The sequence below is a fragment of the Brevundimonas sp. GCM10030266 genome, from assembly GCF_042666595.1.
Lineage (GTDB): Bacteria > Pseudomonadota > Alphaproteobacteria > Caulobacterales > Caulobacteraceae > Brevundimonas.
On record NZ_JBHTCY010000001.1, the window covers coordinates 271,881 to 326,499 of the forward strand.

At 68.6% G+C, this 54,619-nt stretch carries 54 protein-coding genes and 2 tRNA genes (2 of these 56 only partly in view); 29 read left to right on the top strand and 27 right to left on the bottom strand.

All coding sequences use genetic code 11. The annotated features are described in order from the left end of the window. Positions 1 to 1,593, bottom strand: the 5' portion of a protein-coding gene (locus ACFQQC_RS01510) for a TonB-dependent siderophore receptor (RefSeq protein WP_376859012.1). 510 nt of this gene lie to the left of the window's left edge; only the first 1,593 of its 2,103 coding nucleotides appear in the window; the start codon lies at positions 1,591 to 1,593; its stop codon lies beyond the left edge, outside the window. 48 nt (positions 1,594 to 1,641) lie between these two features. Between ACFQQC_RS01510 and ACFQQC_RS01515 the strand changes: the two genes are divergently transcribed. Further along, positions 1,642 to 2,820, top strand: coding sequence for a DUF1624 domain-containing protein (locus ACFQQC_RS01515; RefSeq protein WP_376859014.1), 1,179 nt, complete (start codon positions 1,642 to 1,644; stop codon positions 2,818 to 2,820). Positions 2,821 to 2,826: 6 nt separating this feature from the next. Here ACFQQC_RS01515 and ACFQQC_RS01520 read toward each other — a convergent pair whose 3' ends face one another. Then, complete coding sequence (locus ACFQQC_RS01520) at positions 2,827 to 4,164, bottom strand: Hsp70 family protein (RefSeq protein WP_376859016.1); 1,338 nt, start codon at positions 4,162 to 4,164, stop codon at positions 2,827 to 2,829. A 182-nt stretch (positions 4,165 to 4,346) separates the two neighbouring features. On the opposite strand from ACFQQC_RS01520, the gene ACFQQC_RS01525 reads away from it, so the two are divergent. Both ACFQQC_RS01525 and ACFQQC_RS01530 read left to right on the top strand, forming a co-directional pair. Continuing rightward, positions 4,347 to 5,462, top strand: coding sequence for a dipeptidase (locus ACFQQC_RS01525; RefSeq protein WP_376859018.1), 1,116 nt, complete (start codon positions 4,347 to 4,349; stop codon positions 5,460 to 5,462). Between the two features lie 115 nt (positions 5,463 to 5,577). Next, positions 5,578 to 6,300 carry a DUF4386 domain-containing protein gene (locus tag ACFQQC_RS01530; protein WP_376859020.1) on the top strand — a complete coding sequence of 241 codons (723 nt, stop codon included), beginning with the start codon at positions 5,578 to 5,580 and terminating at the stop codon, positions 6,298 to 6,300. A 10-nt stretch (positions 6,301 to 6,310) separates the two neighbouring features. Here the strand turns inward: ACFQQC_RS01530 and ACFQQC_RS01535 are convergent, their stop codons facing one another. The 6 genes from ACFQQC_RS01535 to ACFQQC_RS01560 form a co-directional block, all read right to left on the bottom strand. Then, positions 6,311 to 6,658, bottom strand: coding sequence for a DUF2200 domain-containing protein (locus ACFQQC_RS01535; protein ID WP_376859022.1), 348 nt, complete (start codon positions 6,656 to 6,658; stop codon positions 6,311 to 6,313). Between the two features lie 165 nt (positions 6,659 to 6,823). Then, a complete protein-coding gene (gene lptB, locus ACFQQC_RS01540) occupies positions 6,824 to 7,615 on the bottom strand; it encodes an LPS export ABC transporter ATP-binding protein (protein WP_376859024.1) in 792 nt (263 codons plus the stop codon). Between the two features lie 20 nt (positions 7,616 to 7,635). Further along, the gene (locus tag ACFQQC_RS01545) at positions 7,636 to 8,112 is read right to left on the bottom strand and encodes an LptA/OstA family protein (protein WP_376859026.1); all 477 of its coding nucleotides are present in this window, start codon (positions 8,110 to 8,112) and stop codon (positions 7,636 to 7,638) included. After that, positions 8,112 to 8,768, bottom strand: coding sequence for an LPS export ABC transporter periplasmic protein LptC (lptC, locus tag ACFQQC_RS01550; protein WP_376859028.1), 657 nt, complete (start codon positions 8,766 to 8,768; stop codon positions 8,112 to 8,114). The genes ACFQQC_RS01545 and lptC overlap by 1 nt, the downstream gene beginning before the upstream one ends. Positions 8,769 to 8,780: 12 nt before the next feature. Further along, positions 8,781 to 9,395 carry a ribonuclease D gene (locus tag ACFQQC_RS01555; protein ID WP_376859030.1) on the bottom strand — a complete coding sequence of 205 codons (615 nt, stop codon included), beginning with the start codon at positions 9,393 to 9,395 and terminating at the stop codon, positions 8,781 to 8,783. Positions 9,396 to 9,657: 262 nt separating this feature from the next. Then, positions 9,658 to 9,744, bottom strand: a tRNA-Leu gene (locus ACFQQC_RS01560). A 182-nt stretch (positions 9,745 to 9,926) separates the two neighbouring features. Here ACFQQC_RS01560 and ACFQQC_RS01565 point away from each other — a divergent pair. Beyond that, a complete protein-coding gene (locus ACFQQC_RS01565) occupies positions 9,927 to 10,898 on the top strand; it encodes a complex I NDUFA9 subunit family protein (protein WP_376859032.1) in 972 nt (323 codons plus the stop codon). 67 nt (positions 10,899 to 10,965) lie between these two features. Here ACFQQC_RS01565 and ACFQQC_RS01570 read toward each other — a convergent pair whose 3' ends face one another. Both ACFQQC_RS01570 and ACFQQC_RS01575 read right to left on the bottom strand, forming a co-directional pair. Beyond that, positions 10,966 to 11,766, bottom strand: coding sequence for an undecaprenyl-diphosphate phosphatase (locus ACFQQC_RS01570; RefSeq protein WP_376859034.1), 801 nt, complete (start codon positions 11,764 to 11,766; stop codon positions 10,966 to 10,968). Between the two features lie 28 nt (positions 11,767 to 11,794). Then, positions 11,795 to 12,949: a citrate/2-methylcitrate synthase gene (locus tag ACFQQC_RS01575; protein ID WP_376859036.1), complete on the bottom strand. Its 1,155-nt coding sequence runs from the start codon at positions 12,947 to 12,949 to the stop codon at positions 11,795 to 11,797. A 136-nt stretch (positions 12,950 to 13,085) separates the two neighbouring features. On the opposite strand from ACFQQC_RS01575, the gene ACFQQC_RS01580 reads away from it, so the two are divergent. From ACFQQC_RS01580 to queG, 4 genes are read left to right on the top strand one after another with little or no spacing between them, the layout of a single operon-like run. After that, entirely contained in the window at positions 13,086 to 14,027 is a 942-nt protein-coding gene (locus tag ACFQQC_RS01580; RefSeq protein ID WP_376859038.1) for a cation diffusion facilitator family transporter, read from the top strand. Positions 14,028 to 14,063: 36 nt separating this feature from the next. Then, complete coding sequence (locus tag ACFQQC_RS01585) at positions 14,064 to 14,747, top strand: glutathione S-transferase family protein (protein ID WP_376859040.1); 684 nt, start codon at positions 14,064 to 14,066, stop codon at positions 14,745 to 14,747. Positions 14,748 to 14,764: 17 nt separating this feature from the next. Further along, positions 14,765 to 15,805, top strand: a complete 1,041-nt coding sequence (locus tag ACFQQC_RS01590) for a hypothetical protein (RefSeq protein ID WP_376859042.1) — start codon at positions 14,765 to 14,767, stop codon at positions 15,803 to 15,805. After that, positions 15,805 to 16,842: a tRNA epoxyqueuosine(34) reductase QueG gene (gene queG / locus ACFQQC_RS01595; RefSeq protein ID WP_376859043.1), complete on the top strand. Its 1,038-nt coding sequence runs from the start codon at positions 15,805 to 15,807 to the stop codon at positions 16,840 to 16,842. Before ACFQQC_RS01590 ends, queG begins: the two co-directional genes overlap by 1 nt. A gap of 3 nt (positions 16,843 to 16,845) precedes the next feature. Here queG and ACFQQC_RS01600 read toward each other — a convergent pair whose 3' ends face one another. Both ACFQQC_RS01600 and ACFQQC_RS01605 read right to left on the bottom strand, forming a co-directional pair. Then, complete coding sequence (locus tag ACFQQC_RS01600; protein ID WP_376859044.1) at positions 16,846 to 17,382, bottom strand: FKBP-type peptidyl-prolyl cis-trans isomerase; 537 nt, start codon at positions 17,380 to 17,382, stop codon at positions 16,846 to 16,848. Beyond that, entirely contained in the window at positions 17,363 to 18,565 is a 1,203-nt protein-coding gene (locus tag ACFQQC_RS01605) for a threonine ammonia-lyase (RefSeq protein ID WP_376859046.1), read from the bottom strand. The genes ACFQQC_RS01600 and ACFQQC_RS01605 overlap by 20 nt, the downstream gene beginning before the upstream one ends. Positions 18,566 to 18,700: 135 nt before the next feature. Here ACFQQC_RS01605 and ACFQQC_RS01610 point away from each other — a divergent pair, with 135 nt between their 5' ends. The 3 genes from ACFQQC_RS01610 to ACFQQC_RS01620 all read left to right on the top strand — a co-directional run bounded on the left by ACFQQC_RS01610 (position 18,701) and on the right by ACFQQC_RS01620 (position 20,301). Further along, positions 18,701 to 19,213, top strand: a complete 513-nt coding sequence (locus tag ACFQQC_RS01610; RefSeq protein ID WP_376859048.1) for a hypothetical protein — start codon at positions 18,701 to 18,703, stop codon at positions 19,211 to 19,213. Positions 19,214 to 19,288: 75 nt separating this feature from the next. Continuing rightward, positions 19,289 to 19,963, top strand: a complete 675-nt coding sequence (locus tag ACFQQC_RS01615; protein WP_376859050.1) for a hypothetical protein — start codon at positions 19,289 to 19,291, stop codon at positions 19,961 to 19,963. A gap of 140 nt (positions 19,964 to 20,103) precedes the next feature. After that, on the top strand, positions 20,104 to 20,301 hold the full coding sequence (locus ACFQQC_RS01620; RefSeq protein ID WP_376859052.1) for a hypothetical protein: 198 nt from the start codon (positions 20,104 to 20,106) through the stop codon (positions 20,299 to 20,301). 190 nt (positions 20,302 to 20,491) lie between these two features. Here ACFQQC_RS01620 and ACFQQC_RS01625 read toward each other — a convergent pair whose 3' ends face one another. The 3 genes from ACFQQC_RS01625 to rplU form a co-directional block, all read right to left on the bottom strand. Further along, positions 20,492 to 21,025 (bottom strand): GNAT family N-acetyltransferase, encoded by a 534-nt coding sequence (locus ACFQQC_RS01625; protein WP_376859054.1) that lies wholly within the window; start codon positions 21,023 to 21,025, stop codon positions 20,492 to 20,494. Positions 21,026 to 21,189: 164 nt separating this feature from the next. After that, complete coding sequence (gene rpmA, locus ACFQQC_RS01630; protein ID WP_376859056.1) at positions 21,190 to 21,477, bottom strand: 50S ribosomal protein L27; 288 nt, start codon at positions 21,475 to 21,477, stop codon at positions 21,190 to 21,192. A 91-nt stretch (positions 21,478 to 21,568) separates the two neighbouring features. Further along, entirely contained in the window at positions 21,569 to 22,072 is a 504-nt protein-coding gene (rplU, locus tag ACFQQC_RS01635) for a 50S ribosomal protein L21 (RefSeq protein ID WP_376859057.1), read from the bottom strand. Positions 22,073 to 22,333: 261 nt separating this feature from the next. Here rplU and ACFQQC_RS01640 point away from each other — a divergent pair, with 261 nt between their 5' ends. The 8 genes from ACFQQC_RS01640 to ACFQQC_RS01675 all read left to right on the top strand — a co-directional run bounded on the left by ACFQQC_RS01640 (position 22,334) and on the right by ACFQQC_RS01675 (position 31,759). Continuing rightward, positions 22,334 to 23,065, top strand: a complete 732-nt coding sequence (locus ACFQQC_RS01640; protein WP_376859059.1) for a hypothetical protein — start codon at positions 22,334 to 22,336, stop codon at positions 23,063 to 23,065. Positions 23,066 to 23,075: 10 nt separating this feature from the next. Further along, on the top strand, positions 23,076 to 24,059 hold the full coding sequence (locus tag ACFQQC_RS01645) for a cation diffusion facilitator family transporter (RefSeq protein WP_376859061.1): 984 nt from the start codon (positions 23,076 to 23,078) through the stop codon (positions 24,057 to 24,059). A gap of 146 nt (positions 24,060 to 24,205) precedes the next feature. Beyond that, entirely contained in the window at positions 24,206 to 25,315 is a 1,110-nt protein-coding gene (locus tag ACFQQC_RS01650) for a CobW family GTP-binding protein (protein WP_376859063.1), read from the top strand. After that, a complete protein-coding gene (locus ACFQQC_RS01655; protein ID WP_376859065.1) occupies positions 25,312 to 25,992 on the top strand; it encodes an SDR family NAD(P)-dependent oxidoreductase in 681 nt (226 codons plus the stop codon). The genes ACFQQC_RS01650 and ACFQQC_RS01655 overlap by 4 nt, the downstream gene beginning before the upstream one ends. Before the next feature lie 76 nt (positions 25,993 to 26,068). Further along, on the top strand, positions 26,069 to 27,034 hold the full coding sequence (locus ACFQQC_RS01660; protein WP_376859067.1) for a WD40 repeat domain-containing protein: 966 nt from the start codon (positions 26,069 to 26,071) through the stop codon (positions 27,032 to 27,034). 53 nt (positions 27,035 to 27,087) lie between these two features. After that, positions 27,088 to 27,780 (top strand): monofunctional biosynthetic peptidoglycan transglycosylase, encoded by a 693-nt coding sequence (mtgA, locus tag ACFQQC_RS01665; RefSeq protein WP_376859069.1) that lies wholly within the window; start codon positions 27,088 to 27,090, stop codon positions 27,778 to 27,780. A 78-nt stretch (positions 27,781 to 27,858) separates the two neighbouring features. Beyond that, entirely contained in the window at positions 27,859 to 29,742 is a 1,884-nt protein-coding gene (locus ACFQQC_RS01670; RefSeq protein ID WP_376859071.1) for a M2 family metallopeptidase, read from the top strand. A gap of 136 nt (positions 29,743 to 29,878) precedes the next feature. Continuing rightward, on the top strand, positions 29,879 to 31,759 hold the full coding sequence (locus ACFQQC_RS01675; protein WP_376859073.1) for a ubiquitin-activating E1 FCCH domain-containing protein: 1,881 nt from the start codon (positions 29,879 to 29,881) through the stop codon (positions 31,757 to 31,759). A 232-nt stretch (positions 31,760 to 31,991) separates the two neighbouring features. Here ACFQQC_RS01675 and ACFQQC_RS01680 read toward each other — a convergent pair whose 3' ends face one another. Continuing rightward, positions 31,992 to 32,903 carry an isopenicillin N synthase family dioxygenase gene (locus ACFQQC_RS01680; protein ID WP_376860828.1) on the bottom strand — a complete coding sequence of 304 codons (912 nt, stop codon included), beginning with the start codon at positions 32,901 to 32,903 and terminating at the stop codon, positions 31,992 to 31,994. A gap of 220 nt (positions 32,904 to 33,123) precedes the next feature. Between ACFQQC_RS01680 and ACFQQC_RS01685 the strand changes: the two genes are divergently transcribed. Together ACFQQC_RS01685 and ACFQQC_RS01690 are read left to right on the top strand one after the other, a co-directional pair. Next, a complete protein-coding gene (locus tag ACFQQC_RS01685; RefSeq protein WP_376859075.1) occupies positions 33,124 to 33,798 on the top strand; it encodes an OmpA family protein in 675 nt (224 codons plus the stop codon). A 319-nt stretch (positions 33,799 to 34,117) separates the two neighbouring features. Further along, a complete protein-coding gene (locus tag ACFQQC_RS01690; protein ID WP_376859077.1) occupies positions 34,118 to 34,288 on the top strand; it encodes a hypothetical protein in 171 nt (56 codons plus the stop codon). 15 nt (positions 34,289 to 34,303) lie between these two features. Here the strand turns inward: ACFQQC_RS01690 and ACFQQC_RS01695 are convergent, their stop codons facing one another. Next, positions 34,304 to 35,608, bottom strand: coding sequence for a UDP-glucose dehydrogenase family protein (locus tag ACFQQC_RS01695; protein ID WP_376859079.1), 1,305 nt, complete (start codon positions 35,606 to 35,608; stop codon positions 34,304 to 34,306). Between the two features lie 176 nt (positions 35,609 to 35,784). After that, positions 35,785 to 36,960, bottom strand: coding sequence for an OmpA family protein (locus ACFQQC_RS01700; protein ID WP_376859080.1), 1,176 nt, complete (start codon positions 36,958 to 36,960; stop codon positions 35,785 to 35,787). Between the two features lie 195 nt (positions 36,961 to 37,155). Between ACFQQC_RS01700 and ACFQQC_RS01705 the strand changes: the two genes are divergently transcribed. Both ACFQQC_RS01705 and ACFQQC_RS01710 read left to right on the top strand, forming a co-directional pair. Then, positions 37,156 to 38,061 (top strand): SDR family NAD(P)-dependent oxidoreductase, encoded by a 906-nt coding sequence (locus ACFQQC_RS01705; protein WP_376859082.1) that lies wholly within the window; start codon positions 37,156 to 37,158, stop codon positions 38,059 to 38,061. Between the two features lie 175 nt (positions 38,062 to 38,236). Further along, positions 38,237 to 39,442, top strand: a complete 1,206-nt coding sequence (locus tag ACFQQC_RS01710) for an acetyl-CoA C-acyltransferase (protein WP_376859084.1) — start codon at positions 38,237 to 38,239, stop codon at positions 39,440 to 39,442. 167 nt (positions 39,443 to 39,609) lie between these two features. Here ACFQQC_RS01710 and ACFQQC_RS01715 read toward each other — a convergent pair whose 3' ends face one another. After that, positions 39,610 to 40,341 carry a helix-turn-helix transcriptional regulator gene (locus ACFQQC_RS01715; RefSeq protein WP_376859086.1) on the bottom strand — a complete coding sequence of 244 codons (732 nt, stop codon included), beginning with the start codon at positions 40,339 to 40,341 and terminating at the stop codon, positions 39,610 to 39,612. Between the two features lie 288 nt (positions 40,342 to 40,629). Here ACFQQC_RS01715 and ACFQQC_RS01720 point away from each other — a divergent pair, with 288 nt between their 5' ends. Further along, positions 40,630 to 41,244: a glutathione S-transferase family protein gene (locus ACFQQC_RS01720; protein ID WP_376859088.1), complete on the top strand. Its 615-nt coding sequence runs from the start codon at positions 40,630 to 40,632 to the stop codon at positions 41,242 to 41,244. A gap of 6 nt (positions 41,245 to 41,250) precedes the next feature. On the opposite strand, the gene ACFQQC_RS01725 is transcribed toward ACFQQC_RS01720, so the two are convergent. Genes ACFQQC_RS01725 through otsB form a run of 3 tightly spaced genes read right to left on the bottom strand, consistent with a single transcriptional unit; the run spans position 41,251 to position 45,315 of the window. Beyond that, a complete protein-coding gene (locus tag ACFQQC_RS01725; protein ID WP_376859090.1) occupies positions 41,251 to 42,687 on the bottom strand; it encodes a trehalose-6-phosphate synthase in 1,437 nt (478 codons plus the stop codon). 55 nt (positions 42,688 to 42,742) lie between these two features. After that, entirely contained in the window at positions 42,743 to 44,530 is a 1,788-nt protein-coding gene (locus tag ACFQQC_RS01730) for a glycoside hydrolase family 15 protein (RefSeq protein WP_376859092.1), read from the bottom strand. Beyond that, complete coding sequence (otsB, locus tag ACFQQC_RS01735; protein ID WP_376859094.1) at positions 44,527 to 45,315, bottom strand: trehalose-phosphatase; 789 nt, start codon at positions 45,313 to 45,315, stop codon at positions 44,527 to 44,529. Before otsB ends, ACFQQC_RS01730 begins: the two co-directional genes overlap by 4 nt. A gap of 107 nt (positions 45,316 to 45,422) precedes the next feature. Between otsB and ACFQQC_RS01740 the strand changes: the two genes are divergently transcribed. Beyond that, positions 45,423 to 46,430, top strand: coding sequence for an SIS domain-containing protein (locus tag ACFQQC_RS01740; protein WP_376859096.1), 1,008 nt, complete (start codon positions 45,423 to 45,425; stop codon positions 46,428 to 46,430). Here ACFQQC_RS01740 and ACFQQC_RS01745 read toward each other — a convergent pair. Beyond that, positions 46,427 to 47,035 carry a CAP domain-containing protein gene (locus ACFQQC_RS01745; protein ID WP_376859099.1) on the bottom strand — a complete coding sequence of 203 codons (609 nt, stop codon included), beginning with the start codon at positions 47,033 to 47,035 and terminating at the stop codon, positions 46,427 to 46,429. The two genes, ACFQQC_RS01740 and ACFQQC_RS01745, sit on opposite strands and share 4 nt — an antisense overlap. A gap of 2 nt (positions 47,036 to 47,037) precedes the next feature. Continuing rightward, positions 47,038 to 47,616: a hemerythrin domain-containing protein gene (locus ACFQQC_RS01750; RefSeq protein WP_376859102.1), complete on the bottom strand. Its 579-nt coding sequence runs from the start codon at positions 47,614 to 47,616 to the stop codon at positions 47,038 to 47,040. 119 nt (positions 47,617 to 47,735) lie between these two features. Here ACFQQC_RS01750 and ACFQQC_RS01755 point away from each other — a divergent pair, with 119 nt between their 5' ends. The 4 genes from ACFQQC_RS01755 to ACFQQC_RS01770 all read left to right on the top strand — a co-directional run bounded on the left by ACFQQC_RS01755 (position 47,736) and on the right by ACFQQC_RS01770 (position 52,258). Next, on the top strand, positions 47,736 to 48,113 hold the full coding sequence (locus ACFQQC_RS01755) for a VOC family protein (RefSeq protein WP_376859104.1): 378 nt from the start codon (positions 47,736 to 47,738) through the stop codon (positions 48,111 to 48,113). Between the two features lie 534 nt (positions 48,114 to 48,647). Next, positions 48,648 to 49,853: an acetyl-CoA C-acetyltransferase gene (locus tag ACFQQC_RS01760; RefSeq protein WP_376859106.1), complete on the top strand. Its 1,206-nt coding sequence runs from the start codon at positions 48,648 to 48,650 to the stop codon at positions 49,851 to 49,853. A gap of 17 nt (positions 49,854 to 49,870) precedes the next feature. Continuing rightward, positions 49,871 to 52,045, top strand: a complete 2,175-nt coding sequence (locus ACFQQC_RS01765) for a 3-hydroxyacyl-CoA dehydrogenase NAD-binding domain-containing protein (protein WP_376859108.1) — start codon at positions 49,871 to 49,873, stop codon at positions 52,043 to 52,045. A gap of 139 nt (positions 52,046 to 52,184) precedes the next feature. After that, a tRNA-Gly gene (locus tag ACFQQC_RS01770) sits at positions 52,185 to 52,258 on the top strand. A 334-nt stretch (positions 52,259 to 52,592) separates the two neighbouring features. Here the strand turns inward: ACFQQC_RS01770 and ACFQQC_RS01775 are convergent. The 3 genes from ACFQQC_RS01775 to ACFQQC_RS01785 all read right to left on the bottom strand — a co-directional run. Further along, entirely contained in the window at positions 52,593 to 54,098 is a 1,506-nt protein-coding gene (locus ACFQQC_RS01775) for an ATP-binding protein (protein WP_376859109.1), read from the bottom strand. A gap of 25 nt (positions 54,099 to 54,123) precedes the next feature. Continuing rightward, on the bottom strand, positions 54,124 to 54,465 hold the full coding sequence (locus ACFQQC_RS01780; RefSeq protein WP_376859111.1) for a response regulator transcription factor: 342 nt from the start codon (positions 54,463 to 54,465) through the stop codon (positions 54,124 to 54,126). Positions 54,466 to 54,571: 106 nt separating this feature from the next. Then, on the bottom strand, positions 54,572 to 54,619 hold the end of the coding sequence (locus ACFQQC_RS01785) for a response regulator transcription factor (protein WP_376859113.1). Its footprint extends 567 nt past the window's final position; the window shows 48 of its 615 coding nt (coding positions 568-615); the start codon falls outside the window, past its right edge; the stop codon is at positions 54,572 to 54,574.

The window sequence follows — 54,619 nt, forward strand, 5'->3', positions numbered from 1 at the left end:
GTTGGTCTTGTCGATGTCGAACAGGGTGGCGGCGAGATCGAGGCTGTCCCAGGCGCCGCTGACGCCCAGCTCCCAGCCTTCGCCGGTTTCCGGAGCGAAGCCCTGGCCGTCGCGGCCCGTGCCCGAGTTGAGCACGAAGGAGCGGCCGAAGCCGGTGTGCACGGCGACGGCGTCGGTCAGCTGGTAGCGGGCGCCGACATGGTAGTTGACGGGCGCGTCCTCGGTCACGCCCACCGCGCCGGAGCGGTTGTTGCGGATGGTCTGGCTGTAGTCGTCATAGCGGACGCCGGCGGTGAGGCTGAGGCGGTCGGTGACCTCCCACAGGTCGGAGGCGTAGAGGGTGACGACCTCGCGCTTCTCAAGATTGTCCGTGAACGGAAGCGGGGTCGGGCGCGGTTGGCCATAGACGGGGCGGTGGATGTCCACCGCATAGGGCGCGCCCTCGGTCGGGTCCAGGCGCAGCCATTTCTCGCCATACTCCAGCGTATAGGCCTTGAGGCCGAAGCTGGGGCGGTGGACGCCCAGGCCGGTCTCGATGCGGCCGGTCAGCTCCAGCCGGGCGGACAGGTCGTCGACGGAGAAGTCGCGGCCCCGCCGCTGGCGCCACAGCTGGTCGCCGACCCGGCGCGAGTGGTCGCTGGACAGACCCTGAAGCGTGCCGGTGCGCCAGGCCAGGCCGCCGGTCAGGCGCCAGTCGTCGTTCAGCCAGAAGTCGCCGGTCAGCTGGTGCCGTTCGTTGCGGAACTCGGTGATCCCGTCGCCGGGCTCGCCATAGTAGTTGGTGCGCGGCAGGGCCAGGGCGTCGCCGTTCAGGGCCGGCACGCCCCGGTCGAACAGGGTGTCGAAGGCGGTGATCTCGCCGACATAGGTCAGGCGCAGGTTGTCGACGGGGCGCCAGGTCAGGGACGGGGCGATGACGCGGCGGTCCAGTCCGACATGATCGCGCCAGCCGTCGCCGGTCTCCTCGACCAGCACCAGACGCCCGGCCAGGGTGTCGGACAGGGGGCCGGTCACGTCCAGCTCGCCCCGGCGCAGGCCGAAGGAGCCGACGGTGGCGGTCAGGCTGGCTTCGGTTTCGAAGCGCGGCGTCTTTGACACCATATTGACCCGCCCGGCCGGGTCGATGTCGCCGAACAGGGCGCCGGAGGGGCCTTTCAGGATCTCGACCCGCTCGGAGGTCGCCGGGTCGCGCGGGGGCGCCATGCCCCGGTTGGCGAGGAAGCCGTCGACATAGTATTCGGCCCCGCCGTCGGGGGTGCCGAGGAAGCCGCGGATGGCGAAATTGTCCATCACCCCGCCGCGGTTGTTCTGCTGGCTGACGCCGCTGACCAGCTCCAGCGCATCGGCCAGACGGGTGGCGCCGACGGCCTGAAGCAGGTCGGATTCGATGGAGCGGCTGGACTGGGACATCCGCTCGGTCGCCAGCCCGGCGCCCAGGGTCGCATCGCGCGGCGCCCGGCGCCCCAGCACCACGATCTCGTCCAGCTGGGCCTGGGCCGCGGGCGCCGCCTGTTGGTCCGCAGACGGAGCATCGGGCGCGGTCGAGGCCGCCGCGAGCAGGCACAAGCCCGCGCAGCTGGTGAGGAGGGACAAGGGAGACTCCGTTTGTAATGTTATCTTATAACGGCTAGACGCTCTCCCATGTCGCTGTCAACCGCCGTGCCCGCCTCCTCCGCCGTGTCGTCTTCCGCCGCCCGCATCCCCTCCATCGACGCGCTGAGGGGGTTGGTCATCCTGCTGATGCTGGTCGATCATGCGCGGGAGTTCTTCTTCATCCACGCCCAGGTCTCGGACCCGATGAGCGTGACGGAGACCTCGCCGGCGCTGTTCTTCACCCGCCTGCTGGCCCACCTGTGCGCGCCGGTCTTCGTCGCTCTCACAGGCCTCAGCGCCTGGCTCTATGCGTCGAAGAAGGGCGGGCCGGGCGCGGCCTCGGGCTTCCTGCTGAAGCGCGGCCTGTTCCTGGTGGTGCTGGAGCTGACGGTGGTCAGTTTCGCCTGGAACTTCACCCTGGCCCCGCCGACGATCTTCCTGCAGGTGATCTGGGCCATCGGCCTGTCGATGATGGCCCTGTCGGCGCTGGTCTGGCTGCCCCGCACGGCCCTGATCGCGGTCGGAGTCGTCATCGTGCTGGGCCACAACCTGCTGGATCCAATCACCTTCGCGCCGGGCCAGCCGGGCCACGCCCTGTGGGCGGTGCTGCATGATCGCGGCTTCATCGAGCTGCCCTGGGATCAGCGCATCCGCACCTCCTATCCGCTGCTGCCGTGGATCGGCATCGCGGCGCTGGGCTATGGCGTCGGGCCGTGGTTCGCCGCCGGGGTGGAGGGCGCCACGCGCCGTCGCCGGCTTGTGACGCTGGGCCTGTCGATGCTGGCCCTGTTCGCCGTGCTGCGCGGGATCAACATCTATGGCGAGCCGCTGCGCTGGTCGGTCTATCCGGACCCGGTGCATACGGTGATGAGCGTGCTGAACCTGACGAAGTATCCGCCGTCGGCGGACTTCGTGCTGCTGACCCTGGGCGTGGGCGCGCTGGTGCTGGCGGCGTTCGAGGTGCTGTGGCCGCGGCTCATCCGGCTGCTGTCCGTGTACGGCGGCGCGCCGCTGTTCTTCTACCTGATCCACCTCTACGGCCTGCATCTGGCGGCCAGGGCCTGCCTGGCCCTGTTCGGCGCCAATCAGGGCGAGGTCTTCGGCGTGCCGAACGTCGGCTGGGTCTGGGCCATCGCCGTGCTGGCCGCCATCCCCAGCTGGTTCGCCTGCCGCTGGTTCGCGGGGGTGAAGCGCCGCAGCGGCCAGTGGTGGATGAAATACCTCTGAGCCCCGTCAGGCGGCCGGCGAGGCGTCGGCCTCCCGCCGCTCGCTCCAGATGTCGAGATTGGCCTCCCGCCCGATAAGGGCCAGGCCCGAGGCGATGGATTCGAACTCGCCGCCCGTCTCGATGCGGTCCGCGCCGAAGCGGCGATGGAAGATGTCGCGGACGGCGGGGACGAAGGAGGTGCCGCCGGTCAGGAAGACGCGGTCGATCTGATCGGGGGCGAGGCCCGAGCGTTGGACCGCTTCGTCGACGGCGGCCTCGATGGCGGCGAGGTCGGGGGCGATCCAGTCTTCGAACTGGGCGCGGGTGACCGGCTTCTCGATGCGGATGGAGCCGGCGACAAAGGCGAAGTCCGCCTCCTCCTGGCTGGACAGGGCCATCTTCAGCGCGGCGACCGAGCGGTAGAGGGCGTAGCCGTGGTTGTCGTCGAGCACCTCGATCATCCGGTCCAGCTTGTCCGGCTCCAGGGCGGTGCGGGCCAGGGCGCGGATGTCGCGCATGTCCTTTGACGCGCGCAGCAGGGCCAGTTGGTCCCAGCGGGCGAAGGCGGCGTAGTAGCGCTGGGGGATGGGCAGGGTCTTGCCGAAGGTGCGGTAGTCGCTCCCCTTGCCCAGCTCGGGCGACACCAGATGGTCGATGATCCGGTAGTCGAAGGCGTCGCCCGCGACGCCGACGCCGGACCGGGCCAGCGGGGTGGAGCGCAGGCCCTCGGCGCCGCGCTCGAAGCGGACGACAGAGAAGTCGCTGGTGCCGCCGCCGAAGTCGGCGACCAGAACATTGGCGTCGGCCTGAAGCGTGCGGGCGAAGAAGAAGGCCGCGCCGATGGGCTCATAGGCGTAGCGGATGTCGGTGAAGCCGAGCCGGGCGAAGGCGGTCTCGTAGCGGCTCAACGCCAGAGGCTCGTCCGGCGAACCGCCGGCGAAGGTGACGGGACGGCCGACGATGACGCGGGCCGGGAGATCAGCCATCCCCTCCCCGCCATGGGCGCGCAGGCGCAGCAGGAAGGCGCTGAGCAGATCTTCGAATTTGTAGCGTCGACCGTCGATCAGGGTGTCGGTGAAGGCGGCGTTGGCGGCGAAGGTCTTGAACGACTGGATGAAGCGGGTGTCGAGCGCGCCCTCGACATAGGCCTCGATGGCCCAGGGCCCGGCCTCGACGATCCGCTCGGGCGGCTGGCCGTCGATCCCCTCCAGGATGCGGAAGCTGAGGGTCGAGCGGAAGGCGGTGACCTGACCGGTCGGCGCGTCGAAGCGCAGGACGGTCGCCGCGCCGTCGGCGCCGGCGAAAGCGACGACGGTGTTGGTGGTGCCGAAGTCGATGCCGACCGTGGGGGCGATGTCAGTCATGGCGGCGGCTCCCGGCGGTGGGCGGCGCTTCTAGCGCAGAACGGCCGGGAAAGCGCCCCTTCATCCCGTCCCACCGGCCGGCCCCCTGCCCCGGTCCCGCCTGCCTCAAAAAAGCGCGGTTCGACCGCCCAGTCTTCCACCCAAGGCAAAGCTTGTTTCGCCACAGAAGGCAGGAGGCCGGCATGATGGATCGTCGCGTATTCACACTGGCGGGAGCCGCCATGGCCCTGACGCCAGCGGGGGCGGTGTCGGCGCAGTCGCGCAGGCGGGGACGGGCCGCGCAGTCCCCGGCGCCGCGCGCGTCGGTGATCGACGCCATGGCCATCGGAGGGGCCGGCTCCGTGGACGGGCCGGAGGTGCTGGCCGCCGGGATGGATGCGCTGGTGCTGGACCTGACCATCTTCCCTCGCGCGCCGACGCAGGCGACGACCGCGCTGGAGAACTGGAACGCCTTCGAGGGCGCCGCCGACAGCAAGGTGCGGCTGGTGCGGGCGAAAGGCGACCTTGAGCGGGCGCGGGCCGAGGGGAAGCTGGCGGTCATCGTCGCCTGTCAGGACGCCAACATCGTGGGGCCGTCGGTGATCTCCTACTCGGACCTCAATCTGGAGACCTTCCGGGGACACCACGCCAAGGGGTTGAGGGTCCTGCAGCTGACGCATAACGAGCGATCGCCCGCGGGGGACGGCTTCATGGAGCCGACGGACGGCGGGCTGTCGCTGCTGGGCGCGGCGCTGATCTGGGAGATGGAAGCGGCTGGCGGCCTGATCGACCTGTCGCACTGCAGCCCGCGCACGACGCTGGAGGCCATCGAGCATGCGCGCGGGCCGATCGCGGTGACGCATGCCGGTTGCCGGGCGCTGTACGACACGCCGCGTAACAAGAGCGACGAGATGATCCGCAAGCTGGCGGACAAGGGCGGCTTCTTCGGCGTGTTCATGATGAGCCGCTGGCTGACGGCGGCGGATCATTCCTCGGTCGAGGACGTGGTAGACCACATCGACCATGCGGTGCGGGTGGGCGGCGTCGACTGCGTCGGCTTCGGCAGCGACCAGCCGGCGATGGGGGACAGCCGCGACCAGGCGACCAAGGTGGCCAATCTGGCCGACTACCAGCGGCGCAATCTGGGACGGGCCGGGGCCGAGCCGCTGGCCGGGCATGTCACCTGCGCCGACATGGACGGACCGGACCGGATGCAGGTGCTGGACGCGGCCCTGCGCAGGCGCGGCTACGGCGACACGGACCGGGCGAAGATCCTGGGCGGCAATTTCGCGCGGGTGCTAGAGGCGTCGCTGAAATAGATCAGGCGCGCAGCACGCGCCGTCCCTCAAGCGTTACAATATCGTAAGTGCCTCGCGCGGCGGGTTCGTGGTTCAGTCAGGACGGGGGTCGCAGGACCTCGCTTTGAGCCTCCTGATGACCGCCGTCCAGTCCCCGTCGCGTGAGCCCCTGTCGATCCGCCCCGAGCAACGCCGGGCCGCCCGCGTTCTGGGCGGGATCACCCTGATCGCGATGGCGGTGTCGATCTGGGTCGAGTTCGTGGGCCTGGCCCCCGTGGTCATTTCCGACGACGCCGCGGTCACCGCCGCCAGCCTCGCGGGCGCGGCCCAGACGCTTCGGCTGTCGGCCGTCCTGCTGTTCGCCTGCTTCATCAGCGACGTGGCCGTGGGGGTCGCGGCCTATGTGGTGCTCAGCCCGGTCGGGCGAGGGCTGGCGCTGCTGGGCGTCCTGTTCCGCGTCGCCAACGCCGCCCTGTTGTCAGCCAGCGCGCTGGCGCTGATCATCGCCCTGAGGCTGGTGTCAGATGCGCCCTATCTGGACGCCTTCCCGGTCGAGCAGCAACAGGCGCTGGCGCGGCTGCTGATGGGGGTTCGGGCGGACACCATGAGCTTCGGCTGGGTCTTCCTCGGGCTGGGACAGGCCGTGTTCGCCTGGCTCTGGTTCCGATCGCGGTACATCCCCCGCGCCCTCGCAGTGTTGGGGATGGGCGCGTCCCTGGCGCTGGCGCTGATCCCGCTGACGGCGCTGGCTCGCCCCGAGATCGGGCAGGCCGTCGGCATCGCCTACATGGCCCCGATGTTCCTCTATGAGGTGGCGCTGGGGCTGCTGCTGGTGACCCGGGGCCTTCGGCGCGCGTGAGGGCTGAGCCCTACCCCCGCAGCACCTTCTCCATCGCCTTGCCCTTGGCCAGCTCGTCGATGAGTTTGTCAAGGTAGCGGATTTCCTGCATCAGGCCGGGCTCCATCGCCTCGACGCGGATGCCGCAGATGGTTCCGGTGATCGACTGGCGGGCCGGGTTCAGGGCGGGGGCGTTGGCGAAGAAGGCCTCGAACGGGGTCTTGTCGGCGATCAGGCCATCGAACTGGGTCTGCGAATAGCCGGTGAGCCAGAGGATGACCTGATCGACCTCGGCGCGGGTGCGGCCCTTCTTCTCGGCCTTGGCGATATAGGCCGGATAGACGCTGGCGAAGGGCATGGCGAAGATGCGGTGGGTCATGGCGTCGGCTCCTGTATCTGGCGCCCCTCCACCGCCTTCGGCGGTCCCCCTCCCCCAAGGGGGAGGAACGAGAGCGGGGCGGTTGGAACAACCCCTCCAACATCCGTCGCCTGCGGCTCCGGACGGTCCCCCTCCCCAGCTTCGCTGGAGAGGTGAGCGCGGGCTCTAACCGTACATGTCCCCGAGGTAGACGCGGCGGACTTCGGGGTCGCGGATGACGTCCTCGGCCTTGCCCTCGAACAGGACCGAGCCGCCCGAGATGATCGAGGCGTGGTCGATGATTTCGAGGGTTTCGCGGACGTTGTGGTCGGTGATCAGGACGCCGATGCCCTGACCGGCCAGATAGCGGATCACCTGACGGATGTCGGCGATGGCCAGGGGGTCGATGCCGGCGAAGGGTTCGTCCAGCAGCATGAAGGACGGGCGGCCGGCCAGGGCGCGGGCGATTTCGCAGCGGCGACGCTCGCCGCCCGACAGGCCCGAGGCCGGGGCCTGACGCAGGTGATCGATGCGGAGCTCCTCCAGCAGGCGCGAGACCTCCTCGTCGATCGCCTTCTGGCCGGTGTGGTGCAGTTCGACGACGGCGCGGACGTTCTGCTCGACCGTCATGCCGCGGAAGATGGAGGCTTCCTGAGCCAGATAGCCGAGGCCCATGCGGGCGCGCTGGTACATGGGCTGGGCGGTGATGTCCTCGCCGTCCAGCCAGATCGAGCCGGAGTCCGGCGGGATCAGGCCGGTGATCATGTAGAAGCAGGTGGTCTTGCCCGCCCCGTTGGGGCCGAGCAGGCCGGCGACCTCGCCGCGCTGGACGGTCAGGGAGACGTCGCGGACGACCTGACGCTGGCCGAAGGCGCGGGCCAGGTTCTCGGCGCGCAGGCCGGTGGCGCGCGCGGCGGCGACGGGCGCCGGGGCGGCGTCGTCATGGACGTTGAGAGCGGAGAGTTCCTTGCGGGCCAATCGTCACTCCGAGCCGGGGCTCAGTTCCCCTGCGACGGATAGAAGACGCCCTGGACCCGACCGCCGGAGCCGCCTTCCATCTGGGCGCTCTCGGTGCGGGTGTTGTAGACCAGACGCGAGCCGGTGATGACGTTCTCGCCCTGGGTCATGATCACGTCGCCGGTCAGGACGATGGTGTCATTGTTGGGCGTGTAGACGGCGCGGTCGCCGCGAATGGTCTGCTCAGGCGTCACGAAATAGACGCTGCCCGAGGCCTCGACCCGGTTCAGGGTTCCGCCGTTCAGGCCCGCCTCGATGGCGTCGGCGCGAATGCGGCTGTCGCCCTGGGTCAGTTCGGCGCGGCCACGCATCGACAGGGTGGTGGTGGTGCGCGACACATTGTCGGCGCCCCACATGATGGGCTGGCCGCCCTGGAAGCTCTGGGCGTCGCCGACCGTCGGCAGGGCCATCAGGCCCAGGCCGAGCGCCGCAACGGTCAGGAGTCTGGTCTTGATCATCAGTTCGACCTCGACGGGTTGATGGTCCCGCGCACCTTGTTATCGCCCGTGCCGCTGAACACGACCCGTTCGCCTTGATCATAGACCGCATAGGACGAAGCGTTGATCGTTCCAAGAGGCCCGTCGCCCTGAACGCCCTTGTTCCCGGTCACGATGCCGGTCGAGGTGTCGATCACCGCCTCGGGCGTGACGAGGGTGAAGCCCGATCCGCCGTCCGAGATGCGGACATTGGGGCCGATCGTCACGGTCTTGCGGACCTCGTCGTATTCGCCGCCGTCGGCCGTCAGGGTCGTGACCTTGCGGCCGCCCAGATTGAGCCGCAGGGCCGGGCCGACCAGACGGAAGCGGCCGGTGTTCGGATCGCGCACGGCGCCCCTGGCCCCGATGACGAAGCTGCGGCCCTGGGCGTCCTGGCCGTGGAACATGGGGTTGTCGAGGCGGACCTCGCGGCTGGTCCCGGCCTTGCGCTCCACATCCGACATGACGGTGCGCAGGACGATCCAGCTGATGGTGCCGCCCGCCAGGACGAGGATCAGCACCGGCAGCAGGCGACGCAGCAGCTGGACCCGGCGCGAGCGCGCGCGGAAGGCCGAGGCCGTCGCGGCGACGCGGGCCTCATCTTCCGCCTTGCGGGTCTCAACCGGCTCCTGGCTCATCGGGCCTCAGTCTCAGGCGTGGGCGAAGATGTCCTGCTCGTCCCAGCCGGCCAGATCGAGGGCGGCGCGGGTGGGCAGGAACTCGAAACATTTGCGGGCCAGTTCGGTGCGGCCCTCGCGCTCCAGCATCTCGTCCAGCCGGTTGCGCACGGCGTGCAGATACAGGACGTCGGAGGCGGCGTAGTCGAGTTGGGCCTGGGTCAGGACCGGCGCGCCCCAGTCGCTGGACTGCTGGGCCTTGGAGAGCTCCACGCCCGCGCATTCGCGCACCACGTCCTTCAGGCCGTGACGGTCGGTGTAGGTGCGGGCCAGCTTGGAGGCGATCTTGGTGCAGTAGACCGGGGCGGTGTCGACGCCGAGGTGCAGCTGGAACATGCCGATGTCGAAGCGGCCGAAGTGGAACAGCTTGAGCACGTCGGGGTCGGCGAGCACGCGCTTCAGGTTCGGGCAGTCGTAGGCGGGGCGGTTCAGGCGCACGACGTGGGCGTCGCCGTCGCCGGACGACAGCTGGACCACGCACAGCGGGTCGCGGCGGAAGCGCAGGCCCATGGTCTCGGAATCGACGGCCACCACGGGGCCGAGATCGAGGTCGTCGGGCAGGTCGCCTTCGTGAAGATAAACGGTCATGGGCTGTAGGTAGCGCCTTGGCCTTGGGGATGCGAGCGCAATCCCGTCTGACGGAGCCCGGAAAGTGGCTAGTGGTTAGTGATTAGTGGTTGGCGGCTTCACTGATCGTTGGTGATGCAGAACCGGCAGCGCCGCCGCGATCCACTAATCACTAGCCACTAATCACTTCGCCGCACCGGCCCGTCAGCACCGAGCACCGGCTGACATCGAGCCCAAAAGAGAAAAGGCGCCGCATCGGACGATGCAGCGCCTTTTCAATAATTGGTGCCCAGAAGAGGACTCGAACCTCCACGACCTTTCAGTCACTGGCACCTGAAGCCAGCGCGTCTACCAATTCCGCCATCTGGGCCAAACGTCCGTGCCGCGAGCGGCGTTTCCGTCTGGAAGGCGCGGACCTCTAAGGCAGAGCCCGGAGCGGGTCAACAACCTTTTCCAGCATTTTTTGCGTTTGCGTTGCGAGGCCCGCCCCCATCGTCTAATCCCCCGCCCTGCAAGGGTTCTTCCCGCGCGCGGTCCGCCTTGGAGTCTGAGATGAGCGAAGTCGCCCCCGGTCTGGTCACCGTCTTCGGTGGGACAGGTTTTGTCGGCAGTCAGGTGGTCAGCGCGCTGGCCCGTCGCGGCTGGCGCATTCGCATCGCCTGTCGCCGCCCGGACCGGGCCTGGAAGCTGCAGACGGCCGGCGGGGTCGGCCAGATCAAGGCCATCCGCTGCGACGCGACCGACGCCGCCCAGGTGGGCGAGGCGATCCACGGCGCGGACGCGGTGATCAATCTGGTCGGCATCCTGTACGAGGGCGGCGGTCGCAAATTCGAGAGCCTGCACGTCGAGGCGTCGCGCACGATCGCCGAGGCCAGCGCGGCCGCGGGCGTGGACCGTCTGGTGCAGGTGTCGGCCCTGGGCGCCAATCCGGAGAGCCAGTCCGACTACGCCCGCACCAAGGCCGAGGCCGAGATGGCGGTGCGCGAGGTCAAGCCGGATGCGGTGATCGTCCGTCCGTCGGTCGTGTTCGGCGCCGGCGACGACTTCCTGAACAAGTTCGCCAAGATGGCCCAGCTGTCGCCGGTGCTGCCGCTGGTCGGCGGCGGCCAGACGAAATTCCAGCCGGTCTATGTCGGCGACGTGGCCGAGGCCATCGCCCGCGCCACCGGCCGCGGCGAATCGGCCGGCCAGACCTATGAGCTGGGCGGCCCGGCGGTGATGACCTTCGAGGAGGTGCTGAAGCTGGTGTCGCGCGAGACCTATCGCACCCCGGGCCTGCTGCCCCTGCCCTTCTTCGCCGCCAGGATCGTCGGCGCGCTGGCGCAACTGACCGCCATTGTCGGCATCAAGCCGGTGCTGACCGAGGATCAGGTAGTCCTGCTGCAGAGCGACAACGTGGTCTCGGACGGCGCCCAGGGCCTGGCCGATCTGGGCATCCAGCCGACCGGCGTCGAGGCCGTCGCCGCCAGCTATCTGTGGCGCTACCGCCGCGGCGGCCAGTTCGCCGAGCCGGTCGCGGCCTGAGCGAACAGCCAGACATGAAAAAGGCCGGGCTGGAGCGATCCAGCCCGGCCTTTTCTGTTTCAGCCGATCAATACAGCCAGATCGCCAGCAGGCCGACGCTGCCCACCACGATCCGCCAGATGGCGAAGGGGGTGAAGCCGTAGTTGGACACGAAGCTGAGCAGGAAGCGGATCACGACCAGACCGGCGACGAAGGCGCTGACGAAGCCGACGGCGATGACCCAACCGAAGCTGAGGTCCATCTGGGCGCCGCTCTTGATCAGGTCATAGGTGAAGGCGCCGACCATGGTCGGGATGGCGAGGAAGAAGGAGAACTCGGCCGCCGCCGGCTTCTCCAGCCGCAGCAGCAGGCCGCCGGCGATGGTCGAGCCGGAGCGCGACACGCCGGGCACCAGGGCCAGACACTGGAACAGGCCGATCAGGGCCGAGGTCTTCCACGTCAGCTGCATGGCGTCGAAATGCTTCGGCTGGGGCGCCCAGCGATCCAGCGCCATCAGCAGGAAGCCGCCGACGATCAGGCTGACGCAGATGATGGCCGGGGTCTCGAACAGATAGCCCTTGATGAAGTCGTAGAGGAAGGCGCCGGCCAGCAGGGACGGGACGAAGGCGATCAGGACGCTGATGGCGAAATGGCGCGCCTTGGGGTCGGTGGGCAGGCCGATAAGCACCTTCCACAGGCGGCCGAAATACAGCAGCACCAGCGCCAGGATGGCGCCCAGCTGGATCATCACCACGAAGGAGGTCCAGCGTTCGTCGGTCAGGCCCAGCGCCTCGCGCAGCAGCAGCAGGTGGCCGGTGGAGGACACCGGAATGAACTCGGTGAGACCCTCGAGGACTCCGAGGAGGATCGCCGCAAGCCAGTCAGCCATGGATTTCCCTTACACCCGGAGCGTCGCCTCAGTGCGCGCCCGGCTCCGGACCCACATAGCGCAGCCGCGCCCGGATAGGCGAGCCATCCAGCGCCTGATCGAGCGCATGAGCCAGCAAACCGGCGAGACGACCGGTCAGCAGCAGGTCCTGGGCGGCGTCGCGCGGCAGCTCCATCCGGCGGGCGGCGGCGGCGAGGGCCAGGGCGAACCCCGGGGCGCGACCGGCGGCGGTCTGGCCATCGCGCAGCACCCGGGCCAGATCGTCGGGCAGGTCGGCGGCGGCCAGCAGGGCGGCGGCGCGCGGGTCGACGCCGCTCCAGTCCGGATCGCTGAAGCCGGCGCGCTGCAGGTCGCGCATGGCCTCGGCCGGGTGGCGGCGAGCGGTGTTGATCCAGCCGGACGCCTCGACCGTCTGCGCCACCGCGCGCGAAGCGGCGACGACGCTGAGCCCGGCCAGGGCCGCGGCGGCCGGCGAGGCGCCGGCCCCGGCGACCGCGCGGGCGGCGATGACGGCGGCGTCCATGCCGACATCGGCGGACAGGACCAGCGCCCGACGGATCAGCTGGGCGTCGCGTTCCGGCGCCTTCCAGAAGCGGGCGAGGCGCTGATGCAGGAACAGGCGGGGGCCCGGCCCGGCGACGGCGTCCACCGCCTCGTCCAGCACCCGGGCGCATTCGATGCGCAGGGCGTCGGGATCGCGGACGCGGGCGTCGGCGTCCTCGTCCGCGCGGCGGGCCAGGGCGGCGAACAGGCGCGCGCGGGCCGAGCCGCCGGGCGTGACGCCGACACGCGGCCGGATCTGGGCAAAGGGATTGGCGGCGCGGGCGCCCCAGAGGGTGCGGGCGGCCTCCTCCAGCGTCGCCGCGCCGGACAGCTGGACCGCATCCAGCCCGCGATAGAAGAGGCGTCCCGAGACGACGACGCTGACGCAGGAGGCGATGTCGGCCTCGCCACGCGAGGCGGGGCCGGCCTCCACGACGCGGGGCGGCGCATCCTCCGGAGGCGCGTCGCCGGTCAGGCGGTCGATGTCGCGCACAGCGTAGAGACTGCGACGGGGATCGGCGGGATCGGGACGGGCGGCGATGCGGCCGCGACTGACATAGGCGTAGAGGGTCTGGGCCTTGACCCCGAGCCGACTGAGGGCCTCGCCCCGCCCGATCCAGCGTTCGCCGGTCGTGTCCATCCGCTGTCCCTCCGGCTACGCGACGCCCGGAAATCCGTCTCGATTATGGATAATGGCGGTTTTTCGTGACGAACACACTAACGCCGGCGGGCGCGAAGTCTTGGCAGGGACACGGGATTCCGCGACAAGTCCCGACATGACGACCGCTTCGCTCGACGACGTCCACGCCGCGACCCGGGGGATCACCCGCCTGTCCGTCGCCGTGGCGGTGATCCTGATCGTGCTGAAGACCTTCGCCCTGGGCGCCTCGGGGTCGGTGTCGATCCTGGCGTCGCTGGCCGATTCGTCGCTGGACCTGATCGCCTCCCTGGCCACCTTCTTCGCCGTGCGCTGGGCCGCCGCCCCGCCGGACGAGGAGCACCGCTTCGGTCACGGCAAGGGCGAGGCGATGGCCGCGCTGGTGCAGGCCGGGCTGGTCTTCGCCTCGGCCGTCTTCATCGGCTGGGAGGCGATCCAGCGCCTGTTCGATCCGCGCCCGGTCAGCTCGGGCTGGGTCGGGGTGACGGTCATCGCCATCTCCATGGCCCTGACCGGCTGGCTGATCTGGCGCCAGAGCCGGGCCATCCGGCTGAGCGGATCGGTGGCGGTGTCGGCCGACCGCGCCCACTACGCCTCGGACCTGGCGGCCAATGTCGTCGTGCTGATCGGGGTGGCGTCGGGCGCCTGGCTGGCCGCGCCGGGACTGGATGCGGCGGCGGGTCTGGTGGTTTCGGTCTGGCTGTTCTGGGGCGCGATCGGGGTGCTGAAGGAGGCCGCCGACCAGTTGCTGGACCGGGCCGGGTCGGACGCCGACCGGGTGGCCATCACCACCGCCATCCTGTCGGACCCGCAGATCACCGGCGTGCACCGGCTGCGCACCCGTCAGGCCGGGCCGGTGATGACCATCCAGATGCACGTCGACATGGCCCCGACCCTGACGCTGGCGCAGGCCCACGACATCCTCGAGGCGGCGGAGGCGCGGCTGATCGCCCTGTGGCCGCACGCCGACATCATGATCCACCCCGACCCGCGCGCCGCCACGCCTGTGGGCCGGACGAAAAAAGCGCCGGAACCGCCGTCCGCGGAGGCGGATAGCTAACGCCCGTTTAACGCGCGCGGGTGCATGGGTTGCCGGATGTCCGTCTCCGTCCTCTTCCACTTCGCCTTTGATCCCGCCTCGCGCGCCGCGCGACTGGCGCTGGGGGAGGCCAAGGTCGCGTTCGAGGAGAATGCGGTGAAGCCGTGGGAGCCCGACTGTCCGGTCGGCGCGCTGAACCCGTCCGGCATGACCCCGGTGCTGCAGACCACGGCCAACAGCCGGGTGCTGACGGTCTGCGAACAGCCGGCCATCCTGGGCTGGCTGGAGGACCGGACGAAGGAGGCCTTCCTGCTGCCGGTCGATCCGGCCGAGCGGGCCGAGGTCCGACGGCTGGTCAACTGGTTCGACCGCCGCTTCACCGACGAGGTGGACGCGGTGCTGCTGCACGAGCGGATGGAGAAGCCCCTGCTGCGGCTGGGCCCGCCCGAGGCGCGGGCGCTGCGGGCCGGGCGCGAGGCGCTGAAGCACCATCTGCAGATGCTGGAGGCCCTGCTGGGCGAGCGCGACTGGCTGGCCGGTCGCCGGATGAGCCAGGCCGACATCGTGGCGGCGGCGCACCTGTCGGTGCTGGATTATTTCAGCGAGATCGGCTGGGCCAACTATCCCGGGCTGAAGACCTGGTACATGAAGCTGAAATCGCGTCCGTGTTTCAGAACCCTGCTCTCTGACCGCTTCCCAGGGGTGGCCCCGGCAGGCCATTATACCGACCTCGATTTCTGAGGGCGGGGGCCACACCGATGTTTCGTATTCTGCTTTCCATGGCGGTTCTGGGTCTGACGCCCACGGCCGCGGCGGCGCTGTCGCCCGCAACGCCGGCGCCGGCGGTCTCGACGCAGGACGCACCGGCCGAGGTTCAGGCCTGGCTCGGGCGTCTGGTTACCTGGAACTCCGGCTATATCGACCTTGTCACCCGCCGGTCCGAACAGGGTCTGGCGCTGATGGACGCCGGGGACCGGTTGCAGGCGCTGCTGAGCGCCGGGAAGACCGGCGAAGCCCGGACCTGGGCCCGGGAATGGGCCGCCGAGACGCGCGCCGCCTATGCCGCGCTGAACGACGAATACGCCCGGCTGGCGACCGAACCGCCGCCCCCGCCCGCCGGGATGGACACTGCGCAGGCGCGTGGCCTGATGCGGCAACAGGTGGAACTGCGTGACCGGATCGGCACGCTGCTGCGGCAATCCTCCGAAACGGCGGACGTGTTCATCGACCGGGTGGTGACGGCGTCCTCGGGCCGGGAGGAGGACCTTCTGGCGCTGGGCAAGGGCTATTTCGAACTGGGCATCACCGAGCTGCAGGCCGAAAACCTGATGCTGTTCCACTCGCGCCCCGACGAGTCCCAGCCGGGCTACAACTATGCAGGGTCGCTGATGGCGACCAATGACGCGGCGCTTGTCTGGATGGTCTACATCCGCGACGCCATGCTGGGGCTGGACGTCGATCCGTCCGCCTCCGCCGAGGCGATCCGGGGCCATGCGCGCCTCGCCGCCGAGGCCGCGACTACGCTGAAGGTCCGGGTGACGCAGCTGGCCCGACAGGTATCCGCGGCGCCGGAACTGGCCAACACGCCGCTGCAGGCCAATCTGCTGTTCATCACCAACAGCATGGCGCAGAGCGCGGACGTGGAACTGGCCATCTCCGCACAGTTCGAGAAGATCGCCGATGCCGTCGCAACGGGCGACGTCGACGTGGCCGCAGAGTCCTACGCGCCGGTGGAGGCGCTGATCGAACAACGGACGGCGGGCGACGCCGAGCGCCGGGCGCGCATGTCGCAAGGCTGATGGCCCGCGACCCGCGCGACGCGATCCGCGAACAGGCCGCCAATCTCGGGTTCGAGGTTTGCCGCTTCGCCTCGGCGTCGGAGCCGTGGAGCGCGGGCGAGCGGCTGGCGCATTTCGTCGAGGCCGGGCGGCACGGCGAGATGGGCTGGATGGAGACGACGCTGGAGCGCCGCGCCCACCCCACGGCCATGTGGGACGGGGCCAGGACAGCCATCGTGCTGGGGCTGAACTACGGGCCGGAGACGGACCCGCTGCCGGAGCTGGCGGATCGGTCCAACGGCTATATCTCGGTCTATGCCCGGGGCGACGACTATCACGAGGTGATCAAGGGGCGGCTGAAGACGCTGGCCGGTCAGATCGCGGCGAAGACGGGGCAGGAGGTGAAGGTGTTCGTGGACACCGCGCCCCTGATGGAGAAGCCGCTGGCGCAGCGGGCGGGACTGGGCTGGCAGGGCAAGCACACCAATCTGCTGTCGCGGAAACACGGCAACTGGCTGTTCCTGGGGGTGATCCTGAGCGCGGCGGAGATGGAGCCGGACCCGCCGGAGACCGAGCACTGCGGACGCTGCACCGCCTGTCTGGACGCCTGCCCGACGAACGCCTTCCCGGCGCCGTTCCAGCTGGATGCGCGGCGGTGCCTGTCCTACCTGACCATCGAATTCGCCGGGCCCTGGCCGGAGGAGTTCCGCGAGGCGACGGGCAGCCGCATCTACGGCTGTGACGACTGTCTGGCGTCCTGCCCATGGAACAAGTTCGCGGCCGCGGCGAGCGAAAGCCGGGTGCAGGCGCGCGACAGTCTGGTCTCGCCGAAGCTGGCCGATCTGGCGGCGCTGGACGACCCCAGCTTCCGGGCGCTGTTCACCAAGAGCCCGGTCAAGCGGATCGGGCGCAATCGCTTTGTCCGCAATGTGCTGTACGCCATCGGCAACAGCGCCGACGCGACGCTGATCCCCTCGGCGGAGGCCCTGCTGGACGATCCCGATCCGGTGGTGCGGGATGCGGCGGAGTGGGCGGCGGCCCGGCTGAGGGCCGCCTAGGGATCAGCCGTTGGCCGTGGTCGCCCGGCTGATCGAGCCGTCGCCGGGGGTGCGGGCCAGATCCAGCAGCTTGAGCCGGAAGACCAGCACGCTGTTGGCCGGAATCTCGGGCGAGGACCGCTCGCCATAGCCCTTGTCGGCCGGGACGAAGACGATCCACTCGTCGCCGACCTTCATCTGCTGGACGGCCTCGCTCCAGCCGGGGATCACCGAATCGAGGGTGAAGACGGCGGGCTGGCCACGCTCGTAGGAGCTGTCGAAGACCGTGCCGTCGGTCAGCGAGCCCTCGTAGTCGACGCGCACCAGATCATTGCCATCCGGGCTTTCGCCGCCCGGAGGACCGGACCGGACGACCTTGTACTGGATGCCGCCGGGCAGGGTCTGGATCCCCTCTTCCTTCGCATTCTTCGCGAGGAATTCCTGACCGGCCTTGAGGTTGGCCTCGGCCTCCGCATTGCCCGTCTCGGGGCCGCGGTTGCAGGCGGCCAGGGCCGCGATCATCGCCAGCGCCGCGACGCCCTTAACCCATCCGGAGTTCATAGCCCGCACCTTCAAGTCCCTGTCTGATTTCCTCGGCGTGCGCCTCGCCGCGGGTCTCGACCATGATGTCGAACTCCGCGCCCTTGGCCGGCACGTCCAGCGCCAGCCGGTTATGCACCACGTCTATGATGTTTCCGCCAAGCCCGCCGATGACGGCGCTCATTTTCGACAGCATGCCCGGACGATCGTCGCCGAGGATGCGGTAGACGACCAGCCGCTTCTCGCGCACCAGCTCGCGGTTCAGGACCACGGCCAGCATGCGGGCGTCGATGTTGCCGCCGGTCAGTTCAATGCCGACCTTCAGCCCCCTGAACTTGTCCGGATAGGCCAGCATCGCCGCCAGACCGCCGGCGCCCGCGCCCTCGGCCACGGTGCGTTCCATGGTGGCGAGGAAGGCGACGCCCTTCTCGAAATCGGCTTCCTGACAGACCAGCACCTCGTCGATCAGCCCCTCGGCGATGGCGAAGGGGATGTCGCCCACGGCCTTGATGGCGATGCCCTCGGCGATGGTCTGGCCGCCGCATTTCGGCGTCTCGCCCTGACGACGGGCGTTGAAGGAGGGGTACATGGCCGCCTCGACCCCGACGATGCGGATCGACGGCTTCAGCGTCTTGGCCGCCAGCGCCGAGCCGGCGATCAGGCCGCCGCCGCCGATGGGGATGATCAGGACGTCGAGGTCCGGCGCGTCCTCCATGAACTCCAGCCCGCAGACGCCCTGGCCGGCGACGATGCCCTCGTCATCGAAGGCCGAGACGAAGATGAAGCCCTCCTCGTCGCGCAGACGGTGGGCCTCCTCGGTCGAGCCGGAGAAGTCGAGGCCCTTGATGACGACATTGGCGCCGTGCTGGCGCGTGCCGTCGATCTTCACGAAGGGCGTGCCCTCGGGCATGACGATGGTCACGGGGATGCCGAGACGGCCGCCATGGTAGGCCAGGGCCTGGGCGTGGTTGCCGGCGCTGGCGGCGACGACGCCGCGCTTGCGCTCTTCCGGCGTCAGTTGCAGCAGGCGGTTCAGCGCGCCGCGCTCCTTGAAGGAGCCGGTGAAATGCAGGTTGTCGAACTTGATCCAGACCTCCGCGCCCGTCAGCTGGGACAGGCGGCGGGAATAGCGGACCGGCGTGCGATCGACCTGACCGGCGATCCGCTCGCGGGCGGCAAGGATGTCGTCGAACGTGACTGTCATGAGCGTCCCCTATAGCCGGTCTCGCGCCGGTTTGTGTGCGCGCTTTTGAACCACAGCCCTGACCGTCGCAACCTTGACCTTGGGGCGGCGTTCAGCGTCTGATCCGCCGGTCCGCCGCCCCCCACGGAGAAAGCCATGTCCATCGCCCGCCCCCTCGCCCTCGCCGCCCTGACCGCCGCCGGAGCCGTCATGGCCGGCTGCGCCACCGGACCGGTCGGGCCGGGCGGTCCGTTGGGCCCCGCGCCGTTCAATGTCTCGGATTTCGGCTGGTCCAACACCGCGGGCCGCGCCTCGATCGAGGGCCGGGTCGACTATCGCCGCGACGGACAGGCCTTCGCCTGCACCGGCTCGGTCGCCCTGACCCCGGACACCCCCTATACCCGCGCCCGCTTCCGCACCCTGTACGGCTCGACCGACCGCGCCGCGATTCCGGAAGCCATCGTGCGCGCCCGCACCGTGGCCGACCCCAATGCCGACTACCGCGCCTTCGTGCGGTCGACGACCTGCGAGAACGGCCGCTTCGACTTCGCCAACCTGCCCTCGGGCGGCTGGTTCATCATCGCCCCGGTCAGCGCCGGCGGCGACCGCGTGGTGCTGATGCGCCGTGTCGACACCCGCAGCGGACGGATCGCCGTCACCCTGCCCTGATCGCCGTCCGAGGACGGCAGGACTGCCAGTATCGTCTTTCGAGGCCGCGTATCGGGCCGCCCCGGAGAGTTAACCATGCGCGTCCAGTCCCTCATCCTCGCGGCCGCCCTGATTGGAGCCGCCACGCCCGCCGTCGCCCAGTCCTGGAACGAGGGCTACGGCCATGAGTACGGAAACAGCGGCTATCACGGCGGCTACGACCGGGAGGAGACGCGGTACTACACGCCGCGCTGGCGCTCGAACGCGGCGCCGTCGGCCTTCGACTGGCGCGGCCAGCTGGACCGGCCGGGCGACTATCGGTGCGACCGCTTCTGGGACGCGAGCCGGGATGACTGCGGCGACCGCTGGCGCGACCAGCGGCGCCGGGTCAGCTCACAGGCCCGGGCTGACTATCGGGAACTGGCCGGCTACCGGTACGGCGATGGTTACGGCCATGGCTATGGCTACAGCCGGTACGGCTACGGCTATGGGCAGGGCTATGGCTACAGCCCGCGCCGGGGCTACGGCGGGCGCGCGTACGGCGACTACGGCTACGGCTACGGCGGACACAATACGGGTGGCACGACCTATGAGGGGGCCTACGGGCGTCCCGATGTGGTCTTCCCCGGCGGCGGATACGCCTACGCCGGCCATGCGACCGGCGGGCGCGACGCCCGGCGGATCGACTGGTGCCGGGCCAGCTATCGCTCCTATGACCCGCGCAGCGGCTACTATCGGGCGTACAGCGGACGCCTCGTCTGGTGCGGCTAGGATCAAGCTAAGCCGTTGAAGATCGGACAATGTTCGTCCGATCACGGATGTGTGGGTGAGCAGCGTTCGCCATTTTTTCGCCCGGCCCTGCCCGCTTCGCTGACCCTCGGCCCTACGCGGGCGCAGTCGAGGGGGAGCGCATGTCCCAGCACAACATCTCCGGTTCCGAAGTCTTCGGCCCCAAACCGTTTGTCATCCTGCGCGGCGTCAGGTCCAGCGGCCTGCGCCGTCGCAAAAGCGCGCGCATGCTGCTGGCCTTCGTGGCGGGCGCCATCGTGACGATGGTCGGCGGCGCGGTCGCCGTGGCGGCGATGGTGGGGCCAAACCTCTTTGGCTAAAGCCGAAGAGGTTTGATTCTTTTGGGCCGCGGTCAGAAGGCTCCGCCTTCTCGACCCGACGCGGCCTGGCGCTTCGCGCACGCCTTGTCCTGACACATAACCTGCTGCGCCAGACGATCAGCCTGCGCGGAGCGCCAGGTCGCGTCGGGTCGGGAGGTCCCCGAAGGGGCCGACGGTCCGCGACCCGGAATTATGCCAGCCAGACCATCCGGCGCGTGCGGGCGTCCTCGCCGCGGGCGCGGCTGAAGCCGGTGCGGACCTCGCCCGTGTACAGGAAGCCGGCCTTTTCCAGCACGCGGCCGGAGGCGGGGTTGTCGGCGAAGTGGCCGGCGACCATGGCCCGGCGCCGCCACTTGCGGCTGGCCCAGGCGACGCCGGCTTCCAGCGCCTCTGTGGCGTAGCCCCGGCCCCAGAAGGGACGGCCGATCCAGTAGCCGACCTCGGGGCCGACATCGCCGTCCTCGAACAGGCCGATGACGCCGACCGGACCGTGGTCCTCGTGCTCGATCAGGAAGGTGCGGGCCCGCGCGGGATCCTGGCCCTGCACGTTCAGCACGAAGGCCTCGGCGTCCTGCGTCGAGAAGGGATGGGGCATGCGCAGGGTCATCCGCGCGATGTCGGCGTCATTGGCCAGCGCGGCCAGACGGGTCACGTCCTGGGCCTGCGGCGCGCGCAGCGACAGACGCCGCGTCTCGACGACGGGGGAGGGTTCGATCACGCACATGAAACGCCTCATTCGGAACTCACCGCCTCCTTGGAGGGCTCGGGCGGTGTTCGAGGCGGGGAAACGCAAAAGGGAGCCTGGTGATCCAGACTCCCCGCGGAATATTTCCCTTGGTCCGGATCGGGGCCCTTGGGCCGACGCGATCCGGGGATTTCCGTTTCGCGTTACTCGGCGGCCGCGGCCTGCTGGGCGTCGTCGTTGGCGGCGAGAATCGACACGTAACAACGGCCACCACGTTTGGTGGTGAATTTCACAGCGCCGTTGGTGAGCGCGAACAGGGTGTGGTCGCGGCCCATGCCCATGTTGTCACCCGGGTGGAAGGTGGTGCCGCGCTGACGCACGATGATGTTGCCGGCCAGCACGCGCTCGCCGCCAAACTTCTTCACGCCAAGGCGCTTCGACTCGGAGTCGCGACCGTTGCGCGACGAACCGCCGGATTTCTTGTGAGCCATCGTAACTCTCTTCGGTTTGCACCCGGCGCCCTCAGGCGCCCGGTACGTTCATTCTTAGCACAGTCGCGCCCGGAAGGCGCGTTCGGAACTCTTAGGCTTCTTCGGTCGAAGCGGCGGCGGCCTTCTTGGCCGGGGCCTTCTTCGCGGCCGGAGCCTTGGCGGCCTTGGCCGGCTTGGCTTCTTCAGCGGCGGCTTCGACGCGCGGGGCCAGACCACGGGCGCGAGCGTTCATCTCGAGCTTGGTCAGGACCTCGGTCTTGCCTTCCCACTTGGCCTTCTCGCCGGCGCCTTCGATGCCGGTGATGCGCAGGACCGATTCCATCTGGCGGTGGCCGTTGGTGCGGCGGTAGCCCTGACGACGGATCTTCTTGAAGATCTTGATCTTCTCGCCCTTGCGGGTTTCGACCAGCGTCGCGGCGACCGAAGCGCCTTCGATCAGCGGGGCGCCGAGGGTGATGCCCTTGTCGCCGCCCAGCATCAGAACTTCACCGAAGTTGACGGCAGCGCCGGCTTCGCCGTCGAGCTTCTCGACAACGATGACGTCGCCCGGTTGGACCCGGTACTGTTTTCCGCCGGTCTTGATCACCGCGTACATGTTGAAGCCTCAGCGTAGACGCAAAAAGAATAGCGCCCGCGGGGACCCCCGGCGGGCGAAGAGCGGCGACATATACGGAAGGGCTCCCCGGAGTCAACGCGGACGGGCGAAAAAACGCCATCGCGGGGGCCGCGAGCGACAGAGTGACATGCGCCGCCCGTTCCGCTCAAGAGTCTCGTACGGGCGTGCGACGCATCAACTTCCGGACGCACCGCAGAATCCGCTCGACTGTTATAAGGTAACAGGATAGAGCCAGCCGCAATGTCGCCCCCCGATCTTCAGCCGACGCTTCTGTTCTCGCTTCTGGGCGGGGCCTTCGTCACGGCCTTCCTGCACGCGGCCCTGCCGACGCACTGGCTGCCGTTCGTGCTGGTCGGCAAGGCGCAGCGCTGGTCGCTGGGTCAGGTGCTGGGCGCGGTCGCGGCCGCCGGCCTGGCCCATATCGCGGTGACCGCCGTGGTCGGCGGGCTGATCGTCATCGCCGGTCTGGCGCTGGACCGCTGGATCGCCGGCATCCTGCCCCACCTCGCCGCCGTGCTGCTGTTCCTGTTCGGCGCCTTCTATCTGGCCCGCGCCACCCTGCTGCGGGTGCAGGCCGCGGGCGGGCCGGACCTGTCCGCGCCGGAGCCCCGGGTGTCGAACACCGCCGCCTTCTGGGGTCTGGTCGCGCTGTTGGCCATGTCGCCGGGCGAGGTGCTGCTGCCGCTGTATCTGGCGCAGGCCAAGGAGGGGCTGGTCGTTCTGGGGGTGATGACCCTGGCCTTCCTGATCGGCACCATCCTGGGCATGGCCGCCTTCACCATCATCGCCAGCTTCGGCTACTCGGTCCTGCGGCTGGAGCGGTGGGCCCGCTATGAAAGCATCGTGCTGGGTGTGGCGCTGATCGCCATCGGTCTGCTGGTCGCCTCGCACAGCCATGCCGAGGCGCAGGCGGATCACGACCACCCGCCCGCCGTCGCCGGCGCCCTTCCCCACGCCGGTCACGCTCACTAAGAGTCAGCGCATGGCCCACGACCACGCGCACGACCATCACGATCATGACCATGCCCATGACCATGGCCACGCGCATGGGCATGACCACGATCATTCGCACAGCCACGGCTTCGGCGGTCATCACCATCACGGCCCGGTCGACACCGGCGACTGGCGCTATGCGGTCGGGCTGATCGTCAACCTGGCCTTCGTCGCGGTCGAGTTCGGAGCCGGGATCATCAGCGGCTCGACCGCCCTGATGGCCGACGCCGGGCACAATCTGTCGGACGTGCTGGGACTGGCCATGGCCGGGGGCGCGGCCTGGCTGGCCCGGCGCACGGCCGTCGCGGCCAAGACCTACGGCTATGGCAAGGCGACCATCCTGGCCGCCCTGTTCAACGCCCTGCTGCTGATCTTCGCCTGCGGCGCCATTGTGTTCGAGGCCATCCGCCGCTTCGCCGAGCCGGCCCCGGTGGGCTCGACCACCATCATGATCGTGGCGGGCATCGGCTTCGTCATCAATCTGGGCACGGCCCTGCTGTTCATGAAGGACCAGCACAAGGACCTGAACGTCCGCGGCGCCTATCTGCACATGATGGCCGATGCGGCGGTGTCGATCGGCGTGGTGATCGCCGGGGCCGCCATCATGCTGACCGGCTGGAGCCTGATCGACCCCATCGTCAGCCTGCTGATCGTGGCCGTCATCATGATCGGCACCTGGGGCCTGCTGAAGGACTCGGTCAATCTGGCGCTGGACGCCGCCCCGCGCGGGGTAGACGTGTCCGCCATCCGCACGGCCCTGCTGGCCCTGCCGGGGGTGACGGCGGTGCACGATCTGCACGTCTGGGGCCTGTCGACCACCGACACGGCGCTGACGGCCCATCTGGTGCATGACCGCCCGGACGCCGACGCCCTGCTGATCGAGGCCCAGACCCTGGCCCGCAAGCGGTTCGAGATCAGCCACACGACGCTGCAGCTGGAAAGCGGCGTGCTGCCGGATTGCCCGGACTGCTAACGGGAAGGGAGTAGGGCTTAGGAATTAGGAATTAGTCGAGCCAGCCTGAGGCGCAGGCCTGTACGACCCTCGGTCTCCCTAATTCCTAATTCCTAAGCCCTACTCCCTCCCTTCACAAACCCTCCCCGACACGCCATTTGCCGCCCATGACCGATATCGCCTCCGCTTCCGCCAAGATCCCCGTCACCGTGCTCACCGGCTATCTCGGCGCCGGGAAGACGACGCTGCTGAACCGCATCCTCACCGAGGACCACGGCAAGCGGTACGCCGTCATCGTCAATGAGTTCGGCGAGATCGGCATCGACAACGATCTGGTGGTCGGGGCCGACGAGGACGTGTTCGAGATGAACAACGGCTGCGTCTGCTGCACGGTGCGCGGCGACCTGATCCGCGTGGTCTCGGGCCTGATGAAGCGCCAGCGTCCGGGCAAGCCCGCCTTCGACGCCATCATCGTTGAGACGACCGGTCTGGCCGACCCCGGCCCGGTGGCCCAGACCTTCTTCGTGGACGACGAGGTCAAGGCCAAGACCCAGCTGGACAGCGTCACGGCCCTGGTCGACGCCAAGCATGTCATGGCCCGCCTGACGGACTCCAAGGAGGCCCGCGAACAGGTGGCCTTCGCCGACCGCATCATCCTGAACAAGGTCGATCTGGTTTCGGGCGAGGAGCTGGCCGAGGTAGAAAGCCGCCTGCGCGCGCTGAACCCGCTGGCCCCGATCACCCGCGCCGAGCGCTCGAACGTGCCGCTGGATCAGGTGCTGGGCGTGCACGGCTTTGATCTGGAACGCATCACCGAGGTGCGCCCCGACTTCGTGAACCCGCCGCACGGCGCCGACGGCCATGTGCACGACGCCAGCTGCGGCCACGACCATGATCACAGCCACCACGATCATGACCACAGCCACGATCATGACCACGCGCACGACCACGACCACGGCCCGCGCGGTCACGCCCACGAGGACGACATCAAGGGCATCGCCCTGTCGCTTGACCGGCCGCTGGACGGGCAGAAGTTCACGAAGTGGCTGGACCAGCTGCTGGGCGAGCAGGGTCAGAACATCCTGCGCGCCAAGGGCATCATCGAGGTGGCCGGCGAGGATCGCCGTCTGGTCTTCCAGGCGGTTCACATGATCCTGGAAGGCGATCTGCAGAAGCCGTGGGGCGACAAGGAACGCCGCTGGTCGCGCGCGGTCTTCATCGGCCGCGAGCTGGACGAGGCCGCGCTGAAGGCCGGGTTCGAAGCCTGCGCCGCATGAAGACGGCCCTGATCGTCGGCGCCTCGCGCGGGATCGGACTGGGTCTCGCGAAGGAATATCTGGATCGCGGCTGGACCGTGCACGCCACCGTCCGCAACGACGCGGGCGAGGCGGCGCTGAAGACGCTGGACGGGGCGGATCGGCTGACGGTCCACCGGGCCGACGTGACCTCGGACGCCGACATTTCGGCGTTGGGCAAGGCGATGACGCAGCCGCTGGACCTGCTGTTCCTCAATGCCGGGATCATCAGTTCCGCCCACGACAAGGGTCAGGACACCGCCTGGCTGGGCGAGTTCATGCAGACCAACGCCTTCGGCCCGGTGCGCGCGGCCTGGAACCTGATCGATCAGGTGCGCGAGACGACGGGGGTGATCGCCTTCATGTCCAGCGCCATGGGATCGATCACCGAAAACGTCTCGGGCGGTTCGGACCTGTATCGCGCCTCCAAGACGGCGCAGAACATGCTGGCCCGCAGCCTGTGGGCGGGCCCGGGCCGCCGACGAGGCGTGACGGTGCTGTCGGTCAACCCGGGCTGGGTGCAGACGGACATGGGCGGCCCCGGCGCGACCATCGACGTGACCACCAGCGCCCGCGGCATCGTCGACGAGATCGAGGCCAACACCGGATCGGGCGAGCATCGCTTCGTCAGCTGGAACGGCCAGAACGTGCCCTGGTAGGCCGCCCGCCTATTGGAACACCGCCCCTCAGCGGGCATAGGGCTCGATTGAGCCGCTGACCCCGCAAGACCGAGCCATGACCACCTTCCAGTTTGACGCCCAGCCCACCGCCGCCCTGTTCGACAAGGACGGCGCGGTCTTCGCACTCGGCGACGGCGCCGTGCGCTTCGAGGACGGCGCCTTCAGCATCGCCCACGACGGCGCGATCCTGTGCGCCTGCGTGCACCCCTCGGGCGAGGGCATCGTCACCGGCGGCGACGACGGCCGGGTGATCTGGCACCGGAAGGGAGAGGCCGGGCTGCTGGCCAGCAGCAAGGGCGCCTGGATCGACGCCATCGACGCCTCGGCCGAGAGCGGGCTGATCGCCTTCTCGGCGGGCAAGACCCTGTCGGTGATCGACGCGAAGGACGCCGGCTTCCGCCGCGACTTCGTGCACGAGCGCACCGTCTCGGGCGTGGCCTTCGAGCCCAAGGGCCGCCGGATCGCCACCTCGACCTATGGCGGGGCCGCCCTGTGGTTCGCGCGGATCGCCGACCAGAAGCCGACCCTGCTGAAATGGGCCGGGTCGCACACCAGCGTGGCCTTCTCGCCGGACGGGGCCTTCATCATCACCGCCATGCAGGACAACCAGCTGCACGGCTGGCGGATCAAGGATCAGAAGAACCTGCGGATGGGCGGCTATCCCGGGAAGGTGAAGGCGGTCAGCTTCCTGTCAAAGGGCCAGCTGATGGCTACTTCGGGCGCGCAGGGCGCGGTGCTGTGGCCCTTCATCGGCTCCAACGGCCCGATGGGCAGGGAAGCCACCGAGATCGGCTATGACGAAAGCAGTCTGGTGTCGCTGGTCGCCTCGACGCCCAAGGCGGGCGTGCTGGCGGCGGGGCTGAACGACGGCCGGGTGTGGCTGGCCGACCCCGCGAAGCATGGCCTGAACTTCCTCAAGGCCGAGAAGGGCGCGACCATCGTCGCCCTGGCCATGAGCCCGGATGCGACGCGCGTGGCCTGGGCCGATGAGGATGGCTTCGCCGGGGTTTCGGAAACCTGAGCCTTGCGCGGCGCGCGCGAGCCGAACAACATCATCGCATGGCCGGATCCCGGATGAAGACCTTCAGGCGGCTGATCCTGTCCGCCCTCATGCTGACGCTGACGCTCGTGTTGGGCGGGGTGGCGCTGTACCGCTTCGTGCCGCCGCCGCAGACCTGGCTGATGACCACCCGCCTGTTCGAGGGCGAGGGCCGCGACTATCGCTGGCGGTCGCTGGACGACATCTCGCCCCGGCTGGTCGATGCGGTGATCGCCTCGGAGGACGCGACTTTCTGCGCTCACCGGGGCTTTGACATGAAGGCCATCGAGAAGGCGCTGCAAAACAACGCGCGCGCCGAGAAGCGCGGCAGCGGCCGCATCCGCGGCGGCTCGACCATCAGCCAGCAGACCGCCAAGAACGTCTTCCTGTGGCCGAGCCGGGACTGGATCCGCAAGGGGCTGGAGGCCGGCTACACCGTCCTGATCGAGACCGCCTGGGGCAAGCGGCGGATCATGGAAGTCTATCTGAACGTCGCCGAATGGGGCCCTGGCGTCTATGGCGCGGAAGCCGCCGCGCAGCACTGGTACGGCAAGGGCGCCGACGAGCTGACGGCGCGCGAGGCGGCGCGGCTGGCGGCCATCCTGCCCTCCCCGCGCCGCTATCAGGCGGCGGAGCCCGGCCCCTATGTCCGGCGACGCGCCTCGCGCATCCAGGCCGCGATGGGCACGGTCCGCAACGATGGCCTGAACGCCTGCGTCGCGCGCTAACGGCGCCGCTTGACCTTACGGCTCCGCTCCGGTCCCTTGCCGCCGAGACGCGGCGGGAGGCCGCGAGGAGGATCCCCCATGAAGCGTTCCTTGATGACCGCGACCGCCCTGTGTGCGCTCGCCCTCGGCGTCGCCGCCTGCGCGACCTACGGCCGATCCGAGGCCCAGGCGGCGACGGCGGCCCCGGTTCAGACCGCCGCGCAAACGCCGGCCGCGCCGCAGTACCCGATCACCGCCGAGGGCGCCGCCGCCTTCATCGCCGACGCCGAGACCCGCATGACGGCGCTGGGCGAGGAAGCGGCCCGGATCGCCTGGACCCGCGCCACCAACATCACCTTCGACACCATGTGGCTGGAGAGCAGGATCAACGCCGAGGTGACCGAGACCCAGGTCGCCCTGGCCGGTCAGGCCGCCGCCTTCAATGATGTCGAGGTTCCCGCCGACGTCCGCCGCAAGCTGAACCTGCTGCGCCTCGGCATCGTCCTGCCGGCTCCCGCACGCCCCGGCGCGGCCAGTGAGCTGTCGGACATCACCACCCGTCTGGACTCGACCTATTCGGTCGGCAAGTTCGAGTATCAGGGACGCCAGATCACCCTCGACGAGGCGAACATCCTGATCGCCGAGAGCCGCGACCCGGCCGAGACCAAGGCCCTGTACGAAGGCTGGCGCACCGTCTCGCCGGTGATGGCCGCCGACTACGCCCGCATGGTTGAGATCGCCAATGAGGGCAGCCGCGAGCTGGGCTTCGCCGACACCGGCGCCATGTGGCGCGCGGGCTATGACATGGACCCGGACGCCTTCGCCGCCGAGACCGACCGCCTGTGGGAACAGGTGAAGCCCTTCTACGAGAACCTGCACTGCTATGTGCGCGGCCGCCTGAACGCCAAATACGGCGATGCGGTCCAGCCGGACCACGGCCCGATCCGCGCCGACCTGCTGGGCAATATGTGGTCGCAGCAATGGGGCAACATCTACGACGTCGTGGCCCCGACCACCGGCGGCGAGTCGAGCTATGACCTGACCAACCTGCTGACCAGCCAGAACTATGACGCGATGCGCATGGTCCGCACGGGCGAGGGCTTCTACACTTCGCTGGGTCTCGCTCCCCTGCCCCAGACCTTCTGGGAGCGGTCGATGATCACCCGTCCGCGCGACCGTGAAGTGGTCTGCCACGCCTCGGCCTGGAACCTGGACAACGTCGACGACATCCGCATCAAGATGTGCACCCAGGTGAACGGCGACGACTTCTACACCGTCCACCACGAGCTCGGTCACAACTACTACCAGCGCGCCTACAACAAGCAGCCCCTGCTGTTCCGCAATGGCGCGAACGACGGCTTCCACGAGGCCATCGGCGACTTCGTCGGCCTGTCGGCCCTGACCCCGACCTATCTGAACCAGATCGGCCTGCTGCAGACCACGCCGGGCGCCGAGGAGGACATTCCCTTCCTGCTCAAGATGGCGCTGGACAAGATCGCCTTCCTGCCGTTCGGCCTGATGGTTGACCGCTGGCGCTGGGACGTCTTCTCGGGCGAGACGTCGCCGGCGGAGTACAATGACGCCTGGTCGGCCGACATGCTGAAGTATCAGGGTCTGGTCCCGCCGGGACCGCGTCCGGCCGACGCCTTCGACCCGGGCGCCAAATACCACATCCCGGGCAACACGCCTTACACCCGCTACTTCCTGGCCCACATCTACCAGTTCCAGTTCCAGCGCGCGGCCTGCAAGCAGGCGGGCTGGACCGGGCCGCTGCACCGCTGCTCGATCTACGGCAACAAGGAGGTCGGCGAGCGCTTCAACGCCATGCTGGAGATGGGCCAGTCGCGCCCTTGGCCGGAAGCGATGGAAGCCTTCACCGGCGAACGCGGCAATGACGCCTCGGCCGTGGCGGACTATTTCGCGCCGCTGAACACCTGGCTGACGACCCAGAACCGCGGCAAGGATTGCGGCTGGGACGCCTGAGCGCCTGACGACGGCGAAGACCCGGCGGTTCGTGACCGCCGGGTTAACCCTCGCCATTAGGCCTTCCCTTAACCGAACTGCGTCATCCTGATCCGATCAGCCTGGGCCCTGTGCGCCCGCGCGGGACAGAATGACGATGACCTTCGGACAACGGATCAGCCGTATCGTGCGCGGCGGCGAGGCCTTCCTTCGCCGTCTGGCGGGCGAGACGCGCGGCAATGTGGCCCTGATCTTCGGCCTGAGCCTGCCCGTGCTGATCCTGATGACCATGGGCGGGGTGGACATCCACCGCGCCTCGACCGTGCGGGTGAACCTGCAGGATGCGCTGGACGCCGCCGCCCTGCACGCGGCCCGGTCGCCCTATACGAGCAATACGGACATCCAGCGGGTCGGCATGATCGCGCTGAAGGCCAATCTGAAGGCCTATCCGAACATCCTGCTGCGCGAGGCCGACACCACCTTCGTGCTGAACAGCGATGATGTCGTGATCGCGGACGCCAAGGTCGATGTGAAGACCCTGGTCGCCAACATCTTTCTGCCGCCCTACGGCAAGTTCATGGACGACTACATCAAGGTCGGCGCCCACTCCGAGGTCGACCGGTCGTCGCGGAACGTCGAGGTGTCGCTGGTGCTGGACGTCACCGGCTCAATGGACGGCGACCGGATCTCGGCGCTGCGCCAGTCGGCCAAGGATCTGGTCGATCTGGTCGTGCAGGACGTGCAGTCGCCCTACTATTCCAAGGTCGCGCTGGTCCCCTATTCCAACTCGGTCAATCCGGGGACCTATCTGAACACCGTGCGCGGCTCGGTGACCGGTTCGACCAACATCAGCGGCGCTGTCCTGAACCTGACCGGCAATCAGAGGACCATCACCGCCGCCACCCGCGCCCGCCCTGTCGTGATCACCTCGAACGGCCACGGCTTCTCGGACGGCGACGTGGTCTGGATCACCGGCGTCAGCGGCATGACCCAACTGAACAACAAGGCCTATGTGGTCGATAACAAGACCACCAACACCTTCGAGCTCTACACCACCACCGGCTCGCGCGTGGACGGCCGCAACTACGGGGTTCATCTGGGCAGCACCGGCCGGGTCCAGAAGTGCCAGAACAACAACTGCTCGGTGACGATCACCGCCAACGGCCACGGGCTGCGGAACAATGAGTACGTCCGCCTCACCGACATCGGCGGCATGACGGCGCTGAACAACCAGACCTTCCTGGTCGGCAACGTCAGCACCAACACGTACACCATCGATCCGTCGGACACGGCGACACTGTCCCCCTACAGCTCGGGCGGCCGGTCGTGGTGCGCCCAGCAGGGCTGCACCTGGTTCGCGTTCGAGAACATGAACGAGGATCTGCAGACCAATCTGATCAGCGACTGCGTGACCGAGCGGACCGGCTCGAACCGCTACACCGAAGTGTCCGGTTCGTCCTCGCGGGTGGCGCGCCACTACACCCAGGACGGCACCTGCCTGACCGACGCCATCGTGCCGCTGTCCAGCGACCGCACGATGCTGAAGAACCGGATCAACAACTTCACCGCCGTCGGCGGCACCGCGGGCCAGATCGGCATCGGCTGGGGCTGGTATATGGTGTCGCCAAACTGGAACACCGTCTGGCCGTCTAGCGGCGCCGGAGCCTACAACTCGGCCGACACCCTGAAGGCCGTGGTCATCATGACCGACGGGGAGTTCAACACCCCCTATTGCCAGGGCGTGATCTCCCGTGACGCGGGCTCGGGCTCGGGCAGCAACACCTACAAGATCAACTGCGCGCCGGACAACGCGGACCCCTACACCCAGAGCCGGGCGCTCTGCGACGCGATGAAGGCCCAGAATGTGGTGGTCTATACGGTCGGCCTGGGCATCTCCTCGACCGGCCAGGCCGCCGACCTGCTGCGCTACTGCGCGACCGGCAGCGGAAACTTCTACATGGCCGACGATTCCAGCGACCTGTCCGGCGCCTTCGGCGCCATCGGGCGGGACATCACCCAGTTGCGCATCTCGAAGTAGCGGGCGGCTGCGCTGTCTGCGGCGAGGCCGGTGGATGGGAAGTGATTGGTGATTGGTGATTAGTGGTTGGCAAGCAGGCTGCGACGGCAGTTGCGGCGCTGCCCCCCGCTGCCAGCGGAAGGGCGGCGCACATGACCCCCGCCACTGGATGGCGGCCAACCACTAATCACCAATCACCAATCACTTCCCGGCAGTGCGCCCGACCATCCGGGCGCCGCCGCCAGCCCCAGCCTCAGATCAGGCGGATTTCCTTCAGGCGCTGGGTCAGGAAGTCCTCGGCCATCAGGGGCTGACCGGCGTAGCGGTCCGGGTTTTCGGGGGTCACGGTCGAGGGCAGGCTCTCGATCACGAAGTCCGGGTTGAAGTGCAGGAAGAAGGGCGTCGAGTAGCGGGCGAAGCTGGCCCGGTCCGGCGACGGGTTGATCACCCGGTGGCTGGTCGACGGCAGGACGTGGTTGGTCAGCCGCTGCAGCATGTCGCCAATGTTGACCACCAGCGCGCCCGGCGGCGGGGCGATGTCCAGCCACTCCCCGTCGGCGTCCTTCAGCTGCAGCCCGGCCTCTTCGGCCCCCAGCAGCAGGGTGATGACATTGATGTCCTCATGCGCCCCGGCGCGCACGCCCGGCGCCCCGGCGGCCACCGGCGGATAGTGCAGCAGGCGCAGGATGGAGTTCCCCAGCTGGACCTTGTCGGCGAAATAGTCGTCGTCGAGCTTCAGGTAGCGGGCGATGCCGCGCAGCACCTTGGCGCCCAGGGCGTCCATGGCCTCGAACATGCCGTAGACGTGCGGACGGAAGCCCTCGACCTCGGTCGGCCAGACATTGTCGCGCATGTATTTGCGATAGGGGTGGCCCTCCGGCAGCTCGCGGCCGACGTGCCAGAACTCCTTCAGGTCCACCGTGGCCGCGCCCTTGGCGGCCTCGACGCCGAAGGGGGTCAGGCCGCGCGCGCCGCCGGTGCCCGGCTGGTGATACTGGCGCTTCACGTCTTCCGGCAGGGCGAAGAAGGTCTTGGCGTCGTCGATGGCCGTGCCGATGACCTGATCGTCCAGACCGTGATCCGAGATCACGGCGAAGCCATAGCGCTTGAACGAGCCGCCCAGGGCGTCGGCGAAGGCCTGGAAGTCCTGATCGTACAGTTTCATCGAAACCGGCACGAGGGCGCGGGTCGGGGTAGAGGCGTCGGTCACGGAGGAACCCTTGTCGATAATCTGGTCGTTTCCATACGCCCTGCACCCCGACCTTGGCAAAGCGTGGGCGCCGTCGACGAAAGGGGCGCGATCCGTTCAGCTTCGGTACAGGAAGGAACCTTGACCATAAGGTCGCGTTTCAGAGGCAGAGGCCTCACCGTCGAAAGGACATCCCATGCGCGCCAAACTCATCGTCACCGGCGTCAGCATCGCCGCCCTGCTGGGCGCCGCCGCCTGCACCACCACCGATCCGTACCGCTCGACCCCGCAGCGGAACAACACCGGCACCGGCATCATCGCCGGCGCGCTGGGCGGCGCCCTGCTGGGCTATCTGACCAACACCTCGAACTCCGAGGAAGGCCGCAAGAACGCCCTGATCGGCGCCGGCATCGGCGCCCTGGGCGGCGCGGCGGTCGGCCAGTACATGGACCGTCAGCAACGCGCGCTGGAAGCCGAACTGTCGGGCACCGGCGTCGGCGTGGCCCGTCAGGGCGACAACCTGGTCCTGCGCATGCCGTCGGACGTCACCTTCGCCACCAACCAGTCGAACATCGACTCGCGCTTCCTCGCCACCCTCGATGACGTGGCGCGCGTGCTGCAGCAGTACGACCAGTCGATGGTCGACGTGATCGGCCACACCGATTCCTCGGGCGGTGATGCGATCAACCAGCCGCTGTCGGAGCGTCGCGCGTCTTCGGTCGCCAGCTATCTGATCGACCGCGGCGTCCTGCGCGAGCGCCTGTATGTCGCCGGCAACAGCGCGCGCAACCCGATCGCCGACAACAGCACGACCCAGGGCCGCGCCCAGAACCGTCGCGTCGAGATCCTGATCCGCCCGTTCCGCGGGTGATCTGACGCTGCAGCCGGCGTTGGCGCCTCATGCGCCGACGTCGGCGGCTCGGAAGTGATTGGTGGTTAGTGATTAGTGGCTGGCAAGCAGGCTGCGACGGCGGTAGCGGCGCTGCCCCCCGCCGCCAGCGGAAGGGCGGCGCACATGGCCCCCGCCACTGGATGGCGGCCAACCACTAATCACTAACCACCAATCACTTCCCCACTCCGGCGCTCCCCGCCCCAGCTCCGCATTTTTCCGCGCCCGACACCGTTCCGTGACTTGCGAAGCAGGTCCGTGAAATGCTCGATAGCGAGCAGCGTTCGACTCGGGGGAACGATTGCGTCCGGACCATCAGGAATTCGCAGACGGCGTGAAGCTGGCGGCCATCGCCGTGGTGTCGGCCGTCGTGACCGCGACCGTCGTCATCGGCGCGGGACGGATGGTCCTGCCCAAGCCCGATCCGGTCGCCGTGGCCCAGGCCCAGCTGATCCGGACCGTCTCACACTAGACGCCGCTGCCCCGATCAGGCGCGGCCGATCGAGGTGTAGCGGAAGCCCCGCGCGCGCATGTCGTCCGGGCGATAGACGTTGCGCAGGTCGACCATGACGGGCTGTTTCAGCAGCAGCTTGATGCGGTCCAGATCCAGCGCGCGGAACTGGTCCCACTCGGTCAGGATCACCACCACATCGGCGCCCTCGACGGCGGCGTAGGGGCCATCCCTGAACACCACGCCGTCCAGCAGCTTGGCGGCCTCGTGCATCCCTTCGGGATCATAGGCCTGCACCGTCGCCCCGGCGGCCAGCAGCGCCGGAACCACATCCAGCGACGGCGCGTCACGCATGTCGTCGGTGTTCGGCTTGAAGGTTACGCCCAGCAGGGCCACCGTCTTGCCCTTCAGATCGCCGTCCAGCGCGGTCGAGACGCGGCTCGCCATCGCCTTCTTGCGCGCGTCATTGACCTCGACCGTGGTCTCGATCAGGCGCACGGGCGCGCCGGCGTCCACCGCCGTGCGCACCAGCGCCAGGGTGTCCTTCGGGAAGCAGGAGCCGCCGTAGCCGGGGCCGGCGTGCAGGAATTTCGAGCCGATCCGGTTGTCCAGACCGATGCCGCGCGCGACCTGCTGCACGTCGGCGCCGACGGCCTCGCACAGGTCCGCCATCTCGTTGATGAAGGTGATCTTCATCGCCAGGAAGGCGTTGGCCGCATATTTGATCAGCTCGGACGTACGACGGCCGGTGAACAGGATCGGCGTCTCGTTCAGGTTCAGCGGGCGGTACAGCTCGCGCATCACCTGCTGGGCGCGAGCGTCATCGGTGCCGACGACCACGCGATCGGGCCGCTTGAAGTCCTCGATGGCCGCGCCTTCGCGCAGGAATTCGGGATTGGAGACCACCGCGAACTCGGCGTCCGGGCGGCGCTCGCGGATGATGCGCTCGATCTCGTCGCCGGTGCCGACCGGGACGGTCGACTTGGTGACGACGACGGTGAAGCCCTCGATCAGGCCGGCGATCTCCTCGGCGGCGGCATAGACATAGGACAGGTCGGCATGGCCGTCGCCGCGACGCGAGGGCGTGCCCACCGCGATAAAGACGGCGTCGGCGGTACGGATGGCCTCGGCGCCGTCCAGAGCGAAGGACAGGCGCCCGCCGCGCACATTGGAGGCGACCAGATCGTCCAGACCGGGCTCGAAGATCGGGATTTCACCCTTCTCCAGCCGCTCGATCTTGGAGGGATCCTTGTCGACGCAGGTCACCACATGGCCGAAGTCGGCGAAACAGGCCCCCGACACCAGGCCCACATAGCCGGTTCCGATCATCGCCACGCGCATGGGTGCACCCCGTTCAGACAGGTCGTCGAGATAGCGACCGGCCGCGGCTTTGACCACCCCGCGGACGAAACGTCACAAAGCAAAACCGCCGGTCTCCTTTGGGAGACCGGCGGCTCTGTAGTCTGCGTCTGCCCCTCCGGCCCCGAGGGGCCGAAGGTTCGGATCGACTTCCGGGTTTAGCGGAAGTTGATGCCGATGGTGGCGCGACGGTTCAGCGGCTCGCGAACGCCATCGGCGGTCGGGCGGGCCAGGGCGGTTTCACCCTTGCCGTCCAGCGAGATCACGCCGCCGTTGATGCCCTGGGCGACCAGGGCGTCAGCCACGGTGCGCGCACGGCGGTTCGACAGGCCGATGTTGTACGCCGCCGAGCCCGAGGTGTCGGCGTGGCCGACGATCAGGACGCGGGTCGGGGTGCCCGACTTGGCGTAGTTGGCGGCTTGCGTCACCACCGAGCGGGCTTCGGCCGTCAGGTCCGAGCGATCCCAGTCGAAGTACACCACGAACTCACGCGCCGGCGGCACGGCCGGAGGCGCCGGCGGGGGCGGCGGGGGCGGCGGCGGAGGCGGCGGCGGCGGCGGCGGCGGCGGCGGCGGCGGCGGGGCTTCAACCTCGCCGAACGAGTAGCGCAGACCCAGGCTCAGGGTGTGGCTGTTCTCGAAACGACCGGCGAACGGACCCGTCAGCGCCTGGTTGGCGGCCGTGTTCGGCGAGACAAAGGTCTCGTACTCGAAGTTCGACAGCAGGTAGCGGTAGGTCAGGTCCAGGTGGGTGCGCTCACCGACGGCCACGGCCAGACCGGCCAGAGCCTGCGCGGCGACCTTGATCGACGTATCGTCGGCGCCGGTGGTCACGGTGCGACGGCCGCCCAGGGTGCCGAGCACTTCGGTCTCGACGCGGTTCAGACCGGCGCCCAGACCCACGAACGGACGGATCGACCACGAGGCGTCACCGAAGTCGTAGATCACGTTGGCCATCAGGCTGGTCGAGCCGAACTGGCCGTCCGGCGCCAGGCAGGGACCGGTCGACGGAGGCGTGATGTTGCACAGGCCGCTCGGCACGCCGCCGCCCGGGTTGGTCACGCGCGAGATGTCGTTGTCGTCGCGGTAGCCGCCTTCCAGCTCCACGCGCCAGTTTTCGTTGAAGCGGTAACCCAGACGGGCGAACGCCGCCCAGGAATCGTCCGTTTCAAACTCGAAACGCGGACCCGCGTTCTGCGACGTGGCCGTCGGGCCGCCGTCAAGAGTGTGGTAGCCGGCGTCAATCGCGCCGTACCAACCGTTCGGCTCGGCCGCCGCAGCGCCGGCTGCGAACAGCCCCGCCATCGCGACGCCGGCGAGAAGCTTCACCTTCATCATATTCCTCATTCAAGGTTGCCCGAATGCCCACGCTTACACGCGGCGCTCCCGAGGCCTAACCACAATGTCTTGCCGAAGTTCCTCAATATGGCTGGGAATGCGGCGACTGTGGCGCCATTTCAACACATTGGGCGGGTTTCCCCGGCTGAAAGCCCTGCTAGGGAGAAGGCAAGTAACAGGGAGAAAGTTCAGATGACGATGAGATTTGACGGCAAGGTGGCCATCGTGACCGGCGCCGGCGGCGGTCTGGGCCGTGAACACGCCCTCGCCCTGGCCAAACGTGGCGCAAAGGTGGTCGTCAACGATCTGGGCGGCGCCCGCGACGGCTCCGGCGCCTCCGCCACCGCCGCCGAGGCCGTGGTCGCCGAGATCGAGGCCCTGGGCGGTGAAGCCATCGCCAACGCCGCCTCGGTCACCGACTACGCCGCCGTCGAGGCCATGGTGAAGGCCGCCATGGACAAGTGGGGCCGCGTCGACATCCTCGTGAACAACGCGGGCGTCCTGCGCGACAAGACCTTCGCCAAGATGGAGCTGGCCGACTTCCAGTTCGTCATGGACGTGCACCTGATGGGCGCGGTGAACTGCACCAAGGCGGTGTGGGAGATCATGCGGGCCCAGAACTACGGCCGCATCGTCATGACCACCTCGTCGTCGGGCCTGTACGGAAACTTCGGCCAGTCGAACTACGGCACCGCCAAGATGGCCCTGGTCGGCTTCATGCAGACCCTGTCGATCGAGGGCGCCAAGAACGATATCCGGGTGAACTGCCTGGCCCCGACCGCCCACACCCGCATGACCGAGGACCTGGGCGCCGCCCTGCCGCTGGAAGCCCTTGGGCCGGAGCTGGTGTCGCCGGGCCTGCTGTATCTGGTCAGCGAGAACGCCCCCAGCCGCTGCATCCTGGCCGCCGGCGCCGGCGGCTTCGAGCGCGCCTATGTCACCATCACCCAGGGCATCCACGTCACGGGCGAGGACGCCCCGGAGCAGATCGAGGCCCGCTTCGCCGAGATCTCGGACCGCGCCGGCGAGATCATTCCCGACATGGGCGCCGCCCAGGGCATGATCGAACTGTCGAAAGCCCAAAAGGCCCACAGCTGACGTGACCATCCGACTGCCGCGTCACGCTTGCGTTGACGCGGCGGCACGGGCCTAGACTATTCACTGACCGCTGAACCGGCCGACAGAAGCCGGGAGCAATCCAGAGGAAACCCGCGCTCAAGCCGCTCGCGACCGCGTCGCGAGCGTTAGCGCCCTTAAAGAGAGAACATCGTAGATGTCCCGCGAAGCCGTCATCGTCTCCACCGCCCGCACGCCCATCGGCCGCGCCTATCGCGGGGCCTTCAACGACACCCAGGCCCAGCAGCTGGGCGCCCATGCGGTGAAGCACGCCGTGGCCCGCGCCGGGATCGAACTGGCCGAGGTCGAGGACGTGGTCATGGGCGCGGCCCTGCAGCAGGGCTCGACCGGCACCAACGTCGCCCGTCAGGTGGCGCTGGCCGCCGGCCTGCCCTCCTCCGTCCCCGGCATGTCGCTGGACCGCCAGTGCGCCTCGGGCCTGATGGGCATCGCCACCGCCGCCAAACAGGTTGTCTTCGACCTGCAGAAGGTCGCCGTCGGCGGCGGTCTGGAGAGCATCTCGCTGGTCCAGAACCAGCATATGAACCTCTACCGCGGCAAGGACGAGGAGCTGCTGAAGCTCTCGCCGCACATGTATATGTCGATGCTGGAGACCGCCGAGGTCGTGGCCCGTCGCTACAACATCAGCCGCGACCGTCAGGACGAATACGCCCTGCAGTCGCAGCAGCGCACCGCCGCCGCCCAGGCCGCCGGCAAGTTCGACGACGAGATCGTGCCGATGACCTCGACCATGCTGGTCGTCGACAAGGCCACCGGCGAGACTTCGAAGAAGGAGGTCACCCTGTCGAAGGACGAGGGCAACCGCGCCGACACGACCCTGGAAGGGCTGAAGGCGCTGAAGCCGGTGTTCGGCTCGGGCGAGGAAATCCAGCAGGGCGAGTTCATCACCGCCGGCAACGCCAGCCAGCTGTCGGACGGCGCCTCGGCCTCGGTCATCATGGAAGCCGGTGAAGCCGTGAAGCGCGGCCTGCAGCCGCTGGGCGCCTATCGCGGCATGGCCGTGGCCGGCTGCGAGCCGGACGAGATGGGCATCGGCCCGGTCTATGCGGTGCCCAAGCTGCTGAAGCGCCACGGCCTGACCGTGGACGACATCGGCATCTGGGAGCTGAACGAGGCCTTCGCCGTGCAGGTGCTGTACTGCGCCGACACCCTGGGCATTCCGATGGATCGCCTGAACGTCTCGGGCGGCGCCATCTCCATCGGCCACCCCTACGGCATGTCGGGCGCCCGGATGACCGGCCACCTGCTGATCGAGGGCAAGCGTCGCGGCGCCAAATACGGCGTGGTGACCATGTGCATCGGCGGCGGCATGGGGGCCGCGGGTCTGTTCGAGATTTATTGATCGGATAGGGCAGTTCCTCCCCCTCGGGGGAGGTGGCGCGGCGCGCAAGCGCCGTGACGGAGGGGCGCCGGCGACAGCCGGGACGCCCCTTTTTCACATCTGGACGGAGGGCCGGTCCGGCGCCCCTCCACCGCCTGCGGCGGTCCCCCTCCCCCAAGGGTTAGGAACTACGAGCCGGGCGCCGGCTTTCCGCTGGCGACCCACGCCGCGTGTTCGGCGTCCATCTTGGCCTGCCAGCGGGCGCGCAGGACGGCGGGGCGGCCGGGGTAGCGGTCCTCGAGGAATTCGGCGGAGACCACCCGGTCCGTGCGGAAGGTGCGGAAGTCGTCGCGGCTTTCACACCAGCCGACCAGCAGCCGCGTCGTGTCGCGGTAGCCGATCAGGCAGGGCCAGATGACCCGGACGGTCTCACGCCCCTGCTCGTCCGCATAATGAAGCCTCAGCTTGCGGCCGGAATGGATCCAGCCGCGCACCTGCGCCATGTCCAGCGCGTCGGCCTTGCGCTGGTCGCCCCAGACCGGCGGCCCCGCGACGGCGGGCTCCAGCAGGACGGGGCGCAGCCGCTCGGGCACGGTGGCGGCGATCTTGGCGATCAGGTCACGGGCGGCGCGGGACAGGGCCGGATCGCCGCGCGAAGCCACCCATTGCGCGCCCAGCACCGCCGCCTCGATCTCGTCCGAGGTCAGCATCAACGGCGGCATGTCGAAGCCGCCCTCCAGCACATAGCCCAGCCCCGCCTCGCCCCGGATCGGCACCCGCTGGCCCATCAGGGTGGCGATGTCGCGATAGATGGAGCGTTTCGACGTCTCAAGTTCGGCTGCGATGGCGTCGGCGGTCACCGGCTTGGACGAACGCCGCAGCACCTGGATGATCTGAAAGAGGCGGTCGGCGCGTCTCATCTTCTGGGCCCTAACGCTCGCGCCGCGGGCGCTCGCTGCTTGAGGGCAAATTCTTGCCCTAACGCTCGGCTCGCGGAGCCTCGCTTCGTGAGGGCAGACTCCTTGCCCATCGCTCGCGGCACAGCCGCTCACTGTTCGAGAAGCGGTATGCCGAACCGCTGCTGACAGCATGCTGGCAGCAGGATGGCAGTAGATCAATCTCCACCGACGGCGAGGGGCCGCCGGGCGAAAAACCGGGCTCAAGCAGCGAGGCTCCGCGAGCCGAGCGATAGCCCAAGGGAGATGACCATGCTGACGCTTTTCCACGCCCCGCAGTCGCGTTCGGGCCGCATCGTCTGGCTGATGGAGGAGATCGGCGCGGCGTATGCGATCGAGTACGTCGACATCTTCCGCGCCCTGACCGGCACGGGTCGCGCCGACCGCAACAACCTGCATCCCGACGGCAAGGTCCCGGCCCTGCTGCATGACGGCGCGCTGGTGACCGAGTCCGCCGCCATCGCCCTGTATCTGACCGACCTGTTCCCGCAGGCTGATCTGGGCGCGCCGGTCGGCTCGCCGGAGCGGGCGGCCTATGTGACCTGGCTGGCCTGGACGGCGGGCGAGATGGAGCCGGCCTACTGGAGCCGGATCAGCGGCCAGACCGAGACCGATCCGCTGGCGATGAAGCGCTATGAGCAGGCCAACGCCCGCATCCTGACCGCGCTGGAGCATGGGCCGTATCTGATGGGCCACCGGTTCACGGCGGTAGACGTCATGGTCGGCTCGGCCATGGCCTGGGGTCGCGACTTCGGGCCGAAGAACGACCTGCTGGATCGCTGGCTGGAGCGGATCAGCACCCGGCCCGCCAATCGCGCCGCCATGGGCAAGGATGGAACCCCTGCCCTGATCGCCGAGGTCGCCTGATCGACCTCAGGCCGCGTGGGCGGTGGCGGCTCCGTCATCGCCCGCATGGCCGTTTCCGTTGCCCGGACGAACCACCGCCTGCAGGGCCGACACAAAGGCGTCGCGCCAGATGCTGACGTCGGTGTCCTGCACCACCGTCATCAGGGCTTCCCAGCGACGGCGACGTTCGGTCAGGGGCATGTCCAGCGCCTTCTTGATAGCGTCGGACAGCTCCTCTCGGCTGAACGGGTTGACCAGCAGGGCCTCGGTCATCTGCTCGGCGGCGCCGGCGAAGCGCGACAGGACCAGCACGCCCGGATCGTCCGGGTTCTGGGCCGCCACATATTCCTTGGCCACCAGATTCATCCCGTCGCGCAGGGGGGTGACCAGACCGACCCGTGCGGCGCGGTAGATGCCCGCCAGCTGATCCCGGCGGTAGGTGCGGTTCAGATAGCGGATCGGCTGCCAGTCCATGTCGGCGAACTCGCCGTTGATCCGACCAGCCAGCGCGTCCAGCCGGGCGCGGATGTCCTGATAGGTGTCGACATCATCGCGGCTGATCGGCGTGACCTGCAGCAGGAAGACCTCGCCGCGCTTGTCCGGGTTGTCGCGCAGGAACTGCTCATAGCCCGAAAGCCGCTCCTCCAGCCCCTTGGAGTAGTCCAGCCGGTCCACGCCGACCATCATCGAGCGGAAGGCGGCCGAGGCCGACATCCGGTCATAGGTGCGTCGTCCGAGCACGGAGTTCCGGGCGGTCAGGAACTCGTCCACATCAATGCCGATGGGGAAGACGCCGGTCTGGACGCTGCGTCCAAACGCGCGAACCTCGCCGTCGGGCGTGACCGTGCCCTTTTCCTCGACCTCGACGTAGCGCTGGAACAGCTCCATCCACTCGCGTGTGTGGAAGCCGATCAGATCGAAGTCGAACATCGACTCCACCAGCCGGCGATGGTGCGGCAGGGTCACCAGCAGCTGACGCGCCGGCCAGGGCGTGTGCAGGAAGAAGCCGATGCGGTTGGTGATCCCGCGCCGGCGCAGGTCCCGGGCCATCGGGATCATGTGGTAGTCGTGGATCCAGATGATGTCGTCCGGCTGGATCAGCGGCGCCAGCACATCAGCGAAACGGGCGTTGGTCCGCTCATAGCCCTCGCCATATGACCGCTCATAGGCCGCCAGATCGGTGCGGTGGTGGAACAGGGGCCACAGGGTCTTGTTGGCGTAGCCGTTGTAGTATTCGTCGACGTCCTGCGCCTCCAGATCGACCAGACCGACGGTGACGCCCGCCCGGTCCTCGATCTTCAGCTCGCCGGTGAATTTCTCGACGGTCTCGCCCGACCAGCCGAACCACAGGCCGTCGTATTTGCGCAGGGCGGCGGACAGGGCCATGGCCAGACCGCCCGCCGAGCCCGAGGCGGGGTCTTTCGGGGCCGAGACCCGGTTGGAAACGACGATAAGACGGCTCATGGCCGCTTAACCGAGCGGCTCGCGGTTTGGTGGCAACGCATTGTCGTGATCCCCCTTAACGCACATCCGTCCACGACCGGCTGAGCAGCACGGCGCAGTTGATGATGCCGACCAGCGAGTAGGTCTGCGGGTAGTTGCCCCACAGCTCGTCGTCGCCCAGCGAGATGTCCTCGCTGAGCAGGCCGGCGTGCGTGCGCCGGCTCAGCATCTGTTCGAAGATTTCCCGCGCCTCGGCGTCGCGGCCGTTCTGGTGCAGGGCCTCGATGAACCAGAAGGTGCAGAAGTTGAACGCGGTTTCCGGCTCGCCAAAGTCGTCCGGCTCCACATAGCGGAACAGGTAAGGCCCCTTCTTCAGGTCCCGTTCGATGGCGTCGAAGGTGGCGACCTGGCGCGGGTCCATGGCGTCGAGGAAGCCCAGGTCGGTCAGCTGCAGCAGACTGGCGTCCAGTTCGCGGTTGCCGAAGCTGGCGGCGAACCGGCCCTCGTCAGGCAGGTAGGCTTCCTTCTCGATCCGGGTGCGGATTTCGTCGGCCCGCGCGCGCCAGACCTCGCCCCGGTCATGCAGGTGCAGGTGGTCCGCCGCCTTAGCCAGACGGTCGCAGGCGGCCCAGCACATGACCGAGGAATAGGTGTGCACCCGCGCGATGGTGCGGAACTCCCACAGGCCGGCGTCGACCTGATCGTGCATGGCGTAGGCGCGCTCGCCGACCTTCTCCAGCGCATGGAAGTCGTCGATGGTGCCGGGGCGCAGCAAGCGCTGGTCGTAGAAGGCCTGCACCAGCGGCAGGACGATCTGTCCGTACACGTCGTGCTGCAGGTGTTCGCGCGCCTGATTGCCGACGCGCACCGGCTTCATGCCGCGATAGCCGGCGACCGTCTCGGTGATCCGCTCGTCGATGTCCTCTTCCAGCCCGACCCCATAGACCGGCTGCACATGGCCGCCCGCCGAAGAGTCGACGAGGTTGCGCAGATAGCCGAGATAGTTCTCGAGGATATCGACCGCGCCCAGCCGGTTCAGGGCCCGCACCACATAGTAGGCGTCGCGGATCCAGCAGTAGCGATAGTCCCAGTTGCGGCCGCTCTCGGGGAACTCGGGCACCGAGGTGGTCAGGGCCGCCACGATGGCCCCGGTCTCCTCATAGGCGCAGAGCTTCAGCGTGATCGCCGCGCGGATCACCGCCTCCTGATAGTCCAGCGGCAGGTAGAGCTTGCGCACCCAGTCCTGCCAGTAGGCCACGGTGCGATCCAGCGCCGCCGACACGCCCGGGCCGACGTCCTGATCGTAGCCCTCATCGGGACCGAGGAAGAAGGCGTGCGCCTTCTCCAGCCGGAAGATGCGCTCGTTCAGGACGTGCGACACCGGGCAGTCGGTGGTCAGGCGCAGGACGACATCCGTGCACAGATAGCGGATGTGGTTGGAGCCGTTCGTCCGCTCCGCCGCCCGCGCGCCCCAGTCGGCGGAGGGCCGCAGGCGCACGCGGATGCGCGGCGAGCCCTCCAGCGGCCGGACGATCCGGCCATAGGCCAGCGGGCGGTAGGTGCGGCTATGCTTGGGATGGCGGGGGCAGAAGTCGATGATCTCGACCGCCGCGCCGTCCTCGGCCGTCAGCACGGTGCGCAGCACGGGCGTGTTGCGGACATAGGCCTGGTCGACCCGCTTCTGGCCTTCCAGCTCGATATCCCAGAAGCCGTGGCCGGGGTCGTCGCCGTCCATCAGGGCCGAGAAGACCGGGTCGCCGTCCACGCGCGGGGCGCAGGACCAGACATAGCGGCCGCGCCGGTCGATCAGGGCGCTGATCGAACAGTTGCCGATGGGGGCGAGGTCCAGATCCGGTTGGGTCATGCGTCGCTCTCCAGCTGGTCCAGCCAGTCCAGCACCGCCGTCACGCCGGTCAGGCCGTAGCGGGCCGCCGTCTCACGCGGCGGACCGACCAGCACGCCGAAACCGCCCAGTTCCTCCGCGGCCCTGAACCCGTCCTCGTCGGTCAGGTCGTCGCCCAGCATGACCGGCACGCCGCCGGCGAAGGGCGCCTCCTCCATGAAGGCCTTGAGCGCCGTGCCCTTGCTGGCGCCCGGCGTCTTCAGCTCGATGACCATATGGCCGGGCTGGAGCATCAGCCCCGTCTCGGCGGCCAGACGGCGGGTCAGGGCGTCGGCCTCCCGTTCGGCGTCCGGCGCGCTGCGGAAATGCAGGCCCGCGGCGACGGCCTTGTCCTCGACCAGCACGCCGGGGCGGGTGCGGGCGAATTCCTCGAAGGCGGCGACGGCGTTGCGGACGCTCTCGGACGCCTCTGCGCGCAGGAAGGTCCCGTCGGCGCGGCGGCGCTCCAGACCATGAACCCCCGAGGCCGAGGCCATACTGCCATCGGCGATCCGGTCGATCTCGGCGATGGTCCGCCCACTGATGATCGCCACGCGACCGCCCAGCCGGGGCGCGAGCGCGGTGAGCACGGCGGTCCTGCGCGGCTCGGGCACGACCGCGTCCGGCGTCTCGGCCAGTTCGGCCAGCACGCCGTCGAGATCGAGGAAGAGGGAGATGCGTCCCAGCCGCGACGGCGGCGCGGGCAAACGCGGGAAGGTTTCGACCGCCGCACTGCCGGCGTCGAGAGTCAGGTCAGACGTCCCCATGGGGTTCCTAACGACCCCGGGCCCGAAGGGTTGCCCCTAGCTTGGCTTTTTATTTCGCAGATGCAGCAAAATGCGCGGTCATGCCGACGATTGTCTAAAGGGCGCGGATGGGCCAATTCCCCGCCATGACCCAGACCGCCCTCCCCGCCGACACCGCTTCCATGGTCGCCCGCGCCCGCGAGGTGATCGAGATGAACATCTCGGCCCTCCAGCAGCTTGAGGCCGCCATCGACGACAGCCTGGCCAGGGCGGTCGAGATCATCCTGTCGCGGCCCGGCTATCTGGTCGTCACCGGCATGGGCAAGTCGGGCCACATTGGCGGCAAGATCGCCGCGACGCTCGCCTCCACCGGCACCAACGCCTTCTTCGTTCATCCGGCCGAGATGAGCCACGGCGATCTGGGCATGCTGCGCAAGGACGTCACCCTGCTGGCCATCTCCAACTCGGGCGAGAGCCGCGAACTGCGCGACCCGCTGATCTACTGCCAGCGCGAGGGCATTCCGGTCATCGGCATCACCCAGCGCCCGAACAGCTTCCTCGGCCGCTCGTCGGCGGTCTGCCTGACCCTGCCGAACGCGCCGGAGGCCCATCCGGACGGTCTGGCCCCGACCACCTCGACCCTGATGACGCTGGCCATGGGCGATGCGCTGGCCATGGTCCTGACCGAGCGTCGCGGCTTCACGGCGGAAGACTTCGGCCTGCACCATCCAGGCGGCAAGCTGGGCATGAGCCTGCAGAGCGTGCGCGACTGGATGGGTGATCGCCCGCCGGTCCCGGCGACCGTGCCCCTGACCGCCACCTTCGCCGAAGTGGTCTCGGCCATCACCGAGGGCCGCAAGGGCGCCGCCGCTGTCGTCAACGCCGACGGCACGCTGGCGGGGATCGTCACTGACGGCGACGTGCGCCGGGCCTTCGCGCGCGGCGACCTGACCGGCCTGACCGCCGCCGATGTGATGAGCCCCAGACCCAAGGTCATCGATCCAACCGCCCGCATGAGCGACGCCATCGACCTGATGACCCAGAACAAGATCGCCACCCTTCTGGTGGTCGAGGACGACCGCCCCATCGCCATCGCCCACATCGCCGAGCTGATGCAGGCGGGCTACGTCGGCTAGTACGCCCTCAACCCGTCGATATTGCCCGGCGGCGAGTAGCGGCAGGCCAGCACCGACCGATCGCCGCGTCGCACGAGCGCACAGCCGACGTGGGTGGTGCGGCTCCAGACCAGCTGGGAGTAGTGGCCCACGACGGTCCAGTCGCCGGTACGGCTGACGGCGGGGAAGACGCCGTGCCGGTACTGCGCCTTTTCGGCGATCCACTCCCCGACCATCTCCTCGGGCGTCCAGGTGCGGCCGCCCCAGCCGGTCCAGAGATTCTCGCCGTGACCATGCGGTGAGGGATCGTGGGCGAAGCTGTTGGTCGCCAGCAGCTGCTCGGCCCAGGCCCTCGCCTCCCGCTCCAGCCCGTCCTCCCAGATCAGGGGCGCGGCGCCGACCCTGGCCCGCTCGACATTGTGGGCGCGCAGCACCCGCGCCTCGACCTCGTCCGACGGGCGACTGTCCTGCGGCGCGGGGATGGGCGCCAGTTCGCGGGCGCGGGGGTCAGCCTGACGGACATACACAGGGTCAGGCGCCAGGCCCGCCGACGGATAGGGCGCGGCGCAGGCCGATCCGGCGGACAGGGCCGCGACGGCGAAGATCAGGGTCGGGGTTTTCGGCAAGCTCAGCGGGCCTCCATCCCGTCGCCCGGCTTCGGATCCTCGAACGGCTCATCGACGAGGGCGCTTTCGACATTATCGCCGTGGAAGGTCCGCGTCTCGGACGGCCGCTTCGGATGGGCCTTCAACGCCTCGGTCGCCGTCTCGCGCCGCGCCCGCATCTGGTCCGCCAGATCCTTCAGGTCCACGCCAGCCTTCCGGGCGAGGGTGAAGATGCCCTTGGACGGGGCTTCCTCCTCCTCGAAATGGTGCTCCAGGATTTCGGACAGGACGTGCACCTTGGTGGCGTAGAAATGCTCCTCCGGCCCGCCCGCCTTGATGTCGTTCATCAGCACCTTGGTGGCGTCATGTTCGACATAGCCCTCGTCCAGCTTGCTGTCGGGGATTTCGCCGCGACAGGCCGGATAGAGGATTTCCTCCTCAAGGATGGTGTGGACCTCCAGCTCCAGCACCAGCCGTTCGGCCAGCCGCTTTTGCTCAGCCTTGCCCTTGGCCTTCTCGAACTGGTCGAACAGGTCCTCGATCAGCCGGTGGTCCGCCTTCAGCAGGGCGATGGCGTCCATCTGGTCATAGGTCTGCGCCATGATGCGTCTCCTTCGTTCGGCATCAGAAAGGCGCGTGGCGCGGCGCGCGTTCCACTGAGACTCGTTCGCGGACCGATCCCGCCGGGTGCGCGTTGTCCCTCGCAACAGGGAGGCCCCGGATGCTGGACCACATCGGACTGGACGTCACCGACATCGCCCGGTCGCGGGCCTTCTACGAACAGGCGCTGGCCCCGCTCGGCTATGCGGTCGTGCAGGTCATCGAGGACGGCGGAACCACCGTCGTCATGTTCGGCGTGGACGGCGAAATCGACTTCGTCATCGCCGACAAGGACCGCCCCGGCGAGGCCAACCATGTCGCCTTCCGCGCGCAGACGCGGGCGCAGGTGGACGCCTTCCATGCGGCGGCCGTGGCGGCGGGCGGTCGGGACCACGGCGGGCCGGGGCTGAGGCCTGAATATGGAGAGACCTATTACGCCGCCTTCGTCTTCGATCCGGACGGGTTCAATGTGGAGGCGGTGTGTCACGCGGCGGAATGACCCGACACTCCCGACACCTTCCAACCCTGCCAACCCGTGGCGCCGAAACCTGTCTTCCCGAGCATCGCGGGTTCATCACAACGGGCACAACGGATCACAAAGACCACAACGGGGCCGGTGCATGATCGGGAAAGGTCTCGACCGCCTGAACTCCGACAGCGCGCTTCGCGCGCATTCATCCGTGACCTGTTGGCTCGCGCGACAGGTAAGATCGGCGCGATCCCGTCGTGTTCGTTGTGGGTCGTTGTGCCCGTTGTGATGAACCAGCCCTTTCGCCGTGAGCGCACGACCAATCCTGACGCACCGGACCGCTAAACTCTCCCATCAGCAGAGGCAGGGAGTCTCGACATGGCAGGGTTTCACGATTTTTCGCCGACAGGGTCATCCACCCCTTTCGGAGACGTGACCACACGCATACTTGACGTTGACGTAAACGTACGCTTTCTGACGCCCGAGTTTCAATTCCGCACCCTCCCCTCAAGCCGCTCGCGACCGCGTCGCGAGCGATAGGGGAAACCAAGAAAGAGACCCTCCATGGCCGACGCCTATATCTACGACGCCGTGCGCACCCCGCGCGGCAAGGGCAAGAAGGACGGCTCGCTGCACGAGATCACCGCCCTGTCGCTGGCGACCCAGGTGCTGGAAGCCCTGCGGGACCGCAACGATCTGGACACCTCCAAGGTGGACGACGTGATCCTGGGCTGCGTCTCGCCGGTGGGCGAGCAGGGCTCGGACATCGCCCGCACCGCCGTGCTGAGCGCCGGCTGGGCCCAGACGACCGCGGGCGTCCAGATCAACCGCTTCTGCGCCTCGGGTCTGGAAGCCGTTAACATGGCGGCCGCGAAGGTGAAGGCCGGTGAAGCCGACTTCGCCGTCGGCGGCGGCATCGAGGCCATGAGCCGCGTGCCCATGGGTTCGGACGGCGGCGCCTGGCCGATCGACCCGACCTCGGCCTTCCCGACCTATTTCGTGCCGCAGGGCGTCTCGGCCGACATGATCGCGTCGAAATACGGCTTCAGCCGCGACGACGTGGACGCCTATTCGGTCGAAAGCCACAAGCGCGCGGCGAAGAGCTGGGCCGAGGGCCGCTTCGCGAAGTCGGTCATCCCGGTGAAGGACCAGCTGGGCCTGATCCGTCTGGATCGTGACGAGACCATCCGTCCGAACGCCGACATGCAGACCATGGGCGCGTTGAACCCGTCCTTCGCCCAGATGGGCGAGTTCGCCTTCGACGCCGTGATCAACCAGCGCTACCCCGAGGTCGAGCGCGTGAACCACGTGCACACCCCCGGCAACTCGTCGGGCATCGTGGACGGCTCGGCCGGCGTGCTGATCGGCTCGCTGGAAGCCGGCAAGGCGCTGGGCCTGAAGCCGCGCGCCCGCATCAAGGGCGCCGCCTCGATCGGCTCGGAACCGTCGATCATGCTGACCGGTCCGGAGTTCGTGACCCAGAAGCTGCTGGGCAAGCTGGGCATGACCACCGCCGACATCGACGTGTGGGAGCTGAACGAAGCCTTCGCCGCCGTGGTCCTGCGCTACATGCAGGCGCTGAACATCCCGCACGACAAGATCAATGTGAACGGCGGCGGCATCTCGATGGGCCACCCGCTCGGCGCCACCGGCGCCATGATCACCGGCATCGCCCTGGACGAGCTGGAGCGCTCGAACAAGGAAACCGCCCTGATCACCCTGTGCATCGGCGGCGGCATGGGCACCGCCACCGTCATCGAACGCGTCTGATCCGAAGGAAAGTGACCATGGAAAACTTCAAGATCGACGTGGATGCCGACGGCATCGCCCTGATCACCTTCGACGTCCCGGGACGCTCGATGAACACCCTGACCGGCTCGGTGATGAACGAGATCCCCGAGTGGGTCGAACGCATCAAGACCGATGACGCCATCAAGGGCGCGGTCCTGACCTCGGGCAAGGCGAGCGGCTTCTGCGCCGGCGCTGACCTGGGCGACATCGCCGGCGGCATGATCGGCGGGACCAGCCTGCAGGACGCCTTCGACGCGGGCTGGAAGATGAACGGCGCCCTGCGCGCGCTGGAAACCTGCGGCAAGCCGGTGGCCGCGGCCATCAACGGCCTGGCCCTCGGCGGCGGCCTCGAGCTGACGCTGGCCTGCCACTACCGCGTGGTGGCCGATGACTCGAAGATCCAGCTGGGTCTGCCCGAGATCAAGGTCGGCCTCTTCCCCGGCGGCGGCGGCACCCAGCGCCTGACCCGCCTGATCGGCGTGCAGAACGCCCTGATGGCGATGAGCGAAGGCAAGCCGTGGCGTCCGAACGACGCCAAGGGCGCCGGCGTGGTGCACGAGGTCGTGGCCAAGGGCACGGAAGTCGACGCCGCCAAGGCGTGGATCAAGGGCGGCGGCAAGGCGGCCCAGCCGTGGGACGACAAGTCGTTCAAACTGCCCGGCGGCGGCCCCTACCACCCGGCGGGCGTCCAGACCTTCATCGTCGGCAACGCCATGCTGCGCAAGCAGTCCTACGGCAACTACCCGGCCGTGCTGAACCTGATGAAGGCCGTCTATGAGGGCGTTCAGGTTCCGATGGACGCCGCCCTGCGCATCGAGACCCGCTACTTCATCAAGACCCTGATGACGCCGCAGGCCCAGGCCATGATCCGCTCGCTGTTCCTCAGCAAGCAGGAACTCGACAAGGGCGCCGTCCGCCCGGCGGGCGTGCCCAAGTCGGACCCCAAGAAGGTCACCGTTCTGGGCGCCGGCATGATGGGCGCGGGCATCGCCTATGTGCAGGCTCTGGCCGGCATCGAGACCATCCTGATCGACCAGACGCAGGAAGCCGCCGACAAGGGCAAGGCCCACGTCGAGGAGCTGCTGAAGAAGCGCCTGTCGCGCGGCGCGATCACGCAGGAGAAGTTCGACGCCTTGCTGGCCTCGGTCACGGCGACCACCGACTATGACCTGATCAAGGGCTCGGATCTGGTCATCGAGGCCGTGTTCGAGAACCGCGAGATCAAGGCCGAGGTCACCAGGCGCGCCGAAGCCCAGCTCGAGCCGGGCGCCATCTTCGGCTCCAACACCTCGACCCTGCCGATCACCGGCCTGGCTGAGGCGAGCGTGCGTCCCGAGGACTTCATCGGCATCCACTTCTTCTCGCCCGTCGACAAGATGATGCTGGTCGAGGTGATCCTGGGTGAGAAGACCGGCGAGGCGGCCATCGCCAAGTCGCTGGACTACATCCTGAAGATCAAGAAGACCCCGATCGTCGTGAACGACGGCCGCGGCTTCTACACCTCGCGCTGCTTCGCCACCTACGTCGCCGAAGGTCTGGCGATGCTGGAGGAAGGCTACGCCCCGGCCCTGATCGACAACATCGGTCGCATGACCGGCATGCCGCGCGGCCCGCTGGAAATGCACGACGACGTCGCGCTGGACCTGTCGGTCAAGGTCGCCAAGCAGACCGCCATCGACCTGGGCGACAAGTACGTGCCGCTGCAGGGCGCCGAGATCGTCCGCAAGATGGTCGAGGATCTGGGCCGCTACGGCCGCAAGAACGGCAAGGGCTTCTACGACTACGACAGCAAGCCCAAGAAGCTGTGGTCGGGTCTGTCGGAGCTGGCTCCGGTGACGATCAACGACTCGACCCCGGAACTGGTCACCGACCAGAAGGAACGCCTGCTGTACCGTCAGGCCGTTGAGGTCGCGAAGTGCTGGGACGAGGGCGTGATCAGCGACCCGCGCGAGGCCGACGTCGGCGCCATCCTGGCCTGGGGCTTTGCGCCCTGGACCGGCGGCCCGATCACCTTCATCGACCAGACCGGCCTGAAGGCCTTCGTGGCCAAGGCGGACGAATACGCCGAACGCTACGGCGACCGCTTCAAGGTCCCGCAGTTCCTGCGCGACATGGCCGCCAAGGGCGAGACCTTCTACGGCAACTTCGAAGGCAAGAAGGCGGCGGCGTAAGCCTCCGACGGTCGAACGACACGAGGGGACGTCGGAAACGGCGTCCCCTTTTCGTGGCCCGAACGGAAAACGGGACCGCCCTTTCGGACAGTCCCGTCTTGAGGTCCGCAGCCGTTGGCCCTAAGTCAGGGGCGGCTCCGCGGGCATGATGTAGTGGTAGCCTGAAAGCTTCCCAAGCTTTTCGTGCGGGTTCGATTCCCGCTGCCCGCTCCAGCCTCACGCGTCCTCGCCCGGCAGACGGTGAGGATCAGGAACGGCCGCCCGCCCTCGCGCAAAGACCAGGGCCGCAGCTCAACCTTCAACCCCGCCTCGGCGCTGACCCGCGCGGCCTCGCGCAGCAGGATGGCGGCGTCGTCCAGCGGGTCGTCACAAGGAGCGACGAGGAGAAGCGCCGGACCACGGGACCGGCTGTAGGGGGCAGGTGCGGTCTCGATCGACATCGGGCCTCTCCTCGTCGGAACACGAACCGCGGGGCGGGGCCGGTTCGTGTGGGATGAGGATGCGACGACGGCGCGGCGCCGCGCCATTCTCCATCAGGCGCGCCGGGTCAGACCTTGGTGTGATCCCCCTCAACCGGAAAGCGGATCAGGAACAGCGCGCCTCCGCCGGGCGCATTGGACGCGCTGATCCGCCCGCCGTGCGCCTCGACGATGGACCGGCAGATCGGAAGCCCCAGCCCCATGCCGTCAGGCTTGGTCGAATAGAAGCTGTTGAACAGGCTGTCGGGGTCGATGGCTATGCCGGGGCCGTCATCGCTGACCGAGAGGGATACCCCGTCGGCCTCCTCGACGACGGTGATCTGGATCCGCGCCGCCGCCGGCGCAGCCTGGACGGCGTTCATGACCAGGTTGACGAGCACCTGCTGCAGCTGGGTCCGGTCGCCGTGCACGGTCGCGCCGTCCGCCTGCACGACCACCCTGGCGCCCCGCGCCTGCAGCTCGTCGCGCAGGAACAGCAAGGTCTCGTCGACCAGTTCGCGCACCGGGAGGGTCTCGCGCGCGGCGGTGCGTTTGGCCGCCATGCCGCGGACCCGCGCGATCACATCCGCGGCGCGCTGGGCGTCGGCGCCGATGCGGGAGGTCAGGGCGACCGCGCGCTCCACGTCGGGCGTGTCACGGGACAACCAGCGCAGGCTGGCGGCCGCATTGGTGGAGATGGCGGCGAGCGGCTGGTTGACCTCATGCGCGATCGAGGCGGCCAGTTCGCCGAGCATCGACACGCGGGCGGCGTGGGCGAACTCGTCCTGCAGCCGCCGAAGATCAGCCTGGGCGGCGAGGCGTTCGGAGATGTCGATCACCCCGACCAGAAGCGCGCCCTGCACCAGACCTTCATGCGGGAAGGCGGCGGTGAACAGGGCGTCGAACTCGCTGCCGTCCCGACGGCGCAGCCGGGTCTCCGTCATATAGTGACCGCTGCGGCTGATCGCGGCCTTCACCGCCGCAGCATAGACGGCGCTGCTGCTCTCGGGCCAGTAGGGCTCGACCGAGCCGGCGAGGTGCTCGCGCGCGCCGATGCCGAACAGGGTCAGGGTGGTGTCGTTCACATCGACCACCCGGGTCCGCCGCATCATCTCGCGGACGAAGGCGGGGTTGTCGTCGAAATAGCGGGGGAGATCCTCGACACCCTCGGCCTTCAACGCCATCAGCATTCCGCCGACGGGCGAGAAGTCGAGCTCCCAGAAGGCGGCGGCCATGGCCTGGAACAGACTGCTGTAGCGAAGCTCGGACCGCTTCAGCCGATCCTCGACCGCCCGCTGGCCGGTGATGTCGCGGCCGATCTCCACCGTTTCGGTCCGGCCGTCCGATCCCGGCCTGTGCGTCCAGGTCGCGTCGATCAGCAGACGGCGCCCGTCGGCGCCGCGCCGTTCGACGACCGCCTGCGCCTGCTCCGGGGGTGCCACGCCCAGCAAGGACTCCACAGTCGCGCCGACCGCCTCCGTCGCAGAGAGGCCATAGAGCGCCGCCGCGGCGTCGTTCCAGACGCGGACGCGCCCCTGTTCGTCCCAGACGACGACGGTGTCGCGGATCAGGGGGAGGTAGAGCTCCGTGCTCATCGCCGACGCCCCGGGCCGGGACAGATCAGGCCGCCAGCACGCCCTCTATGCAGCGCACGAGGTCGGCTTCCTGGAAGGGTTTCTGCAGCACGCAGATGGCGCCGCTGGCCCGGGCGCGCGCGTGCAGGACCGGCTCGGTGCGGGCCGTGACCATGATCACCGGCGTCGTCACGCCAAGCCGGTCGAGGCGCTGCTTCAGCTCGATGCCGCTGAGGCCCGGCATCTGGATGTCGGTGATGATGCAGTCGCTGCGCGACGCCTCCGGATCGTCCAGGAAGGCCTCGGCCGAGGCATAGGTGGTCACGCGGTAACCGAGGGAGTCGAGCAGGCCCGACATGGCGATCCTCAGCGAGTCGTCGTCCTCCACGACAGATACGGAAGAGCTGAGAGGCAAGCTGACGGTCTTTCACAGGCGCCGGAAGGGCCGGGCGAACATGACCGCGAATGATCGACTGCGAAATCATACTCTCGTGTTAGTCCGCGATCCGGGCGAGCAGGTCCGCCATCCGCACGAGGTCCGG

Excerpts from the sequence above, each read along its gene's own strand:
- ACFQQC_RS01515 (WP_376859014.1), top strand. The coding sequence starts at position 1,642 with ATGTCGCTGTCAACCGCCGTGCCCGCCTCCTCCGCCGTGTCGTCTTCC.
- ACFQQC_RS01520 (WP_376859016.1), bottom strand. The coding sequence starts at position 4,164 with ATGACTGACATCGCCCCCACGGTCGGCATCGACTTCGGCACCACCAAC.
- ACFQQC_RS01525 (WP_376859018.1), top strand. The coding sequence starts at position 4,347 with ATGATGGATCGTCGCGTATTCACACTGGCGGGAGCCGCCATGGCCCTG.
- ACFQQC_RS01530 (WP_376859020.1), top strand. The coding sequence starts at position 5,578 with ATGACCGCCGTCCAGTCCCCGTCGCGTGAGCCCCTGTCGATCCGCCCC.
- ACFQQC_RS01535 (WP_376859022.1), bottom strand. The coding sequence starts at position 6,658 with ATGACCCACCGCATCTTCGCCATGCCCTTCGCCAGCGTCTATCCGGCC.
- ACFQQC_RS01545 (WP_376859026.1), bottom strand. The coding sequence starts at position 8,112 with ATGATCAAGACCAGACTCCTGACCGTTGCGGCGCTCGGCCTGGGCCTG.
- lptC (WP_376859028.1), bottom strand. The coding sequence starts at position 8,768 with ATGAGCCAGGAGCCGGTTGAGACCCGCAAGGCGGAAGATGAGGCCCGC.
- ACFQQC_RS01555 (WP_376859030.1), bottom strand. The coding sequence starts at position 9,395 with ATGACCGTTTATCTTCACGAAGGCGACCTGCCCGACGACCTCGATCTC.
- ACFQQC_RS01565 (WP_376859032.1), top strand. The coding sequence starts at position 9,927 with ATGAGCGAAGTCGCCCCCGGTCTGGTCACCGTCTTCGGTGGGACAGGT.
- ACFQQC_RS01570 (WP_376859034.1), bottom strand. The coding sequence starts at position 11,766 with ATGGCTGACTGGCTTGCGGCGATCCTCCTCGGAGTCCTCGAGGGTCTC.
- ACFQQC_RS01575 (WP_376859036.1), bottom strand. The coding sequence starts at position 12,949 with ATGGACACGACCGGCGAACGCTGGATCGGGCGGGGCGAGGCCCTCAGT.
- ACFQQC_RS01580 (WP_376859038.1), top strand. The coding sequence starts at position 13,086 with ATGACGACCGCTTCGCTCGACGACGTCCACGCCGCGACCCGGGGGATC.
- ACFQQC_RS01585 (WP_376859040.1), top strand. The coding sequence starts at position 14,064 with ATGTCCGTCTCCGTCCTCTTCCACTTCGCCTTTGATCCCGCCTCGCGC.
- ACFQQC_RS01590 (WP_376859042.1), top strand. The coding sequence starts at position 14,765 with ATGTTTCGTATTCTGCTTTCCATGGCGGTTCTGGGTCTGACGCCCACG.
- queG (WP_376859043.1), top strand. The coding sequence starts at position 15,805 with ATGGCCCGCGACCCGCGCGACGCGATCCGCGAACAGGCCGCCAATCTC.
- ACFQQC_RS01600 (WP_376859044.1), bottom strand. The coding sequence starts at position 17,382 with ATGAACTCCGGATGGGTTAAGGGCGTCGCGGCGCTGGCGATGATCGCG.
- ACFQQC_RS01605 (WP_376859046.1), bottom strand. The coding sequence starts at position 18,565 with ATGACAGTCACGTTCGACGACATCCTTGCCGCCCGCGAGCGGATCGCC.
- ACFQQC_RS01610 (WP_376859048.1), top strand. The coding sequence starts at position 18,701 with ATGTCCATCGCCCGCCCCCTCGCCCTCGCCGCCCTGACCGCCGCCGGA.
- ACFQQC_RS01615 (WP_376859050.1), top strand. The coding sequence starts at position 19,289 with ATGCGCGTCCAGTCCCTCATCCTCGCGGCCGCCCTGATTGGAGCCGCC.
- ACFQQC_RS01620 (WP_376859052.1), top strand. The coding sequence starts at position 20,104 with ATGTCCCAGCACAACATCTCCGGTTCCGAAGTCTTCGGCCCCAAACCG.
- ACFQQC_RS01625 (WP_376859054.1), bottom strand. The coding sequence starts at position 21,025 with ATGTGCGTGATCGAACCCTCCCCCGTCGTCGAGACGCGGCGTCTGTCG.
- rpmA (WP_376859056.1), bottom strand. The coding sequence starts at position 21,477 with ATGGCTCACAAGAAATCCGGCGGTTCGTCGCGCAACGGTCGCGACTCC.
- rplU (WP_376859057.1), bottom strand. The coding sequence starts at position 22,072 with ATGTACGCGGTGATCAAGACCGGCGGAAAACAGTACCGGGTCCAACCG.
- ACFQQC_RS01640 (WP_376859059.1), top strand. The coding sequence starts at position 22,334 with ATGTCGCCCCCCGATCTTCAGCCGACGCTTCTGTTCTCGCTTCTGGGC.
- ACFQQC_RS01645 (WP_376859061.1), top strand. The coding sequence starts at position 23,076 with ATGGCCCACGACCACGCGCACGACCATCACGATCATGACCATGCCCAT.
- ACFQQC_RS01650 (WP_376859063.1), top strand. The coding sequence starts at position 24,206 with ATGACCGATATCGCCTCCGCTTCCGCCAAGATCCCCGTCACCGTGCTC.
- ACFQQC_RS01655 (WP_376859065.1), top strand. The coding sequence starts at position 25,312 with ATGAAGACGGCCCTGATCGTCGGCGCCTCGCGCGGGATCGGACTGGGT.
- ACFQQC_RS01660 (WP_376859067.1), top strand. The coding sequence starts at position 26,069 with ATGACCACCTTCCAGTTTGACGCCCAGCCCACCGCCGCCCTGTTCGAC.
- mtgA (WP_376859069.1), top strand. The coding sequence starts at position 27,088 with ATGAAGACCTTCAGGCGGCTGATCCTGTCCGCCCTCATGCTGACGCTG.
- ACFQQC_RS01670 (WP_376859071.1), top strand. The coding sequence starts at position 27,859 with ATGAAGCGTTCCTTGATGACCGCGACCGCCCTGTGTGCGCTCGCCCTC.
- ACFQQC_RS01675 (WP_376859073.1), top strand. The coding sequence starts at position 29,879 with ATGACCTTCGGACAACGGATCAGCCGTATCGTGCGCGGCGGCGAGGCC.
- ACFQQC_RS01680 (WP_376860828.1), bottom strand. The coding sequence starts at position 32,903 with ATGAAACTGTACGATCAGGACTTCCAGGCCTTCGCCGACGCCCTGGGC.
- ACFQQC_RS01685 (WP_376859075.1), top strand. The coding sequence starts at position 33,124 with ATGCGCGCCAAACTCATCGTCACCGGCGTCAGCATCGCCGCCCTGCTG.
- ACFQQC_RS01695 (WP_376859079.1), bottom strand. The coding sequence starts at position 35,608 with ATGCGCGTGGCGATGATCGGAACCGGCTATGTGGGCCTGGTGTCGGGG.
- ACFQQC_RS01700 (WP_376859080.1), bottom strand. The coding sequence starts at position 36,960 with ATGAAGGTGAAGCTTCTCGCCGGCGTCGCGATGGCGGGGCTGTTCGCA.
- ACFQQC_RS01705 (WP_376859082.1), top strand. The coding sequence starts at position 37,156 with ATGACGATGAGATTTGACGGCAAGGTGGCCATCGTGACCGGCGCCGGC.
- ACFQQC_RS01710 (WP_376859084.1), top strand. The coding sequence starts at position 38,237 with ATGTCCCGCGAAGCCGTCATCGTCTCCACCGCCCGCACGCCCATCGGC.
- ACFQQC_RS01715 (WP_376859086.1), bottom strand. The coding sequence starts at position 40,341 with ATGAGACGCGCCGACCGCCTCTTTCAGATCATCCAGGTGCTGCGGCGT.
- ACFQQC_RS01720 (WP_376859088.1), top strand. The coding sequence starts at position 40,630 with ATGCTGACGCTTTTCCACGCCCCGCAGTCGCGTTCGGGCCGCATCGTC.
- ACFQQC_RS01725 (WP_376859090.1), bottom strand. The coding sequence starts at position 42,687 with ATGAGCCGTCTTATCGTCGTTTCCAACCGGGTCTCGGCCCCGAAAGAC.
- ACFQQC_RS01730 (WP_376859092.1), bottom strand. The coding sequence starts at position 44,530 with ATGACCCAACCGGATCTGGACCTCGCCCCCATCGGCAACTGTTCGATC.
- otsB (WP_376859094.1), bottom strand. The coding sequence starts at position 45,315 with ATGGGGACGTCTGACCTGACTCTCGACGCCGGCAGTGCGGCGGTCGAA.
- ACFQQC_RS01740 (WP_376859096.1), top strand. The coding sequence starts at position 45,423 with ATGGGCCAATTCCCCGCCATGACCCAGACCGCCCTCCCCGCCGACACC.
- ACFQQC_RS01750 (WP_376859102.1), bottom strand. The coding sequence starts at position 47,616 with ATGGCGCAGACCTATGACCAGATGGACGCCATCGCCCTGCTGAAGGCG.
- ACFQQC_RS01755 (WP_376859104.1), top strand. The coding sequence starts at position 47,736 with ATGCTGGACCACATCGGACTGGACGTCACCGACATCGCCCGGTCGCGG.
- ACFQQC_RS01760 (WP_376859106.1), top strand. The coding sequence starts at position 48,648 with ATGGCCGACGCCTATATCTACGACGCCGTGCGCACCCCGCGCGGCAAG.
- ACFQQC_RS01765 (WP_376859108.1), top strand. The coding sequence starts at position 49,871 with ATGGAAAACTTCAAGATCGACGTGGATGCCGACGGCATCGCCCTGATC.
- ACFQQC_RS01775 (WP_376859109.1), bottom strand. The coding sequence starts at position 54,098 with ATGAGCACGGAGCTCTACCTCCCCCTGATCCGCGACACCGTCGTCGTC.